This is a genomic window from Mucilaginibacter sp. P2_D11, assembly GCF_056404435.1.
This window is the reverse complement of record NZ_JBFUEA010000003.1, coordinates 288357-346027: the sequence shown is the minus strand read 5'-3', so window position 1 is coordinate 346027 and position 57671 is coordinate 288357. Positions and strand designations below refer to the sequence as shown.

General features: G+C 47.0%; 53 protein-coding genes, 1 tRNA gene and 1 pseudogene (2 of these 55 cut by a window edge). 29 read left to right on the top strand and 26 right to left on the bottom strand.

What is annotated here, in order from left to right; genetic code table 11:
- The 4 genes from rpe to AC1DXC_RS06250 form a co-directional block, all read right to left on the bottom strand.
- Positions 1–583, bottom strand: the 5' portion of a protein-coding gene (gene rpe, locus AC1DXC_RS06265) for a ribulose-phosphate 3-epimerase (RefSeq protein ID WP_477458285.1). 74 nt of this gene lie to the left of the window's left edge; 583 of the gene's 657 nt are visible here — the first part of the coding sequence; it begins with the start codon at positions 581–583; the stop codon falls past the left edge of the window.
- A gap of 88 nt (positions 584–671) precedes the next feature.
- Positions 672–1955, bottom strand: a complete 1284-nt coding sequence (locus tag AC1DXC_RS06260) for a glycosyltransferase (RefSeq protein ID WP_477458284.1) — start codon at positions 1953–1955, stop codon at positions 672–674.
- A gap of 66 nt (positions 1956–2021) precedes the next feature.
- On the bottom strand, positions 2022–2678 hold the full coding sequence (locus AC1DXC_RS06255; RefSeq protein ID WP_477458283.1) for a 3-oxoacid CoA-transferase subunit B: 657 nt from the start codon (positions 2676–2678) through the stop codon (positions 2022–2024).
- Between the two features lie 129 nt (positions 2679–2807).
- Positions 2808–3509, bottom strand: coding sequence for a CoA transferase subunit A (locus AC1DXC_RS06250; protein WP_477458282.1), 702 nt, complete (start codon positions 3507–3509; stop codon positions 2808–2810).
- Between the two features lie 193 nt (positions 3510–3702).
- On the opposite strand from AC1DXC_RS06250, the gene AC1DXC_RS06245 reads away from it, so the two are divergent.
- Positions 3703–4215: a hypothetical protein gene (locus tag AC1DXC_RS06245; protein ID WP_477458281.1), complete on the top strand. Its 513-nt coding sequence runs from the start codon at positions 3703–3705 to the stop codon at positions 4213–4215.
- A gap of 2 nt (positions 4216–4217) precedes the next feature.
- Here AC1DXC_RS06245 and AC1DXC_RS06240 read toward each other — a convergent pair whose 3' ends face one another.
- Positions 4218–5117: a site-specific tyrosine recombinase gene (locus AC1DXC_RS06240; protein WP_477458280.1), complete on the bottom strand. Its 900-nt coding sequence runs from the start codon at positions 5115–5117 to the stop codon at positions 4218–4220.
- A 41-nt stretch (positions 5118–5158) separates the two neighbouring features.
- On the opposite strand from AC1DXC_RS06240, the gene aroQ reads away from it, so the two are divergent.
- From aroQ to AC1DXC_RS06225, 3 genes are all read left to right on the top strand, one after another.
- Entirely contained in the window at positions 5159–5578 is a 420-nt protein-coding gene (gene aroQ / locus AC1DXC_RS06235; protein WP_477458279.1) for a type II 3-dehydroquinate dehydratase, read from the top strand.
- Between the two features lie 65 nt (positions 5579–5643).
- Entirely contained in the window at positions 5644–8187 is a 2544-nt protein-coding gene (locus tag AC1DXC_RS06230; RefSeq protein WP_477458278.1) for a mechanosensitive ion channel family protein, read from the top strand.
- A gap of 126 nt (positions 8188–8313) precedes the next feature.
- Complete coding sequence (locus AC1DXC_RS06225) at positions 8314–8586, top strand: UBP-type zinc finger domain-containing protein (protein ID WP_477458277.1); 273 nt, start codon at positions 8314–8316, stop codon at positions 8584–8586.
- Here the strand turns inward: AC1DXC_RS06225 and AC1DXC_RS06220 are convergent.
- The 4 genes from AC1DXC_RS06220 to AC1DXC_RS06205 form a co-directional block, all read right to left on the bottom strand.
- A complete protein-coding gene (locus AC1DXC_RS06220) occupies positions 8556–9638 on the bottom strand; it encodes a DUF2235 domain-containing protein (RefSeq protein WP_477458276.1) in 1083 nt (360 codons plus the stop codon). The genes AC1DXC_RS06225 and AC1DXC_RS06220 overlap by 31 nt on opposite strands.
- Before the next feature lie 12 nt (positions 9639–9650).
- The gene (locus AC1DXC_RS06215) at positions 9651–10637 is read right to left on the bottom strand and encodes an SH3 domain-containing protein (protein WP_477458275.1); all 987 of its coding nucleotides are present in this window, start codon (positions 10635–10637) and stop codon (positions 9651–9653) included.
- Positions 10638–10858: 221 nt separating this feature from the next.
- Positions 10859–13051 (bottom strand): outer membrane protein assembly factor BamB family protein, encoded by a 2193-nt coding sequence (locus tag AC1DXC_RS06210; RefSeq protein ID WP_477458274.1) that lies wholly within the window; start codon positions 13049–13051, stop codon positions 10859–10861.
- 83 nt (positions 13052–13134) lie between these two features.
- On the bottom strand, positions 13135–13806 hold the full coding sequence (locus AC1DXC_RS06205) for a GDSL-type esterase/lipase family protein (protein WP_477458273.1): 672 nt from the start codon (positions 13804–13806) through the stop codon (positions 13135–13137).
- Between the two features lie 1586 nt (positions 13807–15392).
- Here AC1DXC_RS06205 and AC1DXC_RS06200 point away from each other — a divergent pair.
- Positions 15393–15692: a DUF779 domain-containing protein gene (locus AC1DXC_RS06200; protein ID WP_477458272.1), complete on the top strand. Its 300-nt coding sequence runs from the start codon at positions 15393–15395 to the stop codon at positions 15690–15692.
- A 79-nt stretch (positions 15693–15771) separates the two neighbouring features.
- Here the strand turns inward: AC1DXC_RS06200 and AC1DXC_RS06195 are convergent, their stop codons facing one another.
- The gene (locus tag AC1DXC_RS06195; protein WP_477458271.1) at positions 15772–16236 is read right to left on the bottom strand and encodes a DUF6265 family protein; all 465 of its coding nucleotides are present in this window, start codon (positions 16234–16236) and stop codon (positions 15772–15774) included.
- Between the two features lie 148 nt (positions 16237–16384).
- Here AC1DXC_RS06195 and AC1DXC_RS06190 point away from each other — a divergent pair, with 148 nt between their 5' ends.
- Positions 16385–18049 (top strand): ATP-binding protein, encoded by a 1665-nt coding sequence (locus AC1DXC_RS06190; protein ID WP_477458270.1) that lies wholly within the window; start codon positions 16385–16387, stop codon positions 18047–18049.
- Between the two features lie 8 nt (positions 18050–18057).
- On the opposite strand, the gene AC1DXC_RS06185 is transcribed toward AC1DXC_RS06190, so the two are convergent.
- Both AC1DXC_RS06185 and AC1DXC_RS06180 read right to left on the bottom strand, forming a co-directional pair.
- The gene (locus tag AC1DXC_RS06185) at positions 18058–19425 is read right to left on the bottom strand and encodes an APC family permease (RefSeq protein ID WP_477458269.1); all 1368 of its coding nucleotides are present in this window, start codon (positions 19423–19425) and stop codon (positions 18058–18060) included.
- A 139-nt stretch (positions 19426–19564) separates the two neighbouring features.
- Complete coding sequence (locus AC1DXC_RS06180; protein WP_477458268.1) at positions 19565–20719, bottom strand: hypothetical protein; 1155 nt, start codon at positions 20717–20719, stop codon at positions 19565–19567.
- 121 nt (positions 20720–20840) lie between these two features.
- Here AC1DXC_RS06180 and AC1DXC_RS06175 point away from each other — a divergent pair, with 121 nt between their 5' ends.
- The 5 genes from AC1DXC_RS06175 to AC1DXC_RS06155 all read left to right on the top strand — a co-directional run bounded on the left by AC1DXC_RS06175 (position 20841) and on the right by AC1DXC_RS06155 (position 23600).
- Entirely contained in the window at positions 20841–21578 is a 738-nt protein-coding gene (locus AC1DXC_RS06175) for a DUF5020 family protein (protein WP_477458267.1), read from the top strand.
- 378 nt (positions 21579–21956) lie between these two features.
- Positions 21957–22379 (top strand): secondary thiamine-phosphate synthase enzyme YjbQ, encoded by a 423-nt coding sequence (locus tag AC1DXC_RS06170; RefSeq protein ID WP_477458266.1) that lies wholly within the window; start codon positions 21957–21959, stop codon positions 22377–22379.
- Between the two features lie 89 nt (positions 22380–22468).
- On the top strand, positions 22469–22876 hold the full coding sequence (locus AC1DXC_RS06165; RefSeq protein WP_477458265.1) for a pentapeptide repeat-containing protein: 408 nt from the start codon (positions 22469–22471) through the stop codon (positions 22874–22876).
- 59 nt (positions 22877–22935) lie between these two features.
- Positions 22936–23178, top strand: a complete 243-nt coding sequence (locus AC1DXC_RS06160) for a MoaD/ThiS family protein (protein WP_477458264.1) — start codon at positions 22936–22938, stop codon at positions 23176–23178.
- A 2-nt stretch (positions 23179–23180) separates the two neighbouring features.
- Entirely contained in the window at positions 23181–23600 is a 420-nt protein-coding gene (locus AC1DXC_RS06155; protein WP_477458263.1) for a molybdenum cofactor biosynthesis protein MoaE, read from the top strand.
- Positions 23601–23708: 108 nt separating this feature from the next.
- Here AC1DXC_RS06155 and AC1DXC_RS06150 read toward each other — a convergent pair whose 3' ends face one another.
- The 4 genes from AC1DXC_RS06150 to AC1DXC_RS06135 form a co-directional block, all read right to left on the bottom strand.
- Positions 23709–24626 carry a ribonuclease Z gene (locus AC1DXC_RS06150; RefSeq protein WP_477458262.1) on the bottom strand — a complete coding sequence of 306 codons (918 nt, stop codon included), beginning with the start codon at positions 24624–24626 and terminating at the stop codon, positions 23709–23711.
- Between the two features lie 18 nt (positions 24627–24644).
- A complete protein-coding gene (locus AC1DXC_RS06145; protein WP_477458261.1) occupies positions 24645–25022 on the bottom strand; it encodes an STAS domain-containing protein in 378 nt (125 codons plus the stop codon).
- A 42-nt stretch (positions 25023–25064) separates the two neighbouring features.
- On the bottom strand, positions 25065–26018 hold the full coding sequence (locus AC1DXC_RS06140; protein ID WP_477458260.1) for a phosphoribosylaminoimidazolesuccinocarboxamide synthase: 954 nt from the start codon (positions 26016–26018) through the stop codon (positions 25065–25067).
- A gap of 157 nt (positions 26019–26175) precedes the next feature.
- Positions 26176–27141 (bottom strand): PhoH family protein, encoded by a 966-nt coding sequence (locus tag AC1DXC_RS06135; protein ID WP_477458259.1) that lies wholly within the window; start codon positions 27139–27141, stop codon positions 26176–26178.
- 102 nt (positions 27142–27243) lie between these two features.
- Here AC1DXC_RS06135 and AC1DXC_RS06130 point away from each other — a divergent pair, with 102 nt between their 5' ends.
- Positions 27244–28020, top strand: a complete 777-nt coding sequence (locus AC1DXC_RS06130) for an SAM hydrolase/SAM-dependent halogenase family protein (RefSeq protein WP_477458258.1) — start codon at positions 27244–27246, stop codon at positions 28018–28020.
- Between the two features lie 11 nt (positions 28021–28031).
- Here the strand turns inward: AC1DXC_RS06130 and AC1DXC_RS06125 are convergent, their stop codons facing one another.
- Entirely contained in the window at positions 28032–28991 is a 960-nt protein-coding gene (locus tag AC1DXC_RS06125) for a hypothetical protein (protein WP_477458257.1), read from the bottom strand.
- A 168-nt stretch (positions 28992–29159) separates the two neighbouring features.
- Between AC1DXC_RS06125 and AC1DXC_RS06120 the strand changes: the two genes are divergently transcribed.
- Positions 29160–30992 (top strand): ABC transporter ATP-binding protein, encoded by a 1833-nt coding sequence (locus tag AC1DXC_RS06120; RefSeq protein WP_477458256.1) that lies wholly within the window; start codon positions 29160–29162, stop codon positions 30990–30992.
- Between the two features lie 189 nt (positions 30993–31181).
- Entirely contained in the window at positions 31182–32582 is a 1401-nt protein-coding gene (locus tag AC1DXC_RS06115; protein ID WP_477458255.1) for an MBL fold metallo-hydrolase, read from the top strand.
- A gap of 124 nt (positions 32583–32706) precedes the next feature.
- Here AC1DXC_RS06115 and AC1DXC_RS06110 read toward each other — a convergent pair whose 3' ends face one another.
- A complete protein-coding gene (locus AC1DXC_RS06110) occupies positions 32707–33423 on the bottom strand; it encodes a tRNA1(Val) (adenine(37)-N6)-methyltransferase (protein WP_477458254.1) in 717 nt (238 codons plus the stop codon).
- Positions 33424–33519: 96 nt separating this feature from the next.
- Between AC1DXC_RS06110 and pbpC the strand changes: the two genes are divergently transcribed.
- From pbpC to AC1DXC_RS06095, 3 genes are all read left to right on the top strand, one after another.
- Positions 33520–35919: a penicillin-binding protein 1C gene (gene pbpC, locus AC1DXC_RS06105; protein WP_477458253.1), complete on the top strand. Its 2400-nt coding sequence runs from the start codon at positions 33520–33522 to the stop codon at positions 35917–35919.
- A gap of 195 nt (positions 35920–36114) precedes the next feature.
- Complete coding sequence (locus AC1DXC_RS06100) at positions 36115–36822, top strand: 3'-5' exonuclease (RefSeq protein ID WP_477458252.1); 708 nt, start codon at positions 36115–36117, stop codon at positions 36820–36822.
- Positions 36819–37301 carry a hypothetical protein gene (locus tag AC1DXC_RS06095; protein ID WP_477458251.1) on the top strand — a complete coding sequence of 161 codons (483 nt, stop codon included), beginning with the start codon at positions 36819–36821 and terminating at the stop codon, positions 37299–37301. Before AC1DXC_RS06100 ends, AC1DXC_RS06095 begins: the two co-directional genes overlap by 4 nt.
- Positions 37302–37343: 42 nt before the next feature.
- Here the strand turns inward: AC1DXC_RS06095 and AC1DXC_RS06090 are convergent, their stop codons facing one another.
- Positions 37344–38237, bottom strand: coding sequence for an SMP-30/gluconolactonase/LRE family protein (locus AC1DXC_RS06090; RefSeq protein WP_477458250.1), 894 nt, complete (start codon positions 38235–38237; stop codon positions 37344–37346).
- 14 nt (positions 38238–38251) lie between these two features.
- Positions 38252–39751: an alpha-L-fucosidase gene (locus tag AC1DXC_RS06085; RefSeq protein WP_477458249.1), complete on the bottom strand. Its 1500-nt coding sequence runs from the start codon at positions 39749–39751 to the stop codon at positions 38252–38254.
- A 93-nt stretch (positions 39752–39844) separates the two neighbouring features.
- Here AC1DXC_RS06085 and AC1DXC_RS06080 point away from each other — a divergent pair, with 93 nt between their 5' ends.
- Positions 39845–40300: a DUF4268 domain-containing protein gene (locus tag AC1DXC_RS06080; RefSeq protein ID WP_477458248.1), complete on the top strand. Its 456-nt coding sequence runs from the start codon at positions 39845–39847 to the stop codon at positions 40298–40300.
- A gap of 7 nt (positions 40301–40307) precedes the next feature.
- Here the strand turns inward: AC1DXC_RS06080 and AC1DXC_RS06075 are convergent, their stop codons facing one another.
- Positions 40308–40838, bottom strand: coding sequence for a DUF4142 domain-containing protein (locus AC1DXC_RS06075; RefSeq protein WP_477458247.1), 531 nt, complete (start codon positions 40836–40838; stop codon positions 40308–40310).
- A 190-nt stretch (positions 40839–41028) separates the two neighbouring features.
- Positions 41029–43602, bottom strand: coding sequence for a phosphoenolpyruvate carboxylase (locus AC1DXC_RS06070; RefSeq protein ID WP_477458246.1), 2574 nt, complete (start codon positions 43600–43602; stop codon positions 41029–41031).
- A gap of 178 nt (positions 43603–43780) precedes the next feature.
- On the opposite strand from AC1DXC_RS06070, the gene AC1DXC_RS06065 reads away from it, so the two are divergent.
- The 9 genes from AC1DXC_RS06065 (at position 43781) to AC1DXC_RS06025 (ending at position 53662) form a co-directional block, all read left to right on the top strand.
- Positions 43781–45955 (top strand): FUSC family protein, encoded by a 2175-nt coding sequence (locus AC1DXC_RS06065; RefSeq protein WP_477458245.1) that lies wholly within the window; start codon positions 43781–43783, stop codon positions 45953–45955.
- Positions 45956–46384: 429 nt separating this feature from the next.
- On the top strand, positions 46385–47059 hold the full coding sequence (gene ccsA, locus AC1DXC_RS06060) for a cytochrome c biogenesis protein CcsA (protein ID WP_477458244.1): 675 nt from the start codon (positions 46385–46387) through the stop codon (positions 47057–47059).
- Between the two features lies 1 nt (position 47060).
- Positions 47061–47270 carry a CcmD family protein gene (locus AC1DXC_RS06055; RefSeq protein WP_477458243.1) on the top strand — a complete coding sequence of 70 codons (210 nt, stop codon included), beginning with the start codon at positions 47061–47063 and terminating at the stop codon, positions 47268–47270.
- A gap of 151 nt (positions 47271–47421) precedes the next feature.
- Positions 47422–48858, top strand: a complete 1437-nt coding sequence (locus AC1DXC_RS06050) for a Glu/Leu/Phe/Val family dehydrogenase (protein WP_477458242.1) — start codon at positions 47422–47424, stop codon at positions 48856–48858.
- Between the two features lie 274 nt (positions 48859–49132).
- Positions 49133–49681, top strand: a complete 549-nt coding sequence (locus AC1DXC_RS06045) for a hypothetical protein (protein WP_477458241.1) — start codon at positions 49133–49135, stop codon at positions 49679–49681.
- Positions 49682–49823: 142 nt separating this feature from the next.
- Positions 49824–50384 carry a hypothetical protein gene (locus AC1DXC_RS06040; RefSeq protein WP_477458240.1) on the top strand — a complete coding sequence of 187 codons (561 nt, stop codon included), beginning with the start codon at positions 49824–49826 and terminating at the stop codon, positions 50382–50384.
- 37 nt (positions 50385–50421) lie between these two features.
- The gene (locus AC1DXC_RS06035) at positions 50422–51210 is read left to right on the top strand and encodes a hypothetical protein (protein WP_477458239.1); all 789 of its coding nucleotides are present in this window, start codon (positions 50422–50424) and stop codon (positions 51208–51210) included.
- A gap of 102 nt (positions 51211–51312) precedes the next feature.
- The gene (locus AC1DXC_RS06030; protein ID WP_477458238.1) at positions 51313–52971 is read left to right on the top strand and encodes a sensor histidine kinase; all 1659 of its coding nucleotides are present in this window, start codon (positions 51313–51315) and stop codon (positions 52969–52971) included.
- Positions 52964–53662 (top strand): response regulator transcription factor, encoded by a 699-nt coding sequence (locus AC1DXC_RS06025; protein WP_477458237.1) that lies wholly within the window; start codon positions 52964–52966, stop codon positions 53660–53662. The genes AC1DXC_RS06030 and AC1DXC_RS06025 overlap by 8 nt, the downstream gene beginning before the upstream one ends.
- Positions 53663–53806: 144 nt before the next feature.
- Here AC1DXC_RS06025 and AC1DXC_RS06020 read toward each other — a convergent pair whose 3' ends face one another.
- Positions 53807–54445, bottom strand: a complete 639-nt coding sequence (locus AC1DXC_RS06020) for an NAD(P)-dependent oxidoreductase (RefSeq protein WP_477458236.1) — start codon at positions 54443–54445, stop codon at positions 53807–53809.
- 269 nt (positions 54446–54714) lie between these two features.
- A complete protein-coding gene (locus AC1DXC_RS06015; RefSeq protein WP_477458235.1) occupies positions 54715–55398 on the bottom strand; it encodes a heme exporter protein CcmB in 684 nt (227 codons plus the stop codon).
- Positions 55399–55581: 183 nt separating this feature from the next.
- Here AC1DXC_RS06015 and AC1DXC_RS06010 point away from each other — a divergent pair.
- Positions 55582–55654, top strand: a tRNA-Lys gene (locus AC1DXC_RS06010).
- On the opposite strand, the gene AC1DXC_RS06005 is transcribed toward AC1DXC_RS06010, so the two are convergent.
- Positions 55620–56576 carry a DNA polymerase Y family protein gene (locus tag AC1DXC_RS06005; protein WP_477458366.1) on the bottom strand — a complete coding sequence of 319 codons (957 nt, stop codon included), beginning with the start codon at positions 56574–56576 and terminating at the stop codon, positions 55620–55622. The genes AC1DXC_RS06010 and AC1DXC_RS06005 overlap by 35 nt on opposite strands.
- A 104-nt stretch (positions 56577–56680) precedes the next feature.
- On the opposite strand from AC1DXC_RS06005, the gene AC1DXC_RS06000 reads away from it, so the two are divergent.
- On the top strand, positions 56681–57160 hold the full coding sequence (locus AC1DXC_RS06000) for a hypothetical protein (protein WP_477458234.1): 480 nt from the start codon (positions 56681–56683) through the stop codon (positions 57158–57160).
- 169 nt (positions 57161–57329) lie between these two features.
- On the opposite strand, the pseudogene AC1DXC_RS05995 reads toward AC1DXC_RS06000, so the two are convergent.
- Positions 57330–57671: pseudogene (locus AC1DXC_RS05995) on the bottom strand (DNA/RNA non-specific endonuclease) (its annotated part continues 192 nt past the right edge of the window); the annotation flags it as partial.

The following is a 57671-nucleotide window of genomic DNA, read 5'->3' as shown; positions in this document are numbered from 1 at the left end:
CCAGCACATTAGCGCCCGCTTTAAGTAATTTGGCGGCATTCGTGATATCTACTCCCCCATCAACCTCAATCAGCAATTTGGGGTTGCAGTATTGGCTCAGCTCTTTTACTTCGGCTATTTTGGTATAGCTATGCTGGATAAACTTCTGCGCGCCAAAGCCCGGATTTACACTCATCACCAGCACCATATCCAACTGGGCAATAATATCTTTTAGCAGCATAACGGGCGTATGCGGGTTTATGGCTACCGATGCCTTGCAGCCCAGCTCTTTAATGGCCTGCACGGTGCGGTGCAAATGCGGGCAGGCTTCGTAATGTACGGTAATGCTATACGCGCCTTCCTCTGCGAAAGCCTTAAGGTAGCGATCCGGGTCTACAATCATCAGGTGCACGTCGATAGGCTTCGTAGCATATTTTTTCACCGTCTTTAACAAGGGGAAGCCAAACGAGATATTGGGCACAAACATGCCGTCCATAACATCGAAATGCATCCAGTCGGCCTGGCTGTTGTTCATCATCTCAACATCGCGCTGCAGGTTGCCAAAATCGGCAGCCAAAATGGAAGGAGCTATCAAATGGTTCATGCGGTAAAGATAAAGGGAATGTTTGGTGTTGTAAAGTTGGAAGATTGAAGAAGTTGTTGAAAGGCTGGAATGTTTTAAGGTTAAAAAGTTAAGACCGCTGGTTTTGGCGGGTACTATTAAAGTAATCCTCTATCGCATTTAGCGCGGTGTTGAGTCCGTTTTCCTGGTTGATGGCCTCTCCTGTTTCGGTGGCATTGTGTTTCATCTCTTCCGACTGGCTCTGCATGATAGCCTTGATCAATTTATCTGCCGTCAATTGTTTGAAAGGGATATGGAAACCAAGTTTTTTCTTTTGGATGATATCGCCCCACCACACCTGGTCGCCAAATACGGAGGAGATGATTACCGGGATTTTTGCTTTTAAAACGGCTGCTAATGTGCCCGCCCCGCCATGTATTACGGCTGCTTTGCATTGCGGCAGCAGCCATTGGTGGTTGATTTTATCCACCACGAATAAGTTAGGGTGGCTTTGTAGTTTGGGTATTTGCGACCAGCCCTTGCAAAACAAAATGCGCAGGTTTGTGGATTGGGTTATCTCCTGCAATATCGCCGTTATCTTATCCACATCGGGCACGGGCATGCTGCCGAAACCAATATATACAGGCTTCTCCGGGTGTTGAAGCCAATCCTCCAATCCGGCTGGCAGTGTTTCGGCTTTATTGGCTTCCCTGATTTTGGGTGGCAGGGTAAGGAAACCTGTAATACGGGTGTTACTGTTCCAGTCGGCAGGTTGGCGTATCAGTTGCGGGCTGAATGCATAAAGGTCCAGGTGATTCGCTGCCGCGTCGTTTTTCATATCGGCCGGCGTTACGGCTGCCAAACCGAGCGAGGCCCGGAATTTATTCAGGTCGTCCTTATTGAATTGCCAGTACAATTTGCCAAGCAGCCAGTACGTAAACCGGTTATAAGGCGCCCAATTGATGAACGCCAGCCCCGCAAACGGAAATTCTTTTGTTGGTGCCGATGGCGGGTTCAGCTGTACCAGGCCCCATTTTTTACCAAGCTTTTCGGCAATGGTGCGTACCCATATCACCGCCAATACGCTCGATATTAAAACATCAGCTTTAGCACAACCGGATAACATATCGCGGTTTACGATAGGCTGTATCTCACGGCCGGCCTTTTGCATATACTTTAGGATAGCCACGATGTTGCCGGTTTTTAACACCCGCTGCCCTTCTTCGGATTGAAGGATCGCCTCCGCATCGCCGTGGAGGGGGTAAAAATCAACGCCATAGCTTTCTATGAAATCTTTAAAATTTTCAGGGGCCAATAATGTAACGGTATGCCCCCTGCCTATCAGCCCCAAAGCCAGTGCGATATAGGGCTGTACATCGCCCCTGGTGCCGTAGGTACATATTGCGTAGTGCATTGTTGCGGTTGTTGAAAGGTTTTAAGGTTGGAACGCTGTAAAGTTATGGCGACGGGGCGTTTTCACTTATAGCACCATCTCCGGTATCTCGCCGTCAATCACCAATTTCCCCGCGGTAGCTTTAATAATGTCTTCCACGCTTACGCCGGGGGCTCTTTCGAGCAGTTTAAAGCCGCCTTCGGGCAAAACATCAAGCACAGCCAGTTCGGTTACTATTTTTTTCACGCAGTTTACGCCGGTTAAGGGCAGGGTGCAGTTTGGTAATAATTTCGATTCGCCTGCTTTGTTTACATGCTGCATGGCCACGATGATATTTTCGGCCGATGCTACAAGGTCCATAGCGCCGCCCATGCCTTTCACCATTTTGCCGGGAATTTTCCAGTTGGCAATGTCGCCGTTTTCGGATACTTCCATCGCACCCAATATGGTTAGATTTACCTTTTTGGAGCGTATCATACCAAAGCTCATCGCCGAATCGAACACAGCAGAGCCGGGCAGCATGGTAATGGTTTGTTTGCCGGCGTTGATTACATCCGGGTCCTCCTCGCCTTCCCAGGGGAATGGCCCCATGCCCAGCAACCCGTTTTCCGACTGCAGTACCACGTCAATATTCTCCGGGATGTAATTGGCCACCAGCGTAGGTATGCCAATGCCCAGGTTTACGTAGTAACCGTCTTTTATTTCTTTTGCAATGCGTTTCGCTATTCCTGTTTTATCTAACATGATTATATTCTTAATCACGTCATTGCGAGGCTCGAGGCAATCCCCGGCAAGCAGAGCGGCTTTGCTGGTCCGACCAGTGTGCCGAAGGTTGCCGCGCTTCACTCGCAATGACGTGGTGGGTTATGGTCGTTAATTATCCCGTTTACGAACGGTGCGTTGTTCAATACGTTTTTCGTAATCCTCTCCCTGGAAAATCCTGTGCACATATATACCCGGTGTATGGATATGATCGGGGTCCAATTCTCCCGGCTCTACCAGTTCTTCTACTTCGGCGATGGTTATTTTGCCGGCCATGGCCATCACGGGGTTAAAGTTTCGGGCGGTAGAGCGGTACACCAGGTTGCCCATCCTATCACCTTTCCACGCTTTTACGATGGCAAAATCGGCATCGAAAGCCATCTCCATCAGGTAATCCTTGCCGTTGAAATTCCGTATTTCTTTGCCTATAGCAACTTCGGTACCGATGCCTGCCGGAGTAAAAATAGCTGGCATGCCGTAGCCTGCCGCCATGCAGCGCGTAGCTAAAGTGCCTTGCGGAATCAGCTCTACTTCCAACTCGCCGCTCAATAATTGCTGTTCGAATATGGCGTTCTCGCCCACGTAAGAGGATATCATCTTTTTTACTTGCCGCTGGTGCAGCAAGAGGCCTATGCCAAAATCGTCCACCCCGGCATTGTTGGATATGCAGGTAAGATTTTTTACGCCTTTTTTCACGAGGGCTAGAATGCATTTTTCGGGTAGGCCGCACATTCCGAAGCCGCCGAGCATCAGCGTGTGGCCGTCTTCAATATCGCGGATGGCCTCATCGGCACCGCTCACTATTTTATTCATGGTAAATAATTGGTTGAGGCAAAACTAATTGAAAGAACGCGAATTCTCACTAATTCAATTGAATTCGAAGAAATTCGTGGTCATTCAATTTTTAATCAAGGCATATTAGACTGCTGTTAATTAACTACTAATTAAAAAATACAAACAAATCCATTTCTCAACCCTTTATTATAAACATCAATCTATAAACAAAATGGAACTAAATCAAAATACCGAGTCAACTGCTTACGAGGTAAAAGACGACGACAACCTTGAGGAAAAAGACCTGAAACGTTCATTTCTCTTTGGTGGCGAAGACGAGGCAAAAAACGGCCGTGAGCCCGGCATGGAAGGTTCGCCTGCGGGAGGGCAGCGTTTCGGCCATAACAGCAATACCCCATCGGGCGATGATAAGAACAACCCTTCGCAGTTGGTTGGCAATAACAATGGTTATATGAGCCGCACAGAGCCATCTGATGAGCATCCCGAAAACAATAATTTCAAAGATGCTAACCAACTTGGCCAGTCCAATTATGCACAGGTGGCGGATGCTGCAACTACCGGGCGGTCGGATACAGAAAACACCGGACCACAAAAGGATAGTAAAGAAGATAGTGGCAACAAAGATGAAGCGGAAGTAAGTTACCAGGAAGGCACCGCTGATGGCGACGATGCAAATATCCCCGGGCCAAACGAAGTACCCGACCAGCAAAAGGTTGGCGAGTAAGCTTAGTTGCGCGGATGGAAATCGGTAATAACGGTTTTGAGGTATTGCCTGTCCAGGTGCGTGTAAATCTCCGTAGTGGTAATGCTTTCATGGCCCAGCATTTCCTGCACGGCGCGCAGGTCGGCTCCGCGCTCAACCAGATGCGTGGCAAACGAATGGCGGAAGGTGTGTGGGCTGATGGTTTTCTTTAAGCCGATGGATGCCGCCAATTCTTTTATCATCATGAAGACATAAACGCGGCTTAGCCGTTTGCCGCGGCGGTTGAGGAACACTATATCTTCCTCCCCCTTTTTTATGGGTATGTGCACGCGTATAAGTTCATTCCAAATTTTTAGGGCGCGAATGGCCTCGCCACCTATTGGTACAAGCCGCTCCTTGCTGCCCTTGCCCGTTACTTTTATAAATTCTATCTCGGGATGAAGGTTCGACAGCCTCAGTTCGGTAAGTTCTGATACGCGCAGGCCGCAGCCGTAAAGCACCTCGAGTATTGCTTTATTACGCGGACCTTCGGGTTTCGACAGGTCGATGGCGCCAATCATCAGGTTTATTTCTTCCAGGCTTAAGGTGTCCGGCAGCTTGCGCCGTATCCTTGGCGTCTCCAGCAATTCAGATGGATTGACTTTGATATAGTCCTCCATCAACAGGTATTTATAGAAGGCTTTAATGCCCGAAATAATACGTGCCTGACTGGAGGGTATCATGCCCAACTCGTTTACCCAGGCAATAAATCCACGCAAATCGTGTAAAGAAAAATCTTTAAGTTCTTTTTTTACTTCCTGTAAATCAGCATATTGATACAGCTTACCTAAATCATCTGTATAAGCTTCTATGGAGTTAGACGATAAGCTTCGCTCGAGCTTGAGATAAGCCTTAAATCCTTTTATTGCGATGGCCCGGTCCAATAGATTTTAGTTTTGATGATTTATGCCTAAGTTTGAAACAAATGAATATACAAATTATAAACGGCCCAAATTTAAACCTGCTTGGCGTACGCGAAAAATCTATTTACGGCAGCGCCAGCTTTGAGGATTATTTAACCGAATTGCAAAAACATTTTACAAACATCAACATAAGTTATTACCAAAGTAACGTAGAGGGCGAAATTATCAACAAACTACATGAGGTTGGTTTTACTGCCGATGGCATCGTGATTAATGCAGGGGCTTATACCCATACCTCCATCGCCATTGCCGATGCCATTGCAGCCATTACTACACCGGTGATAGAAGTGCACATCTCCAACGTTTACAAGCGCGAAGAATTCAGGCACACCTCTATGCTGGCCAGCAATTGCCGCGGCGTTATAGCCGGCTTCGGCATGCACTCCTACCGGCTGGCTATCGAGAGTATGCTACTGGCTTAAGCTCAAATAATTAAAACGTTTTGGCCTGGTTGGTGTTACCACATTGCGTATGCTTAGCCCTTCCCATGAATAAAGTCCTCAAAATAGCCGCTCTCCTCCTATTCATATTTACGTTATTTACGGGGAGTGGTTTTGCTCAGCAGTCCTCCAAAAAAGGCAGGAAGCTGAGCGTCCGTGATTCACTACGCCAATCTATCCTAAAGCGCGATTCGATGATGCGGAGCTTCAAAAAGTCCGACACATCCGTAAATACCTTACTTCAAAAGATAGAGTACTATACGTCCGCTTTCAACCAGATAAAAACCAGCCTGTCTAGGAATATAGATACGATTGACATCAGCCAAAAACTACCGGCGTTCGAAAAGCGGGTAACACTAATAAAAACGCTAATAGACAACGACCGCAGCAGCACCCTGCGCTACCTGTACGCCATACGCGACATACTTACACGCAGCGACGACCAATTGGATACCTGGCAGGAACGCCTTACCGATATCAATGCCAAACTGGTACAAAACCAAAACGAACTGGCGTTGATGGCTAAAGACTCTTCATTGAAGATAATGCCGGCAGATAGCGGTTTGGCCACCTCTTTCCTGAAACAAAAGATAGCCATTGATGGCAAGCATAAAAAGCTGGATGCCACCAATAAAACGCTGCTACTTAAAATAGGGTTGCTGCAAAACCGTACCGCAGCGGTATATATAGCGTTGATAGACCTGCGCGACCAGATAGATCTGAAGATAAGGGAGTTTAGCATCTCCGCCCTGTCTGACGAGAACAATAGTATTTGGGAGATGGACCGGAACACCGAGAGCACCTTTAAAACCGCGCTCACTAAAACGGTGAATATGAATATGCGCCTACTCGGGTTTTTTATCGCCCGCGACCCATTTATCCATTTTGCCGGCGTGCTGGTTTTGGTACTGTTTTACATTTGGATATACACCAACCGCCGCAAATTGCTAAGGATAAAAGAATCGCCGCATACGATTTTGAGCCACGCTAAGTACGCATCGATCTACCCTATAGCTTCGGCCATGATAGTGGCTTTTGCCATCGTACCCAATTTTTATGACCACCCACCAGTAGTAGTGCTGGAGATTTTTTTCACCGTATTAACCGGTTCAATTCTTTACCTGGTGAAAAAAACCTGTCCGCAACAGCTATTCAGGTATTTAGCTATATTATTCTGCCTTACAGTAGTTTATAGTTTCAGCAACTTGTTTGTAGAAGTGAGCAATACCGATAGGGTTATTGTATTGCTGTTGGCATTGATCACTACGTTCGTAACGCAGCGGTTTTACCGTATCGTGAAAAAAGCACCCGAAGATTACCTGCCTTATACCCAAATTATCCTGCGCATATTTACTATCCTGCTTGTATCATCGGCATTGTGCAATATTTTCGGGCGGGTTACCCTTTCAAAAATCCTGGGCGTAACCGCGGTTTATAATCTTTGGCTGGCCCTCGGCATGTATTACCTGGTGCAAATTATTATGCAGAGCCTTTTCCTGCAGCTGGAAGCCAATAAAAACAGCAATAGCCTCAGCTCGTTTATAGATTTCAAAATGCTGCAAACTAAATTCCGCAGTATTTTAACTGTACTAGCCGGCCTGCTTTGGTTAATTATGCTTACGCAAAACCTCAGTGTGGAAGATGCCGTCTTCACATACATCAAAAACTTTTTAACCCAAAGCCGCAGCCTTGGCGGCACCAATACCCAATTTACATTCCAGAGTATCATCGTGTTTATTGCGGTGCTATGGTTATCTTCCGTAGTGGCCAAAATAATCAGCTATTTGTACGATGTGGCCGGCAAAAGCGGTAGCGACATCGACATCCTGAAAAAGAAAAACCGCACCTCTACCCTGCTCATCAAACTGGCAGTATTTGCCGTGGGCTTTTTACTTGCCATCACCGCCTCAGGGTTTCCGCTGGATAAAATAACCATTATCATCAGTGCTTTCGGAATCGGTATCGGCTTTGGCTTGCAAAACATTGTGAACAACCTGGTATCGGGATTGATACTGGCCTTCGAGAAGCCAATACAAATAGGCGACATCATTGAAGTGGATGGGCGTAGCGGCACCATTATGGAAATCGGTATCCGCAGCAGTAAAATTGCCACCAGCGATGGTGCGGAAGTAATTATCCCAAATGGCGACCTGATATCGCACCATGTGATTAACTGGACGCTGAGCAACAGCAACCGCCGCATCGAGCTTATCATCGGCGTGGCCTATGGTTCGGATATTGAGAAAGTAAAAAACACATTGAACAATTTGCTATGCAACCGGACAGACATCATGGAAGACCCGGCGCCACTCGTTTTCGTGCATAATTTAAACGAAAGTTCGGTAGATTTCCGACTGCTGTTTTGGGCAGCTGATATTACCACCTGGCTATCGCTTAAGAGCCACATTCTGACCGACATTTACACAACCTTTGCCAGGGAAGGTATAGAGATACCTTTCCCCCAGCGGGATTTGCACCTGAAAACGGGCGATATAACTGCGGAGATTGCGAACAAAAACACCAATCCCCCGGGTGAGGCGGCTAAAGCTACCGATACCGATGTAACGGACACCATAGCCCCGGCAAGCTAAGAGAATTCAATAGCCTAAACGAAGATTTTTATGATTGCTATGTTGGAATAGTAACTCCACAGTTGTAGAACGGTAACAGCTTTTTTTGTCAAAATCATTACATTCGTGACAATAAAACGCCAACTTATGAACGACCCAAACCTTTGCAAGCATCTGCAAGCCATTACCGAAGTAAAACTGAGCGACGAGCACGTTTGCGAAGAATGCATCAAAACCGGCGATACGTGGTTCCACTTGCGCACTTGCCAAACCTGCGGCGTAACCCTCTGCTGCGACCAATCGGTAAACACCCACATGACCAAGCATAACCGCGCCACGCAGCACCCGGTAATAGCATCTGCCCAGCCTGGCGAACGCTGGCTGTGGTGCTACCCCGACGAAGAATTTGTGGAGTATTGAGGCCCTGGCTGTATATTCCCCGGCTTATAACCCGGTTTGGGGCTAAAATCGAGCGCCATCCGCTGAAAGACAGATTCATCTATTATTTCACCATCACCCATGCCTTGCAACACCGGCCGCACATAGTTGCCCAGCAGGCTAAACGGCAACTTATTGGAATTGTAAACCTCATCTGCTATGTTGGGTTGTATCTTGGCCCTGTCATCAATATACGCCTGCTCAAATGCCAGCCCGGTATTTTTGGCTTTGTTAATTAACCATCGCAACGCAATATCGCTGATGCCCATAGTGGGGTAACCGCCACCAATATTTGAATGTACGCCAGGGAACCACCGCTGTTCTAAAACCTGCTTAACCACCCTGCCATCAGCATTGGCGCTCTGTTTCCATAAGGTGGGGATAAAGTTTTTACGTTGCTCATCAACCGCCAGCGCATGGTAAGCAAAATCTACCGCGCTGCTCAGCGTCGTATCGTGAAACTGGTATTTCTTTTTGTTTTGCATCACCATAAACGGTATGCCCAATGAACCTACGGTATCCCAAACGCCAATGAACTTTACGTGGGCGGCAGGTTCGGGCTGGCTATTCCGTTGCCTGAAACTCACCGCTAGCGCATCATCGGGCTTTATTTTGGTGTTACGGTACAAATCGTATGCCTGCTTAATGAGGTTTAGGTCGTTGTTTTTTACCAGGCCAACCTTGCGTATCATGCCGGCCAAACTGCGGGCCGTGTACGCGCCGCGGCTAAAACCGAAGAGGTATATCTCGTCGCCCTGCTCGTAGTTCCAGATAATGAATTTATAAGCATCCAGTATATTCTCGTCGAGGCCATAACCGGTTGCGCCATCAATTATGCGGCGCAGCTTACTGCCGGTAGAGCCTACGCCCTGGTCGTAATACTTTATCTGCTTTACGCCCTCGCCATCTTCATTGCAAATCGCCTCGAATATCTTTTGCACGTTGGTACGCAGGTTCACCCCCTCCTCCACATCGCCGGGCTTGTTCCAGGTACCATCGCTACAGGTAATGATGCGCTTATTGATTTTTGCCATAACGATATATTATTAAAGCGCCAGGTAATCTTTGCTTACCCATTTGCCATCCATGGCAATCTTGCACCAGTTATTTTCTTCCTTTTCTATGAATACTTCCTGTCCCTGGCTCAGCGTGCCGATTTTGGGGTAGGCGGTGCCGGGCCCGCTGCGCGCATTAAGGGTGCTTGCTTTAACGGTTGCCCTTTTTACCGGTATGGTATATTGCGCGGCAACCCATTGGCTTTGGCTGTTTGATATTTTATACCAGCCGTTGCTTTCCTGGTAAACGCGCAATATAGCGCCCAACAGCGCAGGCGCACCTGCCTTGGCGGCGGCAGCATTGGGCGCAGTACGTATATTAAGGGTTGAGGCTGTAACGCAGGCATATTTCAGCAAATTGCTCGTCGGGGGTGCCGGTGCGGGGGCAGGCGCATGCCCTACGGCAGCTACCAGCGGCAAAAAGCTTGCAAGGGCATTAGCTACCTTGTTGCCACCGAAGAAATTGGTGCCGGGGCAGGTTTTGTTATTCTTGGTGCCGTTGTTGCGCTCGCCGGTACTTAAGTTAAACCAATGGTGATACACTATGTTGGTATCGTTTATGGCCAAACCAAAACGGGCGCAAAGCTTGGCTGTCATCCTGATGATGGTATCGCGCTGAGCGGGCGTCATGGCATCGCCGCCGGTATCGAAATTGCCCAGGTTCTCTATACAAACAGCATGCGCGTTTTGCCCCAATATGCAGGCGGGGCTGCTTTCCATAGAGCGGCCCGTCATAATCGTACCATCAGGAAAGGTGGTGAATTGCTGCGCTATGTCGCTCCAGCCGTTGTGGGCTACGTGGTAATTTTTCATTCCCTGTTGCAGCTCGAAATGGTTATTGCCCTTGAACTGACTGTATGATGGGCTGTAGGTATGGTGCTCCTGCACCGTTAAAATGGTACGTGCCACCTGCAGGCCGGCGAGCCAGGTTTCGAACTCCGCGATGGTCATCAGCGTAAAGCCAAATTTTGTTTTCATAAATAAAGTTTATGCATGCCGATGCCGGGCGGCCGCGCATGCAGGTTTTTAATAGGTTGCTTTGAAACGAGTTATAAATCTCGACAACTTGCAGGAGTACTGCAAGCGGCAAAACACGCAAACAATAAGGGTGAAAACACGGTAAAAAGCCGCAGCTGAATTGACAGATGCGGCCTTTATTGATTGGAATGCCTGTGCTATTGCTCAGGTGAGTATGTTATCTATAGTGAAAACGCTACATAACTATCGCCGGATTTGCTGCCGATTTTGCCGCCGCCGCAGGCAATTACGATATACTGCCTGCCATCTATTTCGTAACAGGCAGGCGTGGCGTAACCCGCTGCGGGTAATTTTGCCTGCCAAAGCACCTTACCTGTTTTTTTATCGAAGGCGCGTATCATGTCATCTCTAGTGGCGGCTATAAACACCAGTCCGCCTTTGGTAACCAAAGGGCCGCCGTAGTTTTCGGTGCCGGTAATGGGTATGCCTTTTTTGGTAAGTTCGGCGTATTCGCCCAAGGGTACCTTCCACAAGAGCTTCCCGGTCGACAAATCAACGGCATTCAAAGTACCCCATGGTGGTTTTATGCCGGGGTAACCGTCTTTATCGATGAAGCGCGTGTAGCCAGCCATGGTGTATGGCGCCGGTGGCAAAGCGCTTTTTGCTGCCGCAACCGGTCCTGACCCGCCCCTGCCTGCCGATCCGGTAGCTTCTTTCTCGGGCAGTTTAAGCAGGAAGGTCAATATTGCTTGTTTTTCTCCCTCGGGGATAGCCTTGAAAGACGGCATCATATTACGCCCGTTATCGATGATGTTTTTTGCCTGTGCCAGGGAGTATTTTTTATCGAGGTTGAGCAAAGCCGGGATAGTGCTTCCATTGCCTTTAAGGTCGGCACCGTGGCAGGTAATACAGCGTTGGTTATACAGCGCATGCCCGGCTCCTGCCAGCGTCTGGTCGTTGTTATCTGTTTTGGGTACATCAATCATTACCTGCGCCCAGGGCAGTTCGCTGCTGTTGATGTACATTATTTTGGTTTGCTGGTCAACCGCCGCGCCGCCCCATTCGCCGCCGCCATCGAAGCCGGGGAAAATCCAGCCGCCATCCTTACTTGGCGGACTAAACATCGCCCGGTACTTCACCTTCAGGTATTTCTCCATCATATCCTTATGGGTTGCAGGCGAAATATCCGTTACGTCCTCCGGCCCGAATTTCTGGCGGGCGAAGGGCTCGGGCAAAGTGGGTATTGGCTGGGTTGGCCAGGGCTTTTCGCCGGGCAGGCCGGATGTTGGCACAGGCGTTTCGTTTATCGGGAAGATGGGCTTGCCGTTAGTACGATCGAACATAAAAATATAGCCGTGCTTGGTTATCTGGGCAACCACATCTACATCTTTCCCGTCACGGTTGATGGTCAGCAGGTTGGGGTTTGCCGGCAAATCGCGGTCCCAAAGGTCATGATGCACGAACTGGTAATGCCATATATATTTTCCGGTCGACGCATCGAGCGCGATAAGCGAATTGGCATACAGGTTTTGCCCCTTGCGGTTGGCACCATAGAAATCGCCGCCTATAGATCCCGTCGGAATATATACGATACCCCGCTTTTCATCCAGCGACATACCCGACCAGTTATTGGCCCCGCCCAGACTTTTCCAGGCATTTTTATCTTCCCAGGTTTCGTAGCCCCTTTCGCCAGGGTGTGGTATAGTATTGAAACTCCAGCGGAGCTTACCCGTCAAAGCATCGTAAGCGCGTATGGGCGCGGGTGCGGCATCTTCGCTTTCGGCCACGCGAACGCCCATCATCAAAACATCTTTATAAATAATGCCCGGCGTGGTAGACGCCACGAAGGAGTGTATCTCGCGGCCAACATTCTCCGTCATATCCAGGTAGCCTCCGTGGCCAAAATCGGCTACCGGCTGCCCGTTGGCAATATCTATAGCATAAACCTTATTGCCAACATTGTAAAATACGCGCTTGTTGCCACCATCGGTATCCTGCCAGTACACTACGCCGCGGCTTACCTTGTAATAAAACATGGGGTTGAATTTGGCAGTGCTATCCAGCGATGCCGGGTCGAACAGCCAGTTTTGCTTGCCGGTGGCGGCATCCAGGGAAAACAGCTTAAGCTTGGGCGTAGAGCCATACAGCGTACCATCGACCATAATGGGATTACATTGGTTTTGGGTGCGGTTGCCTGTATCGCGGTCGTTAGAGGTGTACACCCAGGCCTGTTTAAGTCCCGACACGTTTTGTGTGGTGATGATTTCGCTTGCCGAATACCGAGCGCCATCTTTACTACCTGCATAAGTTGCCCAGCCTTTATAATCTGCCGTTACCGGACCAGCGGAATGTTTACAGGAATAAATAGCGGCCGACAATACTACTGCGGCAGATAGCAAATAAGCTTGTTTCATGAATTTATCAGACTTGGGTAATGGTTTTACTTTATCGGGATAAACCCAAAAGCCCGTCAAGATACAGAATTATCAGATGCAGGTTATTGCTGTTTTACAAAATAATCAATCTGCTTGCGCCAAACGTAATAGCCCGCTGCCGTTAGATGAATACCACCAGTAGTAAGGTCGTTATCAAGCATACCCTTATCGTCAAGGAAGTGCGGGTATAAATCGATAAACGGCACGTTGTTTTCTATGCAAAGCTGTTTTAATTTCGCATTCCATGTGGGTATCAATCCGTTGATTCGAGGCCACCGCGTAGGCAATATCGACTGGATATAAATGCGTGCCGACGACCGCCGGGCCAACTGAATAACCGTAGACATATTGGTTATGAAGGTATCGAGGCGCACATTAAAATTGATATCGTTGACGCCTGCTTCTATGAAAATTTTTCTGGGGCGATGCTTCAAAATAGTTTTGAAGCGCCCGAGTATAAATGCTGATTTTGAGCCGCTGACACCCACGTTCCTGACAGTATCGCTTTTAAATTCTCTGCGCACCGGGAAACCTGCGGTAAGGCTGGTGCCTATAAAAACATTGGCAAGCGTATCGTTTGGCCTGCTTAAAAAATCGGTCCATTTATCCGTTTCGGTAAATGGAGGATTGAAAAAAAAATAGTAATGATAATAAACCCGCTTACCGACAAAAAACAACGCAAAAAGCAGGTTAAGAAAAAGAGAAATTTTGAGCAGGGTGGATTTATACCGCATAGTTGACTTAAGGAGCCGTGCTATTTTTAACATAACAGAGCCGTGGTTAAATACTGCAATATATTAAAAAAAGTAACCCTTAAGCGGCAAAAGGTGAACTTCAGTATTATCGCGTGTATCTTTTAAAGTACTTGAATAACATTCCCTACCTTCTAAACGATTTATAAAGCCGATATAATAAAAAAGCCTAAGTAAAGTTCTGGTGTAACATCCCTATGAAAATATCTTTCGACTTAGATGATACTATAATCCCGGGAAATAAGGCGTTCGAAACAGAGCAGCAAACCTTATTTCAAAGGTTGTTGGGTACTGAACTTATACGAAAAGGGACTGTGGAACTTTTTAAAGAGTTAAAGCAAAGGGGTCATACGGTTGGGATATATACAACATCGAATCGGTCATACGGCCGGATTAAGCTACTTTTCCTATTGAATGGATTCCGGGTTGATTTTGTGATCAACCAAAAGCGGCATTCGCAAAAACTATATAACAGCGGTGTGCATTGCTCAAAGTATCCCTTAGCATTCGATATCGATCTGCATATCGATGACTCCCGAGGCGTTGAAATTGAAGGGCAGAAATACGGGTTTAGAACACTCATCATAGAAGAACAACAGCCGGAATGGGTTAGCTATGTGCTTAATGGAGTGAACTGTAGCAAACTATATTAAGCACGCGATAATTTTTGGCCACGCCGCCGAATGATTTTACTTAACCCATATCATATCAGGGCTCTAATATGATATCCTTTTTTTGATTCCAAAATAGCGTCCAATCTGTTCTTTCTTGTCCAGTCAAAACTAAAGTCATTTAAAATTATTTCTTGGTTGCTGAGCTTTAAAATATACCACTCAGGATAGTCTTTCATTCCTTTTTGATAGAAGTCCAACCAGCTTTTCTAATTTTCCGGAATAGGTTTTCTTGGTTCGTATAACGGTCTGTCAAGAATTGCAGGCAGATTTACGATCAATGATATAATCAACACGTTCATTGCTTTTCTGCCACTATGGTCATCCTCATTGAAAGAGCATCGGCACCAGCCTTGGGCGAACTCAAAGAGGCGTTTATTTTCTCTGGCCTTGTAGAACAGATTGATGAATCAATCATGCGAAAAAAAGCTAAATAAATTAACCATCAATGGCTAAAGAGTTCCTTTTAAGAATATTAAAGAATATTAAAATTCAAGAATTACTGATATTTGATTTTTTAAAATCAGGAAAGGTAACTTCATGGTTAAACTTAACTGCTTGATCAAAACTGCAATAATGCAGCCAGGATTAATACGTAACAGCCACGGTGCCGTAGGTGATCCTAACCCGCATGTGTGAGGCGAAAAAACCCGCTCTACGTATGTAAAAGCGGGTTTTGTACTCTGTGCACTCACCTGAGCAGAAAACTATGATAATTCACTCGTCGTCGATCAATTGAGTCGTCAGACAGGTGCTAGATCTTAAATATTTTCAAATTAACCATCAGAGAAAGACCGGTAACTATGTTTATAATTCTACATTTTTACTTACGCGAATATCTCTGGATGAACTGCCTACCAGAATATTATATTGACCGGCATCAGCAACCCATAGCTGATGTTTCACCAAAGCGGTGGCTGTTGCGATGGTTCATCGCCCATGTGTTTCGAAAAAGGCGACTTTAAACTGGGTGCTGCCGATGTAAAACTGGGCGAGATTGATGGCTGCGAATTTTGGATGAATAAAGACCAGTTTGAGTATTGGAAACACACGCAGTTAACGGTTACTATCACCAAGGGGCGCGGCTCCAGTTTTTCTATCGAGATACCCACAGGATACAGGTTCCTGATACAGTCGCGCTTGTTTACCGATGCGGAACTGGCAGATTTGGAGCCCGTTGAATTTATTGAAGACTAAAGGTTTATACAGGTTTATTTTAGTTGCAAGCCCGGGTAGTGCAAGCGCCGGGCTTGCTCTATATTAATAAGCAACCGGCCTAATCTTTGGCCTTCACGAACACGTAATCTATGGCTTTGCCATTACCGGATATGGTGGCTTTCAGTTTATCGCCGCTAAGCGTGTAGGTTATCATCTTGGGGAAGTCGTGTTCCGGGTTTTCGCACACAAAGCTGCTATCGCTTAGCTGAGTCAGCTTAAAATAAACCGGCTTCTCGTTCTCCGCCACATCGGCCACATAGTAAATGAAGTGGTCTTTCAATATCAGCGTCGTCTTTTCGGTGATGGTGGTGTCGCCGCCTTTTATACGTGCGCCTATGCCCTTCATCTCGGTGATGGATACCCGCTCCCAGCTTTCGTAGCCCGATGTACCCGGCCTTGCGTTGGTGCGTATCCACTTACCCACTAGCCAGTTAAGTTTGCTCATATTAGGTTCGGCAGGGTTGCGCTGGGCAAAACAGACAATGGCCGGTAATAACATTATCAAAGTGAGCAGCTTACGCATGGTGTATTACGATTTGTATCAAATATACAAGGTAATTATCAAAAAACGGCCTTACCAGTCACTGGGTAAACTTCTGTCTGTCCGTTTTTTTAAATCTATAGTAAATATTAGTAATATTGTAGGCATCTATAAATTGGGCTGAGATTGTATGAGCAACGTACCCCCAAACATACAAGCCGACATTGATGCCGTAAACAAAATCCCTATCGTAGAATCGATATTGGAGGTTGTTTGCCGCAGTACCGGCATGGGCTTTGCGGCCATAGCACGGGTGACAGAGGACCGCTGGATAGCCTGTTGCGTGCGCGACGAGATTTCTTTCGGCCTGATACCCGGTGGCGAGTTGATTTTGGAGACCACCATCTGCGACGAGATTAGGCAGAGCCACGAAGCCGTCATCATAGACCATGTAGATTTAGACGACACCTTCCGAAATCACCATACCCCAGCTAAGTATGGTTTCCAAAGCTATATCTCGGTGCCCATCCTTTTAAAAGATGGTAGCTTTTTCGGTACGCTCTGCGCCATCGACCCCAGGCCCGCTGTCCTGAATACCCCGCAAACAAAAGGCATGTTCAAGCTTTTTGCAGAGCTTGTCTCCGTGCACCTGCACGAGGCGGATAAACTCTCCATTTCCGAAGAACGGCTGATGGAAGAGCACCGCAACTCGATACTTAAAGATAGCCTAAACCACGAGCTGGAAGCAGCCAACCGCGAACTCAATACCATACAGGGCCATTTGGAGAACGTAATTAGCAAGTTGATAGATAGCGAGGAGCGCCTTACGCAAGCCATAGATACCGGCCGCATGGGCACCTGGAGCATCGACCCCGAAACATATAAAATAACCATGTCGGCCTTTATCCGGGATATGTTCGGCTTCCCGCTGGATGGGGAGGTACTAATGGAAGATATCATGAACGCCATCCATCCAGAGTACCACCAGATGCTAAACGAGGTACTTAGGAACGCCATAGAGAAGGGCAAAAGCAGCGATACCGAATACAGTATCATCAACCAACAAACGGGCGAGGTAAAATGGGTGCGTGCTACCGGCAAGGTTTTTAAGGCAACCGATGGCAAGCCTGCCGAATACTCGGGCCTGTTCATGGATATTACCGAACGCAAGCTGGATGACCTGCGCAAGAACGATTTTATAGGCATGGTGAGCCATGAGCTGAAAACGCCGCTAACCACCCTTAGCGCCTATGTACAAATGCTGGAGTCGAAAGCGAAAAAAACCGACGACCCATTTACTGCCGGCGCGCTGGATAAAGTAAACAATCAGATAAAAAAGATGACTGCCATCATCAACGGCTTCCTCAACATTTCCAGGCTGGATGCAGGCAAAATTATACTGAACAAGCAAAAATTCGAGATTAACCAACTGGCCTTAGATATGGTAATTGAGGCTAAGCTCGCCATATCTAAACATCACATAACGTTCATACCCTGCGAGCCCGTTACCATTAATGCAGACAGGGATAAAATAGGCAGCGTGATAAGCAACCTGCTCAGCAACGCTGTTAAATATTCACCCCGGAGTGAGGCTATAGAGGTTGCGTGCAGCACCGATGGCAGCATCCTTACCCTGAGCGTACGCGACGAGGGTATGGGCATAAAACCGCAGCACCTGGATAAATTGTTCGATCGTTTTTACCGGGTAGAAACCAAGCACACCCAGCACATCAGCGGTTTCGGCATCGGGCTTTACCTCAGTGCCGAGATCGTGCAGCGTCACAATGGCAAAATTTGGGTAGAAAGCGAAGTGGGCAAGGGCTCTACCTTTTATTTTAGTTTGCCATTGGCCTAAATCAATTCTTAATCCCGGGAATCCTTTAATCCCGTCAATCCTATTTTAAACGGCCATTCCTTGTTTACTTTAGCTTTTATGAAGTACGCTATAGTGCCTGTTGCGATAGCCACCAGGCCGCCTAATACCATGTGCAGGCCGGTTGACACCAATATGCCTAACCATATCAGTATGGCGAGATACACCGGTAGCGGGAACAAGGGCATCTTATAAGGGAATTGCCCGGTTTTACGGGCCTTTCGCAATAGCAACAGTCCAACGGCTTGCGCTATGAATTGGGTGAGGATACGTATAGCCAGGATGGCGTGTATCACATCTACCAGTTTCAACTGCAGGCTGAACAAGAACGCGATGCCGCCCAGCACCAGCAATGATACATAGGGGAAGTTTTTGGTGGGATGCAGCCTGGCGAATACTTTGAAAAAAGCGCCATCGGCGGCGGCGGCGTAAGGGATACGGCTATAACCCAGCGTGGCCGAAAACACCGAGGAAAAAGCCACCAGCAATATTAAACACGTCACCACTTTGGCAGCTGTAGTGCCCATTAGCAATTGCATGAATTCGCTCACCACAAATTTGCTGCCCATGGCCTGCTGCCAGGGTATAACACTCACCACGCTTACGTTCATCAGCATATATAAAACGGCAATACCGGCTATGGATAAGAACATGCTTCGCGGTATATTGCGGGTTGGGTTGATGATTTCGCCACCCAGATGGCAAACATTATAATAACCCAGGTAACTGTAAACACTTTTTACGCTGGCAAAGCCGATTGCCGCCACAAAACCATAATTAAGGTTGATGCCATCGTTTATATGGGCTATAGGGTGCAGGAAATTGCCATGCACTATGCCGCCGAAAATTATCCAAAGCATGGTAACCAGCACACCCACCCAAAGCACTATGCTTATTTTGCCTATAGCTTCTATTTTTCGGTAAAGCAGTATCACAATGCATATTACCACCCCGCCGCTCATCATCTTGCTTTGCATGGCCGATAGCGGCAACAGGTACGAAAAGTATTCGGCGAAGCCGATAGCCGCCGAGGCGATAACCAGCGGGGCCTGTATCATGGTTTGCCAAACGAACAAAAAGCTCATCAGTTTGCCCAGTTTGGTTTTGCCGTAAGTTTCTTTGAGGAAGTTGTAAGATCCGCCCGCCATGGGGAAAGCTGCGCCAAGTTCGCTCCAAACCATGGCATCAACAAAAGAGAGTAGCGCACCCGCCAGCCAGGCGTATAAAAACCAGGGGCCGTTCATGGTGGCTATAACCATAGGCAGGGTAATAAAGGGCCCGATGCCTACCATATCCGTCATGTTTATGGCTGTTGCCTGTGCAAGGCCCAGGCGGCGTACGAGTGATTTTTCAGCCATGCGATATATCTATCGCAAAAATAAATTTATTAAACCAAGCGGTATAATTTATTGGGTCAGTGGTTTGTAATCAATGAGCGAATGTATGAATGAGTGATTTAGTGAATGACTCAATGAACGAATGACTAAAGCTTTTTACCTACTCACAGGCAACGCTTTCCAGCATGAATTTTTTCACCCTTACCGGCGCAACCGGCGTTTTATCCACCCGCCCCTTTAGTGCAAAAATAGCGACGTAACGGGGGGCTATCATCAGTTCTTTCACCGCTAGTTCTTTAAAAGCCGCGTTAGAGGTGCCGCCGGCGGCGTAAAGCAGCCGGTAACGGTTGCCTTGTTTCTCTATCCTGATAGCTGTTTTTTTCAGGTTGTTTATTATCGCCGGGTTGTGGGTAGCGCTATCCAGCGTTAATATGGTGTTGTGTACAAACTCTTCGGGTTTGCCGCCGTTGCCCGGGGTAGCTATGGCCTGCACCAAAATTTCGGCCGGCCTGGTAAAACCGCCAAAAAAATCATTAAAAGCCAGAGAAATACGCATACTAGGGCTATTGAGGTTGGTATCATTCAATAACAATAAACCGGCCTGCTGCCATTCGCCTGCCGGTATAAAATCCTCCATCTGCAATTCGGTAACAAAACAACCAAGCGGCAAAGGCCGTATCAGCAGATTCTTTATCAACGGTTTTGCATTACTATCAGGCCAGTTATCGCCGGGCAGAGTAAAAAGAGTAAGCGCGTTGGGGAATTCGCCCCGCCGCGCCCAATAGCTTTCGTCCTTATTAAGCAAGTGCCAATTCCGGTTCAGCAGGGCATCTTCGCTTAGGTCCTCAAATTTTTCGGCAAAGGTTACGAGGTTATTGTGTTGATACCAGGTGTACCCGGCCAATAAGAGTACCAATGCAGCCAATACCAGCCTAATCCACCCGAAGCTGCGGGGCTTAATAACCGGTGCAATGGCCTTGGCCAAGTGTCTTTCGCGATACAAAAACCAGTATGGGTGGTGCGCCTCGGTGTTTTTGCGGTCAATTTCATTGGTGTAGGGTGCCTTCAGCACATAACGGGCCAGCGTATCCAACGAGGCCACGGAGGGGTTTTCTTTCCCCTTTTTATTCAACACGAAAATGGAATAATTCTTAAGCGAACGCCAGCCAACAGTGAGGCCGGTACAATCCAACAGTTGCTGCTGAAACAGCTTGCCCTCAGTTTCGGTAAGAGGTTGGGCAAGAGAAACGCCAAAGCATCGTGAATGCGCCTCGCGGTATAACAGCGAAAACACAGCTAATTCATGTTCTTCCATTTAACGATAGGTAGCGGCAAATATACAATTCCGGTAGGTTTCCGCTCGGTTACCGCACAAAATTGTTACGATGCCCGAGTTTTGCCCCATGCAATATCGCATTCATTAATATTACTTGTAGATGAAATCTTTATGTTTTTTCATTTTCCTGCATTTATCGGTTTTTGCTGCGGCCCAACAGCTGCAATTGCACTACGATGCACGGCACACGCTAAACCCTCAGCGTAACGCCAAAAATTACCCAACCCTGTATTTCGAATACTTTAAAGCCCCGGATACGGGTAAAAGCGTGATAAAGCCCGGTTCCTTCCTGCTCAAACTGCAAGCCGACTTCATAGGCGACAAAAACAACATGGGCAAATACTATATGCAGGTTTCGCAGGAGCTGCGGTTTTGGCGGCCAAAGATATTCATCAACCTGCAGTACAGCGGCGGATTGGGCATTACCACACCAAGGCAGTACAGCTATTACATCGTCAATACGTATTCGGTAGGTGTAAGCTATCCCTTTAAAATAGGCAATGCTTACCTCAGCAGCGTACTCAATTACCGCTACACGCCCTACGCAAAACCCAGTCACGATTTTTTATACACACTGTACTTTTACAAGGGCCTTTTTAATTACCGCGCCGAATTTGCCGGTAGCGCATCGATATGGACCGAAAATAAGTACCATGGTGACAATGCCATGCCCGCTCTACCCGGCAAGCGCTTTTACTTATATGCCGAGCCACAGTTTTGGTACCGCTTAAAAGGAGGGCTGTACATGGGCACCAAGCTTAATACCTATTATCATGTAAACACCACAGATGATGTATTGGAGCTTTACCCCACCCTCGCAATAAAAATAAAGCTTTGATTTTCTGTCTGGCTGTTGCGTATCTACGCTTGCATCCGTTATATAGATGAAACAGCCGGGGTTTGCCTATTTGTTAAGTGGTAGGCGAAAGGGCATCTTGCGCGAGGGTGCTTCAAAATATTGAGTTAAGTGATTTTGACCGGCTGTTTTTTTAAATGTAAAAGCCCGCGCTTGCGCAACGGGCTTGGCTTTTATAAGATCAGTATAATAGCGCTAAAGATTATGTGCCTTAATGGATAATTACAATGTATATAAAATCCATAGATTTTATATACATTACAAATGTAATATATAGAGCGTCTGCAAGCAAGCTATTTTTTGTTTTTTTGCTGATATTGCCTGCCAGGAACTTCTTTCTGAAAGCAGCGTTAATTTAAGATGAAAATATACCAGCAAAGTCTGCACCTGAGGCCCTATCGCCGGGGCTTCCACATCATTACATCCGAAGTGGTAAACGCCATGCCGCAACTTACCGAATTCAAAACCGGGATATGCCAGGTGTTCATTCAGCATACTTCTGCGTCGCTTAGCATCAACGAGAATGCCGACCCAACCGTTCGGCAGGATTTTGAGATGTATTTCAACAAGGCAGTACCCGAGGACGACCCCGACTACCGGCACGACGACGAAGGCAGCGACGATATGCCAGCCCATCTTAAAGCGGCTATGCTAGGCTGCTCGCTTACTATCCCTATCCGCAACGGCAGGCTGGCTTTGGGTACCTGGCAGGGCATCTACCTTTGCGAGCACCGTAACCATGGCGGTCAACGCAGCCTGATGATAACCGCCTGGGGGGAATAAATACGTCATATAACGCCCGTTTTTTGTCGCAATCAGCACTTAGCCGTTTATTGTTTATTGCCGATATTCGATCATCAAACTATAATTCTATGCAAACTCTGAATATTATAAACGACGCAAAGAAACTAAACGTAGAAGAAGCCAACCTAACCGGCTCTAACATCAGGATGGCCTGTCTTAACGATACTACTATGGAAGATGTATCGGCAACGGGCGTGAAGATTACTAATGCCAACCTGAGCGATCTGGAAATAGAAGGGGCGCAACTAGGCGGAGCGTTCATACACAACATCGGCATGCCGCCAAAAGGCCACCCCAATTATGACCCCAATGCCAAACAACGCCCCTTAAGGTTTGAGGATTGCGACCTTAACGGCAGCGCTATCAGCAATTGTGATTTGAGCAATGTAACCATCAGCGATTGCGATACTACAGGCATGACGATTAACGGTATATTAGTTAATGATTTGCTGGCCGCATACCGGGCCGCGGAATAAGTATTTCATTCGACAAATTTTGATTGGATGAGGCCGGATAATCGCATATTTGTAAGGTGATGAAAATAGAGATACTGGCATTCGGCATAGCTAAGGATATATTTGGCGCGAGCACACTAAACATGGTGCTGCCCGGAGATGCCAGCACGGGCGATTTGAAAGCCCGGTTAGAGCAGGCCTATCCCCGCCTGAAGCAGCTGGCCAGCTATATGGTTGCCGTGAATAACGAATACGCACAAGATACCCTGCTGCTAACCGAAAGGGACGAGATAGCCATAATACCACCTGTAAGCGGAGGATAAGTATGGATACGCAAGTAAAAATTCTTTCCGAGCCTTTGGATATCAAGGTCTGCATCGATTGGGTGATGTCGCCGCAATCTGGCGGGATTGATGTTTTTATAGGTACTGTTCGCAATGCTACCAAAAGCAAGCCCGTAGTTAAGCTGGAATTTGAAGCCTATATACCAATGGCAATCAGCGAGATAAATAAAATAATTCAACAAACGCTTGAACGATGGCCGGTACAGAAGGTGCTGGTACACCACCGCACCGGCGTATTGCAAGTGGGCGAAGTGCCCGTAGTTATTGCCGTATCTGCCGCGCACCGCGATGCCGCTTTCGAAGCCTGCCGCTATATTATTGATACCCTTAAGCAAACGGTCCCTATCTGGAAGAAAGAATTTTTTGAAGATGGCGAAGTATGGGTAGCGGCGCATCCTTGATGCGAAATTTAGAAAGGTTATGAAAAGTTAGAGAGGTTAAAAGCGTGGCCAAGAAAGTGCGCAGTTAAAATTTTCCACTCACTATTCCCTACTTTCCACTCACCCGCCTCACTCCGCTATAACGAAAGTTTTCCCTTCTGTAGCCAACTCTGTATTGGGGAACAGGCTTTGGGCTTCGTCGAGCAATTCGTTAAGGGTTTTGTACCGCGCCGAAAAATGACCGATAATGAGCTTAGCAGCATTAGTTTTTAACGCTACATCCGCAGCCTGCAGGGCGGTAGTGTGGTGGGTTATGGCCGCTCTATCCAGCATATCATTCAAAAAAGTAGCCTCGTGGTATAGTAAATCAGCAGAAGCTATCTGCGCGAAGTATTTAGGGTTATAAAGCGTATCTGAACAGTAGGCGTATGATTTTGGCGCATCAGAATCAATGGTGAGCGTATCGTTTTTGTAGATGGTGCCATCCGCAGCCTCATAATCGCGACCTTTTTTCAACGAAGTGTAATAAGGCACCGGTATACCAAGCTCCTCTACTTTCTCTTTAATGAGCTTGCGCTGCCGTTTCTTTTGCCTGAACAGGAAGCCGGTAGTGGGGATGCGGTGATCCAGCGGGATGGTTTCCACGGTAACATCCTGGTTATCCAGCACCACCATCGGCTTCTCGTCGCTTGTAAAAACATACTCCAACGCAAAGTGTAGCGTCGTTTCCGAATACTTTAGCTGAAGGTCGATGATTTCTTTGAGTGCAGGCGGGCAAAAAAGTTTCATGGGCTTTTTGCGGCCGTTGAGGTGCATGGATGATAGCAGGCCCACCAACCCAAGGTAGTGATCGCCGTGCAGGTGGCTGATGAAAATATAATCTATCCGACTGGCTTTTACATCGAACCGCAGCATCTGCTGCTGCGTCCCTTCGGCACAATCAACCAGATACAATTTCTCGTTGATGTTGAGTACCTGTGCCGTTGGGTTACGGTTGAATATGGGAGTTGCAGAGCTGCTGCCCAGTATTGTTACTTCGAATTTCATACCGGGTGCCCCAAAAAATTACCTAATTTCTCTTTTCAATTCTTTTTCTATCTCCTCTATAAAAATAAGGTCGATAGCTTCTTCGCAGGTAGGCACTACAGATAGTACATTATCCAGCTGCGAAATGGTTACCAAACGGGCCACAGCATCATTAAGGCCGGCCAAAATGAAGGAACCATTTGCGTTTTTGCAAAGGCGGTGGCCAACCAATAAGCTGCTTAAGCCCGATGAATCGGCGAATTTTACCTGCGAAAGGTCGAGTACGATATTGCGCTGACCCTCGGTATTGATCAGTATCAGCTCAGATTTAAGCTGCGGCGTAATCAGCGAGTTCAGTTTTGATTCGTTAAGCTTAATAAGGATATATTTCTCGTGCTTATCAACCGTATATTTCATTTTAGGATAATTAGAAAGCTAAGATATAACTTTTATCTTCAATTAAAAAAAATACAACGCTGCCAAAGCGGTGTTGATATGCCGTTCTACCCTTTGCAAAACATCCTCGTCGCCCGGTTTCTCAAATGCTTCGCCGGTAATTTGCTGATACAGTTCGATATACCTTTCGGAGATAGAAAGTACTATCTCGCGCGTCATTTCGGGCACGGTTTGCCCATCCTTGCCCTGGAAACCGTTCTCTATCAACCACCTGCGTACGAATTCTTTAGAAAGCTGCTTCTGCGGCTCGTTGTTGGCCTGGCGCTCCTGATAGCCATCGCTATAAAAATAGCGCGATGAATCGGGCGTGTGTATCTCGTCTATCAGGTAAATGGTATCGCCCACTTTGCCAAACTCGTATTTGGTATCAACCAATATAAGCCCCTGCCCTGCCGCAATCTCGGTACCGCGGGCAAAAAGCCGGCGGGTGTAATCCTCCAGTTGCACATAGTCTGCCTCGCTTACGATGCCTTTAGCTAAAATATCCTCGCGCGAGATATCCTCATCATGCCCTACAGATGCTTTGGTAGTTGGGGTAATAATGGGCTCTGGCAGTATGTCGTTTTCCTTCAAGCCTTCAGGAAGCGTAACGCCGCAAACCTGGCGTTTGCCAAGGGCATATTCGCGGGCCGAGTGGCCGGCCAGATAGCCGCGTATCACCATTTCTACCTTAAATGGCTCGCAAATGCGGCCGATGGTAACGCTTGGGTCGGGTACGCTTACAACCCAATTGGGCACGATATCCGCTGTGGCTTTTAAAAATTTAGCAGCGATTTGATTTAGCACCTGCCCTTTGTATGGGATAGGCTCTGGCAATACTACGTCGAATGCCGAGATCCTGTCGGTAACCACCATGGCCAGGTATTTATCGGCAATGGTATATACATCGCGCACCTTGCCTTTATAGAAGGCAGTTTGCCCTTCGAAATTGAAATGTGTTTCTTTTATAGCGTTCATTTTAGAATCAAGATTGTGAGAGTCAAGAATCAAGACAAAAACATCTTATCTCTTGGTTCCTGGCTTCTTATCTCTGTTTAAGATTGTTCGAGTCGAAAATAAAGACACAGGAACGATTAATTTCTTGTCTCTTGATTCTTGACCTCTTGCCTCTATTTTATTGTATATCCCCGTAAGCTTCCAGTATCCGGCGCACCAGTTTGTGCCTTACTACGTCTTCGCCGCTCAGGTACACAATGTCGATACCCTTGATGTCGGTAAGGATGCGCAGAGCGGTGTACAGGCCCGATTGCTGTTTCTTTGGTAAATCTATCTGGGTTACGTCGCCGGTTACGATAAATTTGGCCGATGGCCCCATACGGGTCAGGAACATCTTCAGCTGCATATCGGTGGCGTTTTGTGCCTCATCCAATATCACGAAGCAATTATCCAGCGTACGGCCGCGCATAAATGCCAGGGGTGCAATCTCAATGGTGCGGTTCTCCAGGTACAGTTTCAGCTTTTCGGCGGGTATCATATCGTCCAGCGCATCGTATAAGGGGCGCAGATACGGGTCGATTTTTTCTTTCAGGTCGCCTGGCAAAAAGCCAAGGTTCTCCCCTGCTTCTACAGCCGGCCGGGTTAGGATGATACGTTTTATCTCTTTGTTTTTGAGCGCACGCACGGCAAGGGCAACCGCTGTATAGGTTTTACCTGTACCTGCGGGGCCAATGGCAAACAGGATGTCGTTTTTGCCGATACCATCAACCATACGGTGTTGGTTGGTAGTACGGGCACGTACCATTACGCCATTAGGGCCAAAAACCAATACCTCGCCGCTGGCAAATTTATCTGCTGCAGCCGGTTCGCCTGTTGATGATGCAGGTTTAGGCTTAGCACCCAAAATGCGCTCCACATCAATTGTGTTTAGGCTTTCGTATTTCTCCAGGTGCTGCACCAGCCGGTCGAACTTATCCTGGAACAGTGCCAGTTCGGCTTCATCGCCCAAAACCTTTACATCGCTGCCGCGCGCAACTATTTTAAGCTTAGGATATTGCTTCTTGAGTATCTCGAAATGATCGTTATTCGGGCCCCACAATACGGCGGGGTTTACTTGCTCGATAGATAGTTTTAGCTCGTTCAATACTAATTGATTTTTTCGGTTGCAGATTTTTATGAATTAAAAATTTAATATTTGCACCTTTAAATGCTCACACAAGATTAGCAATAAATATTTATAAAATTAATGGCGATTATAACTTTAACTACCGATCTGGGCGATAAAGATATTTATCAGGCTGCCCTTAAAGGTAGTATTTTAAAGTTGTTGCCAACAGTAAACATCGTAGATATTACTAACAATGTGTCGGCTTTCAACGTGCAGCAGGCGGCATTCATCCTCAAAAACAGCTTCTATTATTTCCCCGATGATACGGTGCACCTCATTGGTATAGATACTGTTTACAACAACGCCACCCGCTACCTGGCCGTGCGTTATAAAAACCACTTTTTCGTGGGTGCAGATAACGGCATCTTCTCGTTGATGTTTGATGCTGAGCCACAGGAGATTGTAGAAATAAACATTATGCAGGACCTTAAATTCCTGCACTTTCCGCTTGCAGATATCTTCGTGAAGGCCGCCTGCCACCTGGCCAAAGGCGGCAAACTGGCCGAGATTGGCCTGCCGGTAAGCGATGTGGAAAACAAAACCAACCTGCACCCGGTTATCGACAATAATTTGATACGCGGCGTAGTGATCTATATCGATTCGTTCCAGAACGTAATTACAAACATCACCAAGGAGTTCTTCAACCGCGTGCAGCAGGGCCGCCGTTTCGTGCTCTCGTTTAAGCGCAACGAAACCATTACCCATCTCAGCTGGCATTATAACGAAGTACCCGAAGGCGAGAAACTTTGCCTCTTCGGCATCAGCGACCACCTGGAGATTGCCATAAACAAAGGCAACGCCAGCGGCTTGCTGGGCTTGAATGTTGGGGATAGCGTGATTATTGAGTTTAGGTAGAAAAATTGCGCTTACCTTAACATTCGTTTTAAGTAGCTTTTAATTTTACTCATCGTAGTTTCATAGGGCTTTACATTATCGAAAAAGTCCGGGTTAAACTGCACATCGCTGCCCGTGTCTTTTATCAACGATTTTGCAAGCGTTTCCGGATTAAAATCCGTCGACTGACGGATCAATTCGTTGAACTTTTCCTTGGCAACGTCATCTGGCATCAATAACCCTGAAGTATCAATCCCGGCCATTTGCAGGGTTCTTATATACCCGTAATCGCCCATTTGAAAAGTATATCCGGGCCATTTATGCTGAGTTTGCTCCCATAAGCCAAATTCGCAACGGTCAATAAAAATTTGGCTGGTTACACCATCTATTATCATTAATTCATAGCCGCCTGTTTCATAGTCGTCTTCGCGGGTCAATGCAAATTCACAACGGCTTAGCAATATGGGCAATGATTCAATACCGTAATTTAATATCTCCTCGATGCCTAAGAACGAATGTTTAACTTGCTGACCAGCAATTGTTTTTATGACGATGGTGGCATTAGTCCAGTCACCGGGCTTTTCATCTGCCAGCTTACTAGCCTCAAACATCGAAAGCGCAGGGAGTTCCTGTTGGGATATGTAATCTATTTCTAAGACTTTTTCGATGTCGTACATCCTATTGCGCGCCAAAATAATCGACCAGCCCGGCCATTTGCCTTGCAGTTCCAGTAAATTGCTATCAAAGCGAGAAGTTATTTCAAATTCGAAGCTCCAAAAATGCACAGTTCGATTTGCGATATCTACTACCACGCACCCCTCCATCCAAAGTTCATACAGCAATACGTCAGAAATTTTACACGTCCTTACAAACTTGATAAATTTCTTTTCACCAAGATATAAATCCGCAAAAATGCTATTTGCCCGCCAATGATTGTAATGGATAGTGGTTTGGTTTCCCTCGATAAGGATATAATTTGCCCTTTGCCCCATGTTACTTGTGAATGACCTAAAGCTACGCTTTGTAAATCATTTAACTAAAAAATCCTGTTTTATCCCTTAATCCATAAATCGTGTCCCTGTTTCGTCAATTTTGACCTTGCTCACTTTTTATCATTAATAAACCCTTAGTTTTGCAAGTTGATAACCATAAACTGATACATGGCAAGAGGACGATTGAATAGTGGCAGCAAAGCTGAAGCTGAATTACCAAAAGCGAAGATAAATTCGCAAAGCTTGCGAAATATTCGCAAGCTTACAAGCTACATAAAACCATATAAAGTAAAATTCATCGCCGGCTTGTTTTTTCTTGTAATATCAAGCCTGGTTGGTTTAATATTTCCCGGTTTTTTCGGCGCATTGATTGACACAGCGCATGGCGATAAGCATGGTGGCTTTTTACCTGCCAACTTAAAAAAAATTGGTGAAATTGCCATCGTAGTATTATTCGTACAGGGTTTTGTATCGTATTTCCGTATTACATGGTTCGTGCAGGTTGCGGAGAATGCATTAGCTAATATGCGCCGCGATACTTATTTTAAACTAATCACCCTACCCATGAACTTTTTTGCCAACCGGAGGGTTGGTGAATTAAATAGCCGCATCTCTGCCGACCTCTCGCAGATCCAGGAGGTACTTACTACTACCTTTGCCGAGATCATACGACAGGTAATTATACTTGTCGGCGGCATCACCGTGCTGGTAATAATTTCCTGGAAACTTACTATTGCGTTGCTGGTGCTACTCCCCGTGCTCATAGTAGTGGCCATCGTATTTGGAAAATTTATCAGGAAGCTATCTCGCCAGGCGCAAGACCAGCTTGCCGAATCGAATACCATTGTAGAAGAAACCCTACAGGGCATAGCGAATGTAAAAGCCTTTGTAAACGAAGCTTTTGAAGCTGGCAGATACGACAAAACCTTACAGCGTGTAGTTACCATTGCCGTAAAGGGCGCAAAATACCGTGGTATGTTTGGGGCCTTTATTGTTTTTTGTTTGTTCGGGACCATCTTTTGCGAAATATGGTACGGTTCGTACCTGGTATCCATCCACGATAAAGGTTTTACTTTTGGCCAACTCACCAATTTTATTGTTTACGCTGCTTTTATCAGCGCAGCCATGGGCAGCCTGCCTGATTTGTACGCCAATCTGCAAAAAGCTGTAGGCTCGTCAGAGCGGGTGTTGGAGATACTGGCAGAACATGGCGAAGATATTTCTATCACAGATGTTAACAACGCTATAAAACAAACCATACTAGGCAACCTCTCCTTCTCTGATGTAGAATTCGCCTACCCATCCCGTTCGGAGCTTACTGTTTTGAATGGTATCTCTTTCGATGCAGCAGCAGGGCAAAAAGTGGCTATTGTAGGGCCGAGCGGTTCGGGTAAATCCACCATGGCGGCATTGATATTGCAGTTCTACCATCCGCAAAGCGGCACGATATTGTTTGATGGACGCCCGGCCGATGAATTTGCCTTAACCGATATCCGCAACCAGGTGGCCATCGTTCCACAGGATGTATTGCTTTTCGGTGGTACCATTATGGAGAATATCGCCTATGGCAAGCTGAACGCCAGCAATGAGGAAATTATACAGGCCGCCAAACGCGCCAATGCCGATCAGTTCATTACCTCCTTCCCCGAGGCTTATGAAACCGTTGTAGGCGAGCGTGGCGTAAAACTTTCGGGCGGGCAGCGCCAAAGGATAGCCATCGCACGTGCATTGTTAAAAAATCCTGCTATATTGATCCTCGATGAGGCAACCTCGTCGTTGGACTCCGAATCGGAGCGTTTGGTGCAGGAAGCTTTGGAAGAACTGATGAAGGGCCGCACGTCTATCATCATCGCCCACCGCCTCTCCACCATCCGCGAAGCGGATAAGATTATCGTATTGGAGAAAGGGCAAATTATCGAAAACGGCACCCACCAGGAATTGGTAGCCAACGAGCAGGGGCTTTACAGGTACCTGAGCCAGCTACAATACGAAGTGCAATAGGGTTCATTTGTTCAAGGTTCAATAGTTCATTAGTAGTAAGCTGATGAAATTGATAAGCAGTAACGGACGATACTAAACAAATTCCTATTTTGCGATTAACATGACCGTTCTAAGTTCGAAAAGTCCATTTGCAAAGTCGCCAACTATGCACCAATGAACCAGTGAACTAATGAACCAATGAACTAAAAAATGAAACTAACCATACACGGGGCGGCCCGGCAGGTAACCGGCAGTATGCATTTACTGCAGGTTGGCCAATATAAGATACTGATTGATTGCGGGCTCGACTACGAGAAGGACCATAATATACAGGTGAACGAAGATTTCGGCTTCGATCCGGAGAAGATAGACGTAGTGGTGCTCACCCACGCGCATATCGACCACTCGGGCAACCTGCCCACGCTGGTGCGGATGGGTTTCAGCGGGCAAATATTATGCACGCCCCCTACTGCCGACCTTACCGAGCTACTGTTGATAGATTCCGTCAACATTTTTTTAAGCAAAGCCAACAAGGGCAGGCACAGCCGTAAGCGCCATAAGCACAGCAGCGGCAACGGCCCGCAACCATTGTATCTGCAAAAACACGTGATGGATACCGTGGAACGCTTTGTAACCATTGGCTATAATCGTCCGTTCCGTATCAATGGCGATATCGAGCTTACCTTTATCCCCGCTGGGCATTTATTGGGTGCCGCCGCCGCAGTTTTTAATGTGGTTGAAGATGGCATCGAAAAATCCATTGCCTTCACCGGCGATATCGGCCGCAAAAACTACCCCGTACTGAACGACCCCGAACCGCTGCCACAGGTAGATTATATCGTGAGCGAAGCTACCTACGGCGGCCGCATGCACACCAAGGGCAAAAGCGTTGAAGAAACTTTGGTTGAAACCATCGATAAGGTTTGCATCAAAGAGCAGGGCCGTTTGATTATCCCGGCTTTCAGCATCGGGCGCACGCAGTCGTTGGTTTTTGCTTTGAACAAGATATTCAGCAGCGGACTGTTGCCGCCTGTTGCCATATTCGTGGATAGCCCCATGGCCACCCGCGCTACGGAGATATTCCGCAAGCACCACAGCCAGGTAAATCCCGAGGCGCAGGAGTTCTATAACCGCCAGGGCGACGAGTTCGAGTTCGATAACCTTACCTACGTGGAGACCCTGAAGGATAGCCGACAGGTATCCAACTACTACGAACCTTGCATCATCATCTCCTCGGCAGGCATGCTGGAGGGTGGCCGCATACAAGACCACCTGTTCTATAACATCCAGAACTACTATTGCACCATCCTGTTCATAGGCTATTGCGCCAAAGGCACCTTAGGCTACCGCCTGCTGCGCGGCGACCCTATCGTACACATCAAGGACCGCGACCTGGCCGTTTACGCCACCATCAAAAAAACAGATGTACTAAGCGCCCACGGCGACCATGAGGACCTGATGAATAACATCATGCAACAGGACGTTGATAAGCTGAAAGGCGTATTCTTAGTGCACGGCGAACAGGAAAGCATGCAGGCATTAGCCGATGCGCTGGCGCCTGATGGTTATAAGGTAACGATACCGGAGAAGGGTGTAATTTACGAGTTGTAAAATATCTGAACTCGAATTTGCTTTTTGTCTGAACTCGAATTTTATGGAATTAGAGGAATTTATAGAATTAACTTTTTGTATGCACAGTAATTCTGTGAATTCATAAAATTCGTTTAATTCGAGTTCAGACAAATATCGTCAAAAATCCCCTCAAGGCATTCTGATATTCCTCCGAATATACCTTCGGCGCATCATAAATCACCAACTCATGTTCGACTGCTATTTGTCGGTGCTTGCCAATCGTAAGCAGTTCGCGGTGCGGTATCGATTCGGCGAAAGATTTTATGCTGATGGTGCTTTGCACATGCAGCTCGTTTTCCGGCAATAGCACTTTTACCAGGTTGGCGGTTTCCAATGGCAATATCATGCTGCATAGGCCATCCGAGGTTAAGTGCCCGGCGACGCATTTTATCAATCTTTCAAAAAAAGCATCATCGGCATGTCGCGCCAAATTCCTCGTCGCCCAGGGCGAATTGAGTGAGTTTATAAAGAATGGCGGGTTGCTTACGATAAGGTCATACTTCACATTGGGATAGCTTTCGAAATACGTTTCGAATCCAGAAGCAAATAAATTCAGCCGATCGGCAAAGGCTGATGCTCTGAAGTTTCCATTAGCCGTTTGCGCCGCGCCTGCATCTATCTCAACGGCATCTATCTGTGCATCAGCAAATCGTTGCGCCAGCATCAGGGCAATAACACCTGTTCCGGTGCCGATGTCAAGAATGCTTTGGGGCTTATCAGGAGTGGCCAAAGCGCCCAGCAAAACACCATCGGTGTTTACCTTCATGGCGCAACCGGCCTGGTCAACGTCGAACTGCTTAAATTTAAATATATCTGCCAATTTGGATCAGGGTAGCCGTTAATTAAATATAGTGTCGCCGTTTTGTTATCGATAATTTAGCTATTTTCAGGCTGGATTTTAAACGCCCGGCTTTTAATGCAATTTTCTGTACAGCACCTCAAACAACGATTCAAAAAGCCAAAAGTAATTATTATAACAGCCATTTTATTGGCTTTAGTCACCTGGTTTGCACTTTGCCTGCCCAGGCCGCTGTTCAATTCTCCTACCTCTTACGTTATCGACGATGACGCGGGTCAGCTACTGGGCGCATCCATCGCAGCAGATGGGCAGTGGCGTTTCCCCTACAACGATAGCGTTCCCGAAAAGTTCAAGCAGTGCATCATCGCGTTCGAAGATAAGCGTTTCCTGCACCACCCCGGTTTCGACGCGCTGGCATTCGGCCGTGCCATCAGGCAAAACATACGTACCGGGAGGGTTACCAGCGGTGGCAGCACGCTCACCATGCAGGTAATGCGCCTGGCTACCCGGCATAAACGCACCATTTTCAATAAAATAGGCGAGATATTCATGGCCCTGCGACTGGAACTTGGCTACAGCAAAAACGAAATACTGGCCATGTATGCTAGCAACGCACCATTCGGCAGCAACGTCATCGGGTTGGATGCTGCGTCGTGGCGATATTTCGGTCGCGGGCCGGATAAGCTCTCCTGGGGCGAGATGGCCGCACTGGCCGTACTGCCCAACTCGCCATCATTGGTGCATCCCGGCAAAAACAGGCTTACCCTTTTAAAGAAACGCAACCTGCTATTGAACAGGCTTTATAAGCAAGGCATTATAGACAGCACCACCGCCAAACTTGCCGAGTTTGAGCCTGTGCCGGATAAACCCGTAGCCCTGCCGCAAGTAGCCCCCCATTTGTTGCAACGCTTCAAGGCCGATTCGCGCAGCCAACCGCTGGCAGATACCCGCATCACCACCACAATAAAAACAAACCTGCAGCAGCAGGTTGCCGGCATTATAGAACAGCACCACCAGGCTTTAAAAGGCAACGACATCAACAATATCGCGGCCATCGTTCTGGATGTGGAGACCGGCGCAACGCTGGCCTACGCGGGCAATATATCGCACCGCGACGACCCCGAAATGGAGAGCGACGTAGATGTCATCAACGCGCCACGTAGTCCCGGAAGCACGCTTAAGCCCTTGCTTTATGCTTCCATGCTGCACGATGGCCTCATCCTGCCCAACAGCCTGATACCCGATGTACCCACTCAAATATCAGGCTACCACCCCGAGAATTTCGACCTAAGCTACGATGGCGCAGTGCCCGCCGCTAATGCCCTCTCGCGCTCGCTCAACATACCGGCGGTAAAAATGCTGCAGCAATACAAGTACGAACGTTTTTACGATATGCTCAAAAAAGCCGGCGTTACCACCTTGAAGCAACCGGCCGACCACTACGGCCTCTCGCTAATATTAGGCGGCGGTGAAAATACCCTTTGGGAACTCGCCGGCATGTATGCCGATATGGCCCGCGTGGTAAACCATTACCAAAAATACCGCGGCAAGTACGATGCGGCCGATTACCACCCACCGGTTTATAAATTGCCTGTTAAAGAGGAACCCCAGCTCGAAAAAAACGGCTTGCTGGATGCCGGTTCGCTTTACTTTACGCTGCAAGCTATGGAAGAGGTGATGCGCCCCGGCGAGGAGATGCTTTGGCAGCAGTTCAGTTCCACGCAACGCATCGCCTGGAAAACGGGCACCAGCTTTGGTTTCCGCGATGGTTGGGCCATTGGCATTACGCCCAAGTACGTGGTAGGCGTTTGGGTGGGCAATACCGATGGCGAGGGTCGCCCGGGGCTAACGGGTATCAATACCGCTGCCCCTGCCCTGTTCGAGATATTCCGCCTGCTGCCTGCCACGCGCGATTGGTTTGCCATGCCCATGGGCGAGATGATAAAAATCAGCGTATGCAAGCAAAGTGGCTACCGCGCCGGGCAATACTGCAACGATACCGAGGAGCAATTGGTGCCAAAAACCGGCCTTAAAGCGGCGGCCTGCCCATGGCATAGGCTGGTTCACCTATCGCCCGACCAAAAATACCAGGTTACAGGTAATTGTGAAAGCCCGGAATCCATCGTAAACAAAAGCTGGTTTGTGCTGCCGCCCTCTATCGAATATTATTACAAGGCCAAAAATTACCAATACCATGTGCTGCCGCCCTTTAAGCCCGGCTGCGGGGATGCCGACTACGGCAACCCGATGGAATTGATTTACCCTAAAGAAAATGCTAAGATATATGTGCCGCTGGAAGCAGACGGTAAACGTGGTCGCGTGGTATTCAACGCCGCTCACCGGCAGCCGGGTATCAAGATATTCTGGCACCTGGATGATAAGTACGTGGGCGAAACAACCGCATTCCACCAGGTGGCACTAAATCCATCGGCTGGGAAGCATAAACTGACGCTGGTGGATGCGGCGGGTAATACCCTCAGCGCTTACTTTGAGGTATTGGATAAGAATAAAAAATAGAGGCGAATTGAATGAACACAAATTTTCCTTTCCGTAGAGACGCAATATTTTGCGTCTCCCGCAGGACTGGTGAACGATTTGCATGGTTGATTTGCATGACTGATTTGCATACGTCAGACGCAAAATATTGCGTCTCTACAGTTAAGGGTTTTTGCTTTTGTTAAATTTCGTTTAATTCGTGAAATTCGTGTCCATATGCTTGAACAATACGACCTGGGTAACCTGATGGTTTTGGATATTGAAACCGTACCGCAATACCCCACCTTTGCCGAAGTACCCGAACATTTCCAGGAACTATGGGATGCGAAAACGCAGTACCAACGAAAAGAAGCCACGCCCGAGGAGTTTTACGACCGTGCCGGTATCTGGGCGGAGTTCGGTAAGATTATTTGTATTTCCGTCGGGATTTTCCTGAACGGGAAGAAGGCCGGACTGCGCGTAAAATCTTTCGCCGGCCACGAGGAAAAAGAACTGCTGATGGATTTCAGTAAGATGCTGAGCAGCCAGCCGCCAAGCATTATCCTTTGCGCCCACAACGGCAAGGAATTCGATTTCCCGTACATCTGCCGCCGCATGCTCATCCATGGCGTACCCTTCCCGCCGCATTTGCAAATAGCCGGCAAAAAGCCCTGGGAAATAAACCACCTGGATACCATGGAGCTTTGGAAATTCGGCGATTTTAAAAACTACACCTCGCTAAACCTGCTTACCGCCATCTTCGATATCCCCACCTCTAAGGACGATATCGATGGCAGCCAGGTGGGCCATGTTTACTGGGTAGAAGACGACCTCCCCCGCATCTGCACCTATTGCCAAAAAGACGTTGTTGCGACCGCGCAGCTCATTAGGCGCTACCGCGGAGAGGCGCTGATAGCGGAAGATTGTATAACGATTGTAGGATGAAGCGCATCTCTATCAATACCATAAACTGTATTGTGCGGCTCTCCATACTGGCCATGCTATTTACGGCTTGCAACACGGGCGCGAAGCGTGGCAAGGATTTGTCTGACAAAGACATACAATACATCCGCAAACTCGGCCTGCTGAATAAGGACGAAAACATCATCCTGTTTGATGCGCAAGGCGCTACGATGTGGTACGGCATTAAACAAGGAGGCAGTTTCTTTAGCGATAAACGTGTAGCCGGCTATTGGGTGGCTCAGGACGAAAAGCAAAAAACAACGATAGATTACGCTTTTTATAAGGACATAGACAGCATCGCCCTCAAAGACCGCTCAACCGCCCTTACCTATGCATCTTACCTAACGGTTTACAAACACGGCGGTACACAGTTCCGGGCTTATATAGATGGCAACCGCCAAAAAATCAAAGACTTTTATAAGTGTGCGCTGGAGGAGTGGAAGAAGAACAGGGTACCATAACAAAGCAGGCAACTCTTTCATCCTCCTTCCATCAACCAATCCCTACTCCACCCCCTTCACCTTCATTTGCATGGTATAAATAGCTTTTGATGCCGTCATAAAAAGCACATCCCGCTTTTTACCGCCGAAGCAGATGTTGGCCGTCCAGGGTTCGGGCACGTCGATGTGGGCTATCTGTACGCCTTCGGGGTTGAAGATGGTAACGCCGTTGCCTGCCAGGTAAAGGTTGCCCAGGTTATCAAGCGTAATGCCATCGGCACCTTTGTTAATGAATAGCTTTCTGCCGCTCAGGGTGCCATCGTTGTTGATGTCGTACTTATAAATTTTACCGCCACCTATATCGGCTACGTATAAAAATTTGCCGTCGGGCGAGCCTACAATGCCGTTAGGCTGCTTTAAACTATCTTCAATCATTACCGCCTCGGTTTTGCCTTTGGGCAGGTAATACACCTTTTGGCCGTCCTGGTCGGGTTTGGTGCGGCTCCACCAGGGGCGTTGGTAGTATGGGTCGGTAAAGTAGATGTTGCCATTGGGGTGCACCCACAGGTCGTTCGGTCCGTTCAACAGTTTGCCCTTATAGTTATCCAGCAGTACCTTTTTCTTTTTGCCATGCTTTACCAACCATAGCTGATTATGCTCGTCGGCACAAACAATCAGGTTGCCCTTCGGGTCGAAGTACATGCCGTTGCCCCTGCCGGTGCTATCCATGTACACGAACAGTTGCCCATCGGTGGTGTATTCCCATATCTTGTTATTGGGCTGGTCGGTAAAAAAGATATTGCCTTTTTTATCCACGGCGGGGCCTTCTGTAAAGGCAAATATTTTGGATATCAATACAGGTTTGGCACCGGCATCAAACAAGGTATTCTCCTGCGCTAAGGCCGGATCAACCAATAAAAACAACACGACACTCAGCACCATTAAGGCGTTTTTCATCAATTTCATATACTTTAATTACTATCAGGAAATACCAATGGCGTTGCAAAACGACGCTCGAAATACAATCCAAAATCGCTCAGAGCTATACAAACCGGAGATTTGGTTACCCGCAGCCTCACTTTTTGCGTTTTAATGCCTTTGTCCAGGCGTATAAGCCTGTTGCCGCCAATACTGGTAGCCGTTGCTATTTGCTCCCATTTACCAGCGAGCCAGGCATCAACTGCTACTTCTTCAATCCGCTGCCCGAGTTTTATGTTTTCCCGTAAACGTATAACGCTGAATACCGTTGGTTTATGCATATCAATTACCAATTGCGGGTTGGTTACGTTATCGTCTGTAGCCCAATAGCTGTAACGGTCATTATCAAGCAAATTGGCTGCGCCAAACAGTTTTTTGCTGCTGGCCCGGGTATTGCTTGCGGAGAGCGTTGCCCCTTTTGCAAGGTTTACGGCGAATGTACGCTCCAGCAATTCGCCAAACGACTGTAACGCCGCCACATCATGGTTGTTTAATAAGCCTCGTTTATCGGGCGACAGGCCCAAATCCAGACTGGCGCCGCGGCCTACGCTTTGAAAGTACAGGTCCATTAATTTGTGCTCATCCTTCACCGAGTCGTCTTGCCTTGCATGGTAAAACCATCCCGGCCGCAGCGATACGTCGCATTCGGCAGGCATCCAGTATTTGCCGTCGCGGTGGCCCTCGGTGCCCTCATAATCTTTTACGTAGCCGTTGCCGGGGCGTTTGCCCTCATCAGGCGCATGCGGCGTATAGGTGGCCCAACTGGTAGCGCCGGCCTGGCCTTTCTCGTTGCCCACCCAGCGCACATCTGGGCCAACATCGCCAAAAATAGCGGCGTTGGGTTGCAGCATGCGGGTAATGCCCCAGGTTTCGTCCCAACCGTAATAGGTAGAACGGTCGATAGTGCGCACTTCTTTTGCGCCGCCATAATAGCCGTCGCCGCCGTTGGCACCATCGTGCCAGCTCATAAACAGCGGACCGTATCGGGTGTATAACTCTTTAAGTTGCTCGCGGTAAACGTTGGTCACGTATTCGGGCTTGCCGTACAGTGCGTTGTTGCGGTCCCAGGGCGAGCAGTACACGCCCATCTTCATGCCCAATTTATCGCAGGCGGCGCGGTACTCGGCCAGTATATCGCCCTTACCGTTTTTGTAGGGACTGTTAGAGATGTTGTAATCAGTGGTTTTAGTGGGCCATAAGCAAAAACCATCGTGGTGCTTGGCTACTACCACGATGCCTTTAAAGCCGCCGGCCTTTGCTGCGCCTACAATCTGCATGGCGCTGAATTGCGTTGGGTTTACTATCCCCGCACCTTCGTCGCCATAACCCCATTCTTTATCTTTATAGGTGGTTGGCCCGAAATGGATAATGCAATACATCCCGGTTTCCTGCCATTGCAATTGCCCTTTGGTTGGCAAGGGGCCATATGGTTTTGGGGGCGACTGGGAAAACGCTATTGCGGGTAGCAGCAGGAACAATAAAAGATATTTCATGCAGATGCGTATGATTGGTTTTGCTAAAGTAAATAAACCCGACGATTTTTCAGCGGGTAAATATTAAGCTATCTTTGCCGATTATTCATTTACATGTACTCAAAAGACCAGGCATCTCAATTAAAACAAGCCTTCTGGACGGCTTTCGGCCAATACATGGGGCCGGTACTTTCTGCCGATGGCCTGCGCGTCAATTGGATAAACTACAAAACAGGCGTTAAGCACATTTTTTTTAAGATGCAGGCTGATAATAAGCACGCCACCATAGCCATAGAGTTGAGCCATCCCGATATAGAACTGCAACAACTTTTCTTCGAGCAATTCGAAGGTTATAAAGCAATGTTGCACAATACTTTAGGTGAGGATTGGGAATGGCAGCTACACGTTGCAGACGACTATGGAAAAATCATCAGCCGCATTTACGCCGAACTGCGGCCGGTAAGCATTTTCCAAAAAGAAGATTGGCCAAATCTCATTTCGTTCTTTAAACCGCGCATCATAGCATTAGACGAATTTTGGAGCATGGCAAAACCCGCGTTCGAGGTTTAAAAGCAGCTTACAACAAATCGGTACAGATATCGTTGGCGCGCTTAAGCTGCTCCCTTAGCTTAGGGAGGGTTTTATCCGCAAGGGCGATTACGTTTTTATTGGGGTTGCCTGTTACGGTTTTATACAGCGCAATAGCATGTTCGTTATCTTCAACCATGGCCTGTATATATTGCTTATCAAACCCTGCTCCCGACTTTTTGGCGAGCTCGGCAATCATTAATGAATGTATTTGGGATAAGGTATCAGGCGTTTTGGAGGAATGGCTGGCGGCCAGCTTTTTCAAATCGTTAAGAGCAGTTTCGTGCGCTGTTACCGCGTCTTTGGCAAAATCTACTATCGCCGGGTTCTGCGATGTTTTTATGGCCTGTTGCGAAAGCTGAATGCCTGTGCTTAAACCCTCAACGCCCTCATTAATAAAATTCTGCGCATCGCCATCTAAAACGGTATCGTTGTAATTTTTGGCTCTGCGGTTTTCGTTGCAGGCCTGCAACGAAAAAAATACGATTGCTATAAAAGCTATGCCAGCCAGTTGTTTCATGGAGGGGGTATCTTAAGTTTATAATTGGTTTAACAAACTTAAGCTATTACTGTTTAATAAAGCAGGGTTTTATTTTACGGCAAGCAGATTATTTTACCTTTTAAGAAAGTCGGGAACGGAGCCGAAAACACGACACCAAAAAAAGCAGGCGATGATTCACGAGAAACCAACGCCTGCATAGGGAATATTTTTACGCCAAATTCCGCCCCGCATTCACAATACCGTACACGGTACGTATCACCAACTTGTTGTATATGCCGATGAGTTCTTCGTCCTGCGTGTTATTTAAACATTGCAGAGCGTAGTGTTGTACGATAACCAGCGGCAGTACGATTTTTTCGCGGATGGCGATTGAGCGGCGTTCTACCGGCGATTCTTCCATCAGCACGCCCATTCCTGTAAGTTCTAATAACAGGGACTTCGTCAGTTCGAACTCGTCTTTTAAGCCCTTCCAGAATTTACCGAATTTCTTGTCTTTCTCCAGGTATGCCGTTACGCGGAAGTCGGATTTCGACATCGACATCATGCAGTTATCCAGCATGGTTTTAAAGAAACCCGATTTTTGGTAAAGGGCCTTCACATCCTCCCAGCTACCGGCATCCTTCATGGTCTTAAGCGCGGTGCCCACCCCATAAAAACCGGGGATGCTTTGTTTAAGCTGACTCCATGAGGTTACGAAGCTGATGGCACGCAAGTCTTCCAGCTTTAGCTTGGCCGATGCATTGCGCTTGGTTGGGCGGCTGCTGATATTTATTTGCGACAGTAATTTCAAGGGACTGAACTTCTCCAAATATTCTACAAACAAAGGCTGCTCGCGCAGGGCCAGGAAACGCCCGTGGCTGGCTTCGGCCATTTGGGCTATCAGGGCCTTATCGCTTTTATCCAGGGTATCGTTAGGGTTTGGCTGCAATGCCGATGTTACTCCTGCGTTGATCAACTGCTCGGTATTGAACCTTGCGGTTTCTACCGAACCGTACTGCGAGCTTACGGTTTGGCCCTGTATGGTGAGTTCGATATGGTCGTTGGCAATTTCGGTACCCATAGATGCATAGAAGCGGTGCGTTTTGCCGCCGCCACGTGCCGGTGGGCCACCCCTGCCGTCAAAAAACGCCAGGTCGATATTGTGTTTGCGGGCGATGGCGGTAAGCTCTACCTTGGCTTTATAAATGCTCCAGTTGGCCATCAGGTAGCCGCCATCTTTGGTGCTATCGCTAAAACCAAGCATAATGCTTTGCTTGTTGCCGCGGCTTTGCAGGTGTTTTTTGTAGAAAGGATGCGTGTACAGCGTTTCCATCACATCGCCGGCGTGTATTAAGTCGTTCACGGTTTCAAACAGTGGCGCAAAATCAACCGTAAGTTTCTCTTTCTTCCAGCCGCTCCATAAAAAGAGGTCGATCAGCTGCAAAATATCAGATGCCTGCTGGCAGTTGCTGATGATGAAGCGCTGGCATCCTTTTACGCCGTTGCTCTCTTGTATCTGGCGCATCAGGCGGATGGTGTCCAATGTGTCGCGCGTCATATCGTCGGCATCGGTTGGGCAAACAAAATCGGCCTCTGTAAAGGGCAGGGTTTTCAATTTGGCGGCTTCGTCCATTTCGGCGTAGCCTTTGGGTACGCCGGTATATATCTTCTTGGTACCGTAGTCGAACACGCTGCGTAGCACGCGGCTATCCTGGCGTATGTCAAGCGTGGCGAAGTACGAACCGAACAGCTGTACCTTTTGTATCAGGTCCTCCACGATATCTACGAACAGGTTATCGTGACTGGTAACCAGCGTTTCGCGCATAGATTTAAGGATATCGAGCATTTCGGGCTGCAAATCCTTAGGGTTCTCGGGCGTGCTGAAAGCGTTATCGTACAGCAGTTTTTCCAGTTTTACCAGGTTATCGCCAAAACCGCGGAAGGTAATGCGGCGTTTCAGCACCCTGAAATCGCGGTAGTACGAGCGGAAGATATGCTTGCGCAATAATATGGCCACCTGGCGGGTGGTTTCGGTAGTAACATTGGGGTTGCCGTCGCGGTCGCCGCCGGGCCAGAAGCCCAGCTCCAGCACCTGGTGTGCGCTATCCAAATCAAACTCTTCGTGCATTTTTGATTGAATGCCCGAGAGAGCATTATAAAACACGTTCTCTAAAAACCAAACCAGACTAACCGCCTCATCTACCGGCGTTGGAGAGGTTTTGTTGAAGAACGGCGTTTTGCCCAGTTGCTGCAATAAAGCATCAATGCTGGGGATATCATTGGTCTTAAGGGCCTCTATCAGGTCCGTCATAATGCCGAGCACCGTGCCGGGGTAAAACTGGGTGGGATGCGCGGTAAGCACCAAACGCAGCGAGAAATCCTTAAGCTGCTTGCTGAAGCTGTCGCGCGCCTCATCGCTGAGCGAGGCCTGGTACACCATGCTTTGCAGGGTGCCGGTATCATCAGAACGGCCAACCTTGCCGAACGAGGAGTCTTCGATGGCATCGAATAAAACCACCTGCCGCTCGATATATTGTATAAACCGGAACAAACGGTTCAACTGCTCGCGGTGGTCGATATCCGGTACGTATTTTTTGAAGAAAGATTCGATAACCTCGCTGGGCGATAATTGCTCTACCGCCCCCTTATCGCAATGCGAACTGAAGAAAGGCAGCAGGATGCCGGTATCCTTAACCTGGTAAAAGGGCAGCGTTTGAAACAAGCTGTTATACAGCTCGAAACGTTTTACAACTTCGTGGTTAAATGTTGTTTCTCTTTGGCTGAGCCTTTGCGTTGATGGCATACTAATACAGGTTTGGCAAATTTATTATCATACCCGTTGCGGGTATTTTGGCGTGAATTTAAGTATCTAAAATTAATTTATGCTAAAATCTGAATAATTAATAAAAAATAATCCCTTTTAATGCAATTATGGTTATTGCGATTAGGGCCCGTAATATTTGTTTAAATTTGCGGGGCGCATGATTATCCCGCTGACTACCTTGATGAAAAACCATGAACGAGAGATAAAGAGCTTTTTTTACAGCCAGTATTTTTCTGATGGGTTGCGTATTTCTACGGGTATATTGCTGCCCTCGCTCGTGGCCATGCAGTTCGGCCATTTCGATCTGGGCCTCACCATGAGCCTCGGTGCCCTGTGTATCTGTGCCATCGATAGTCCGGGCCCGGTGCAGCATAAACGCAACGCCATGGGCGTAGGCAACGGATTGTTGTTAGCGATATCGATGATTACCGGTTACGCCCGTCTCAATCCCTACACCCTCGGGCTGGAAATTACCGCCTTTTCATTCCTTTTCAGCATGCTGGTGGTTTACGGTAACCGCGCGGCATCGGTAGGTACCTCTGCCCTGCTGGTGATGATATTTATGATGGATAAGGAAGTACCGCCACCGGAACTCCCCATGTTCTGCGCCACTATTTTGGCGGGCGGCGTGTGGTACATGCTGTTCAGCCTGGTATTTTTCGGCATACGGCCCTACCGGGCGGCGCAACAAACCCTTGGCGAGAACGTAGCCGACGTGGCCCGTTTCCTGCGCCTGAAGGCCGATTTTTATCGCGTGGAAACAGATATTGACGATAATTACCGGCGATTGGTATTGCAGCAGATATCCGTAAGCAACCACCAGGACGCCGTGCGCGAGATGTTGTTCAAAAGCCGGTTGATGGTGAAAGAATCTACCGGCGCCAGCAGGATACTAGTGCTTACGTTCATCGATCTGGTGGACATGTTCGAACAGATAATGGCTACGCACTACGATTACCGCCAGATTCGTGAGAAATTCGGGCACACGGGCGTATTGGCCGAGATTGCCGATTTCCTGAACAGCGTAGCCGACGATCTGGATAACATCGGCTATGCCGTATTGGCCAACACCCGCCCCGAGAAACTCAACCACCTTAACCATAAGCTGGAACTGCTGAAACAGAAGATAGACGAGGTGGGTGCCGACGACAAGGAAACCAGCAACCTGGTGCTGAAGAAGATACTCATTAACCTGCGCGATGTAAGCAAGAGCATCAGCAACATATATAAGTATTACCACTCCAAGGCATCGGATATGTTATTGAACGATACCCGCGACGTAGAGTACTCCAAATTTGTAACCCACCAGGATTTTGCCCCGCACATTTTTTGGGATAACATCAGCCTCGATTCCGCCACGTTTAAACATGCTTTGAGGGTATCGCTGGTTTGTTTGGTAGGTTATATTACGGCTAAAAATGTGTCGCTGGGCGGGCACAGTTATTGGGTGCTGCTTACCATTATCGTGATACTGAAACCGGGCTTCAGCCTATCCAAGCAGCGCAATTACCAAAGGCTCATCGGTACTATTGCCGGCGGTGCCATCGGTATCGTGATACTCAACTTCATCCCTAATAACACCACGCAATTTATCATCCTGGTGGTGTTGATGATAGGCACTTATAGCTTTCTGCGGCTCAATTACGTAGTGAGCGTTATTTTCATGACGCCCTACGTGCTCATCCTCTTCAAATTCCTGGGCCTCTCAAATGTGGCAGGCGAACGCATCATCGATACGCTCATTGGCAGCGCCATCGCCTTTATTGCCAGCTACGTTATCTTCCCAACCTGGGAATTCGAGACGATACAAACCGATTTGAAGAACGTAATTACGGCGAACATCAACTATCTTAAAAAGGTGCTCGAGAGCCTGTCGGGCAAGCCTGTGCTGGTTACCGATTACAAGCTGGCGCGTAAGGATGTCTTCGTAAACTCGGCCAACTTATCGGCCACATTCGAGCGCATGACCTCCGAGCCTAAGAGTAAGCAGCGCAACATCAAGGATATACATAAATTTGTGGTACTGAACCATATCCTGGCATCGTACACGGCTAATATAGCTTCATCACTCATTAAAACCGGCCCGCAGCAACCCCATGCCGATTTGCTTAAGCTGGTGAAACGCAGCATAGCGGTACTAAAAGAAACTAACAAAAAAATCAGCGGCGAAGCTATACCGCCGCCTGTACCCAAACCTGCAGAAGCTACCAAAACTGCAGAAGTCCCTCCTGCCCCGCTTTCGGTAGAAGATGTGCTGATGAAAGAGCAATTGGGCTTCATCAGTAAAATAACGGTAGATATAGCCAAGGTTACCGAGAGCATCTTGCGGTAAAGCAAACGGCTTTGCTTTGAGGCAGCTATGTGCTGCGTGGCGATTCGACTCACCCCCGCCCCCTCTCTGCTGCGCAAAGAAGGGGAGACATTGGGGCTATGTTTTCCCTTTTATCTTCACCCTCTTTGCGTAGCAGAGAGGGTCGACGCCCGCGCATGCGGGCCGTCGGGGTGAGTCAAATATGCAAGCGAAAGGACACAGTTTATTCATTAGCTCAATAGGCTATTACGCTCTCAGGAAGGGAACGGAAAACCTAAAAGCTTCCCTGGAGGTAAAAGCTCGATGCTTTGCTTTGCACTATCATTTTCTTAATGCTTGCAAACTAAATAATGCAACATGATAACCATTATGCCACCATACTGCAACAATAGCAATTATGAGTTCGGTCACTATTCATCATCAAACAAATAATTACCTTTGCCGCACAATATGAAATTCATTTATCAAACTTGGTGGAAAGTGATAGCAGTACTGCTGGTATTATCTACGTTTGTTACCGGGTTGCTGTTCAAAGTGCCCCGTTTGCCCATTATTCATGAGACTATCCGCAACCTGTACTTCCACGTACCTATGTGGATGGGGATGCTTACGGTGTTCGTGGTATCGGTGTATTACAGCATTAAATACCTGGCCACGGGGAAAGAAGAATACGATATTGCAGCCGTAGAGTGCGTAAACACCGGCCTTGTTTTTTACACCATGGGCCTGCTTACCGGCATGCTTTGGGCCAAATATACCTGGGGCGAATTCTGGAGCGGCGACTCTAAGCAAAACAGCGCGGCCATTGCTTTTTTATTGTATTGTGCTTACCTGGTGCTGCGCAACTCGATGGATGAGGAGCAGAAACGCGCCAAAATATCGGCCATCTACAACATCTTCGCTTTCCCGGTGATGATTGTGCTGATATTCGTGCTGCCCCGAATGACAGCCTCTTTGCACCCCGGCAGCGGCGGCAACCCCGCTTTTGGCAAGTACGATTTGGATAACGGCATGAAGCTGGCCTTTTACCCCGCCATGCTGGGCTGGAGCTTTATTGCCCTTTGGATTGCCACCCTGCGCTACCGCATGCGCTTAATAGAATATAAAAAGAATGCTATTGATTGATATGAAGAAACTTACATTGTTAATGCTTTTGTTATGCAGTATTTCTGTTGCCATGGCACAGCCCGGACAAGACGTTGAAATGGCCGACGCCTTGCGCAGCTCGGGTAAAATTTATGTAGTGATCCTAACCATCTGCATTATTTTTGCAGGCCTGGCCATTTTCTTGTTCAGTATGGACCGCCGGCTGAAAAAATTAGAGAAGGAAAATTAAACCAATACCCCCTTTGGCTGTTTAAACTTTAATGTTGAATTTCTTTACATTTTAAACAGAATAGCATCACTCATAAATTTGCATTATTCGCAAAAAAAGAACCAACTTTGCACAGTTTTTTGAGAGATTAATTTTTTACCAATCCTAAATTATGAATATTAATAATCCGACTGCAAATCAGGATACGCACTTCTTTGGTGACGTATGCAAGAATTTCGATTTTGCAGCACAGTTTACCCAGCATGATGCCGGTTTGCTCGACCAGATAAAATCGTGTAACAGCGTTTACCGTTTCCGTTTCCCTATCCGCCGCGGCAATGGCTTCGAGGTAATAGATGCCTGGCGTGTAGAACACTCGCACCACCAAAGCCCAACCAAAGGCGGTATACGCTACAGCGAAATGGTGAACGAGGACGAGGTGATGGCTTTGGCCGCTTTGATGACTTACAAATGCGCCATCGTAAATGTACCTTTTGGCGGAGCTAAAGGCGGCATCAAAATAAACCCCAAGAGTTACACCGTAAGCGAGCTGGAAAACATTACCCGCCGCTACACCGTAGAGCTGATTAAAAAGAACTTTATAGGCCCAAGCATTGACGTCCCTGCACCAGATTACGGTAGCGGCGAACGCGAAATGAGCTGGATAGCCGATACCTACGCAACCATGAACCCCGGTCAGCTGGATGCTATGGGTGCTGTAACAGGTAAACCTATTGCCCTGCACGGCATTGCAGGCAGGCGCGAAGCTACCGGCCGCGGCGTGGCTATTGCCATACGCGAGTGCGTTGGCGTTGCCGAGGATATGCAGAAGATAGGCCTTACAACCGGCCTTAGCGGCAAAAAAATCATCGTACAGGGCCTTGGTAACGTAGGTTACTATTCGGCTAAGTTCTTGTCGGAGTTCGGCGCCTTGATTGTTGGTCTTTGCGAGTTCGAGGGTGCTATCTACAACGAAGATGGTTTGGATGTGGAGGCTGTTTTCCAGCACCGCAAATCAACCGGCTCTATATTAGGTTACGCCGGTGCCAAACAGGAGTTCAAGAACACCATGGATGGCATGGAGCAGCCATGCGATATTTTGGTACCCGCCGCTTTAGAAAACCAGATAACCACGCAGAACGTAGGCAATATCAAAGCAAAAATTATTGCCGAAGGTGCCAACGGACCGACCTCGCCAGAGGCAGAAGCAGCGTTCTACGCAAACGGCGGCATCATTATCCCCGATATGTATGCCAACGCAGGCGGTGTAACGGTATCGTACTTCGAGTGGTTGAAAAACCTAAGTCACGTAGCTTTCGGCCGTATGAACCGCAGGTTCGAAGAAACCGCCAACCTTAACCTGGTAAATATGGTAGAAGGCATCACCGGCACAGCTTTAACGCCTATGCAGCGCTCCACCATCATCAAAGGCGCATCGGAACTTGAACTGGTAAACTCGGGCCTGGAAGATACCATGATACGCTCTTACCACGAGATACGCGAGATATACAAGAACAACCCCAAAATAGGCACCCTGCGCAACGCAGCTATGGTAGGCGCTATCAACAAAATAGCGGTATCGTACCAAAACCTTGGCGTGTGGCCGTGATATTGTTGTTTTAAAGTTTTAAAGTTGAAAGGTTGGAATGTTAAAGGCATTCCAACCTTTTTAATTGTTGTAAAGTTTAAAGGTTGGAATGTTACATACATTCCAACCTTTTTTGTTTTTGCCTATAAACACTCCAGTCCTACAACCTTTCAACTTTAAAACCTTTCAACCTTACAACATTTCAACTTTCCAACATTTCAACACCCCTCTCCGCAACGGCGCTCTTTTTATGAGCCAAGGATTGAATAATAAATAATATAAGTACATTGATCCGATGAAACGAAACAGCGATTTTAAGAGGCGCGCCAAGCTAAGGGTGGCAAAAAGTCTGGCCAAAAGTAAGCTCGGATGGAAAAAGGAGTTTTTACGTGGCGTTTTGACGCTGGGCGGTTTATTTATCGTTTTTGGGTATCCTATATGGCAATTCCAATCAACGCTTGTGCCTTTATCCATCCCCTTAATTTGCGGCACAGTATTCGGGCTTGGTGTTGCTGCCTTCGTTTTGAAAAAGTATGCAACCATTTGGCTGCTTTCCGTCCCCATCATCATCGCCTCGGGTTTCCTGTTCTGCTCGTTCCTGTTTTTTATAAATGCCGTTTTTGCCGATAGCAAAATAGTAGACATTAAGTTGCCGATGACAGAAAGGTACCGGGGGAGCAAACGTTATAAAGGGGTGGTTATTCGGTTCGACGGCATCAGCAAATCATTAAACGTAACGGGAACCGATGACGTTTTATTCGATGGCGCTCATTATGTAATACTTAAGGCAAAAAAAGGTGCATTGGGGTATTATATCATCAAGGATGAAGAATTAACCTATTGAGAACGGTAAATTGTTGGAAGGTTTTAAAGTTGAAAGGTTGGAATGTTAAAGAAACTCCAACCTTTTTTTGCCGATAAATATTCCAATCCTACAACCTTCAAACTTTAAAACATTTCCCCAAAAATATCGATACCTTAATCGGATGGAAGATAACTCGCAGTTGAGCCCTAGACTAAGCCAGCCCGAACCCTATAGGAAAGAGTTTATGTGGACGCTGCACAGCAAGCTTGGCTGCTGGTCGTGCCTGGTGAAGGTGCCTGTAATATTGGTAGCGGGCTACTACACCTTCTTTTATCCACTGATAGAATATGACCGCACCTTCGTGGAATGGCAGAAACCTGTTACCGCCGGATGCATCTTCGGCTTATTAGCCGCCGCGCTGCTGGCGAAGCGGATCAAACGGCCGCTGGGTTTCCTTGGTGTGGCTTTTGTTGCCGCCTTCATGTTCTGTTCCGTATTGTTCATGCTGAACGACGCATTTTCCTACGGGAAGAAAGTGGATTATAAACTGACCATCATCAATAAATATTCCCGTTACCTTAAAACAGGCCCGCATGCCGCAGTCAAATTCCGCAACAAGCAGCTATCTATCAGTGCTGCAAGCGAAGAGGCATTGAAGCAAGCATCGTACGCGGTGATTACGGTTGATAAAGGGCTTTTCGGTTACGATATCATCCGGGGCGAAAGGTTGGTGAAAGAGTAATACCCATATTTGCAAATATTATTAAAGCACCTTGATAATGCTGAACCGCTTATTTTTTTTATGTTTCCTGTTTATCTTTCCTGTTGCTTGTGTGCAATTAGATAAAGAGCGGTCGGCCAAACCAGAAAAAGAAAGTTCAAAGCCCTATTTGTCTAACCATAAACTTGACCTCAATTCCAATTTAGATACTATAGTTAGTAAAAATGAGGTTTTTGTGGATGGCCTACATTTTACACTTGTTAGCACAAGTCTTAAGACCTACCTATTGAGGGGAAAGGATGACACTATTTTTAAGGTGGCCGAAAATGCACCAATTGTCGATCCCAGAGACGTTAATGGCGATGGATATGAGGATTTAAAAATTGGCTTCACAAGCGATGCCCCGGGTTCGGAGAATTTGTGGCTGTATATTAAGGATAAAAAAACATATAAAAAGGTAATTCATTTTGGTGACTTTCATACCGCAGAGCGCATACCCAAAACCAATTATTACTATTCTTTTGATGCTAAACCGCCTTGTGTAAGTAAGCTTAATCCGAGCGATTCATCACACGCTAAAAGCGAAAAATCCGCAACATATTACACTGGAGAGAATTTAACCAGCGAACTGTTTTATATTAAAAATTTCGAAGCAATAAAAATTGGGAGCCTTAAACAATATATTTGCGATGCAGACGAAATAAAAGGTGTACACATCTACCGGTTTAAAAATGGAAAGGATATTAAATATGCCCAATTCCCGGTTCAAATTCTTGGAAGATATAAGTTTCATGGTTATTTTTTCTTTGAAAAATATTGGACGAAAAATTATAAGTTGTTCTTATGAAGGCGCATGTGCCTTACTCAGCCTTATTTAACCTTAATGAATGTTAACAGATGGGGCCGGTTGCTTTCGGGCGAATTACTTTTACCTTAAGCAACCAAAATCATGAAAAAGAAACTTTATATCGTATTATTTTTAACTACTGTTTTACTAACCGGCATTATTGTGCTGCAGGTTTACTGGAGTTTCACCGCCTATAAACTCAATAAAGAAAAGTTCGACGGCGACATCAACATCGCCATGCAGCGCGCGCTGGATAGCTGTAAAAAAGACTACTTCGACTCCATAAGGGTGGTAATGGTGAAACGGCTTTCGGCACCTGACATCAAAATAAAATTCGACACACTACGGGATGCAGATACCGCCCATTTGGTGATGTTGATTTCCGTCGCCAATAAGTACAGTAATTTTGGCGATAAGCCCTACAATACCACTATACCGGATTATAACTTTTATAAAAAACGGCTAAGTGCCGGCGCAAGCATTCCGGAGGTGCTTACAGAGATTTCTTTTTATCAGCCAATGTTGATGGAAAAATTGATAACGCTTTTTGGGATGGAGGATACTATGGGGAATTTTCTTGACGAAATAGCCTACCATAAAGCGCATCCCGGCAGAAGTATTAATACACTGAATAAACGCTTAGATGCAATTAGATCATTACCGGACAAAGGCACCTATGAGATACCGCCAAATTACCGGAAGGCCGATAGCATAAAGCTTTCTAAATACTTTAGGGAAACAATGCGGCAAATGCATCCCAAAATGCACCCCAGCGATAAATTTAGTTTAAAGATATCAGACAAACCGATACCCGCAGATAGTTTGGACCCGCACAAAATAAAACAGCTGCAATACAGCGAAACAGAACAGTTTACTTACAAATACCACGGCTTTTTATTCCTGCAGCATATGGATAAAAATGCCTTATATGTAAGAGCTGTGTTTGAAAAAGCCCAGTTTGGTATCCTCAGCGAAATGATTGTGATCCTCGGGTTATCTGGTTTTCTGATTGTATTTACCAAATTTTGCCTTTTCTACATCATCCGCACCATCATTCAACAAAAAAAGCTGACCGAGTTGAAAGATGATTTTATTAACAATATGACGCACGAACTGAAAACCCCTATTGCTACGATTACTGTAGCTATAGAAGGCTTACAGAAGTTCAATGGCTTGAACGACCCGGAGAAAACGCAACGCTACCTGCAAACTTCGCGCAATGAATTAAGCCGGCTCGACGGGCTGGTAACCAAAGTGCTGAATGTTGCCGCATTTGAGCGCAAAAAGGTGGTATTGGTAAAGGAGAGAATAGCGATTGACGAACTAATGAATGAGCTGATACAAGCCGAAAAGCAAAAAACAGCCAAGGAAGTAAACATTACTTACATCAATCGCGATGGTATTACCGAAATAGAGGCGGATAAAATGCATTTACGCAACGTAATGCTCAACCTGGTAGATAACGCTATTAAATATGCAACCGAGCCGGTGGATATTAAAATAGACCTAACAAAACAGCATAAATACGCCGTGTTTTCGATAAAAGACAATGGCATGGGCATACCGGCAAAGCATATTAAATACATTTTTGATAAATTCCATCGCGTACCTGCGGGAAATGTACACAACGTAAAAGGTACCGGACTGGGGCTCAATTATGTTAAATACATGGTAGAGGCCCATGGAGGCAAGATATCGGTTAACAGCAAGGTGAACAAAGGAAGCGAGTTCACCGTAACCATCCCTATCAAAAATGGATAAAATAAAGGTACTACTGGCCGAAGACGAATTGGCGCTGGCGCATATCGTGCGCGAAAGTTTGGAAGAAGCCGGCTTTGAAGTGGTGTTATGCGCTAACGGCGAAGCGGCACTACTGAAATACAGCGAACACAAGCCCGATATTTTAGCGCTGGATGTAATGATGCCCAAAATGGATGGCTTTGAGCTGGCCCGCAAAATACGCGAGGCGGATAAAATAACGCCCATCATTTTCCTTACGGCCAAATCGCAGCCTAAGGATGTGGTTGCCGGTTTCGAAAGCGGTGCAAACGACTATTTAAAAAAGCCATTTAGTGTGGAAGAGCTCATCGTGCGGATACGGGTGCTGTTGAGCGCAAACCGCCTGCTGGTGCGCCAACCGGCCGATAAACAAGTTAAAGAGCTGTATCAAATAAGCAACCTGCAATTTAACCCCGCCAAAAACACTCTGCAGCAAGGCATCAATACCTGGCAGCTCACCGCCCGCGAAAGCGATATTTTAAAATTATTGTGCAAAAACCAACACGAAGTGCTACCCCGCAAAACCTTGTTAGACACCGTTTGGGGGGATGATAGCTTTTTCAACGCCCGCAGCCTGGATGTTTTTATAACCAAACTGCGCCGCCATTTAGCCGCTGACCCAAATATCCAAATCATCAACATCCGCGGAGTGGGGTATAAATTGGTGTGGTAGAGGATTTGTTGTAAAGTTTGAAAGTTGAAAGGTTGCAATGTTGTTGTAAAGTTTGAAAGTTGAAAGGTTGTAATGTTCGTGGAACTCCAAACTCTCGCTGGTGATAACCTTACAACTTTCCAACCTTCCAACTTTTCAACGTTCCTACCCGTTCGCAATAAACGGCGCTTTCCGCACAAACTCAGGGCTGCTTAACTGCCCAATCATCCATTTGCCCAGGCTTGATGCGCTGATATGATCGCCGGGGCAATCCTGCAGGCTGGTAATAACATTCGGCAGATCATCTGTTTGCTGTATCAGGGGCAGGCGCACCAGCGTCCAATCGAGTTTGCTGGTGGTCAGCACTTCGTACTCTACCTGTTTGTCGGCGGTTGTTTTGGGATAATTTTGGTACATCCATTGAGTACCGAACTTGGTTTTGGGGCCTTTGTTGTCGAAGGGCGTATCCACATTGAGCCCTGTGGTACTGATGTACCGCTTTATGCCCAGCTCATCCATCGCTTTTAAGATTTTGGCGCTCACATCGCTGAATACCGGCGGCTCGCCAGTGGGCTGGCCAACGGTGCTGATTACGGCAGTGCAGCCTGCAAACAGGTTGAGCAAAACGTTGTAGTCCCGCGCATCGCCTTTAATGATTTCGACAAGCGGATTATCGGTATGCGCCGATTCAGATGTATGTTGGAGGAGTTTGATGAATATGCTCTGAGCAAGTAATTGTTTAACAAGGTATTTACCGGCCTTACCGGTGCCGCCTATAACGGCGACTTTTTTATGTGGTTGCATATTGTTCTTTATAAAAATGAAAAAAGGAAATGAGTGTTATGCCGGGTGGGCATAAAAGGGCACGGCCGTTAAAGGCTATGCAAATGGATGGGATATTTTATAAAGAGATTTTAATAAGCCAAAGATAGACACGATTTCGGGATTTAAGGATTAATCAGGATTTAGAATCAAAATTTTCCGATTTCTTTAAAAAATCAAAGAAATTTGAGGGAATTTGAAGAAATTCTCAACGTTTCAACCTTCAAACTGTCCAACTTTTCAACCTCTCCCTAATCCCGCCATAAATACGGGAACAGCAGCAACGAGGTGGCTATAACGATTACGTTAATGGCCGCCAGTACGCCGATGTTGCCCAGGCTGAGGCCCCTATCCAGCCCGTCCATAGCGGCTTTGCTTATTTTGATGAGGATGAGTATAACGGGTATGATAACCGGGAAACTCAATATCGCCATCAGCGTACCGTTGTTGCCGGCTTTGGAGGCAATCGCCGATATCATGGTGAACACGGTGGAAAAACTGATACTGCCCATCAATACCGCAAGGAAGTAAAACAGCAAGTCGGCAACGGTATTGGTGAAAAACAGCATATAAACCACCAAGGCAAGCACGCTCAGCAGGCCCATCAGCAAGATGTTATAGATGGTTTTAGAAAGGATAATGGCTTGCGGATGAGCAATGGTGTAATAGTATAACAACCGTGCTTTGCTCTCCTGCATAAAACTTTTAGCAATGGCATTTACCGATGCAAACAGCATAATTATCCAAAACAGGATGTTCCAAACGATGGGGTAACCACTGCTGTTTTTAAAACCCGGGTTAAGGTTGAACGATATATAGCAAATAAACACCGTAGATACGATATACAACAGCACGCCATTGAAGGCATATTTGGAGCGCCATTCTAGTATAATCTCTTTTTTAAGCAGGTTGACGGTTTGGTTAAAAAGACTCATCGCCACAAATATACTAATTATTGCGCCTATGGTTTAGCGGTGAGTTGTTGCAAAGCCATGCCGTATGAACCCATCGCTACAGGCAATCAATTTTCTGGCAGCATATTGACAAATACCTATTTGTTTGCTCACATAAAGCTGTATATTTGCAACCCGGTAAAAAAACACCGGAACCACTACCACGACTCGGTAGCTCAGCTGGTAGAGCAAATGACTCTTAATCATTGGGTCGAGAGTTCGAATCTCTCCCGGGTCACCTTAGACCGCAAAGCAGATTTAACACCTGTTTTGCGGTCTTTTTTTTGCTCAAAAACAGCCTTTACACTATCAAAAACGCAGATTGCATCATTTACAAAAAGAGTTCGATGTTGTTCTCCATCAAAAGTGAGTTTTTGAGTAGACTGCTTTATCGGCGTATCGCCATTGGCGTAGCGCAATTTGACTGTGATGCATCCTGTAAGATAGCCCTTGTGCCGAAGCCGGAAACCTAACTCTTCAGTCAACCTTACCACACATGCATGCATCATTTCTATATCTATCGTATCCTGTTCAAACGTGTGCTCTATCGTCAGGCTTTTCTCTTCCATCTGTTCAAGTACCGGGCTGTCATCGACCCCATTTGCATGGCGTGAGATTTCAAGGCCTTCTTTCCCAAACATGTTCTCCATATAAGGTAGCGGCATTGCCGCCAGGTCACGTATGGTGCGTACACCCATTTTCCAGAGCAATCTTGCGGTCTCACCGCTGACCATTGGCAATTCTGTAACAGGCGTCGGTGCCAGAAAAGTTCGCTCATACCCGTAAATTACTTCAGCTTCACCGTTTGGCCTGGCATCGTTTGTTGCGATCCGACTGACAGTTTTATTGGATGCAAGGCCGAACGATACAGGCAATCCGGTCTCCTTAATTACATATTCCCGAAGTTCACCGCTGTACTTCATACAGCCGAAATGTTTATCCATACCAGACAGGTCCGCATAAAACCTTTCTAGGCTTGCTTTTTCCAGTTTTGGTACTTTTTCCTCAATGATCTCCTTAACCATATCCGAGTATTGATTATAGCTTTCATAATCCCCCCTGATCAATACCAGTTGCGGACAGGTCCGTTTGGCCAGCTTGATCGGCATTGCCTTATCTACACGAAAGTCCCTGGCTTTGGCATTGCATGACATGATAATTCCACGGTCGCCAGTGCCGCTGGAACAGGAAGATCTGGCGTTCCAGCTCCTTCACTATAGCGACAATAAAATAACCGATACGAACTTAAGTATAAGCGAATTTTATGAAAGACATTTATGAAATTGAAGAGCATGAGGGGTATGAGATGATCACTTGTGCTAAACGTAAATTACAGATACAGGTAATTCATACCGAACGTGTTGCCGAGAATCTTCCCGACGATGCAAGTATTGCCTTTGCTACCGTGTTTCCGGGAGTAAAACCGCTTGGTAATAAACTGGATATAGAAGTTTTAACGGCTTTTTGTATCATCGAACCTGAACTGATTGATTTTGAACCATACTTTGTGCATCCGGTATCGATTATGAATGCTATCCATGACTACTTCGGCCGGATATTCAAATGCGCATTTGACAAGATTGAGTTTTCGCCGGCTTATCAGCGCAGCTTTATTGATACCATGTCGTTGGAACCGGAGAAAATGAGTTTTGAATTACGGGGTTACATGAGCCGTGGTATTTCTGAAGAACTATTGGATTTCTTCCAATGGAAAGAAAAGCATTTGCAACCGCTATTGAATTAGCCCACGATGCCAAAACAACTTCGGATGGCCGGAATAAGGTAATGAAATCTTCCGTCAGCCTTAGTAGGCAAATGCTTGATATCCGATTAGGGCTAAGCGATAACCTGCCGACGATTATCAAAACGGTTGAGTAACAAACCTTTCTCTTTCGTAAATATGCCAAAGTCAATTGGTGCGGGATCCAGGTCAGATCATTATAAACGGGCCGAACAAAGTAAAAGACGCCCTCATTCCGTTGCAGGTACCGCTCCATAGAGCGAAACAATTTCCCCTGTGCTGAAAGACCCCGGTTCAGTTCCTTCAATTGCGGGTATAAATTCTGGTCGATCTGACCGTCATTGCAATGTGCAATAAAATGCCCTTTGTCATAACCTATATATTCCGGCTGATCCTTGAACGCTCCTAAAAATTGCTGCATCCTTTTGCTATCACGCTCTTTTGTCCCCGCAGATGACCGCCCATAAACGAATACTACCCGCGCCGCACGGGAATAGATGTCAGTACTTTCGTA

Coding starts and splice junctions, on each gene's coding strand:
- AC1DXC_RS06075 (WP_477458247.1), bottom strand. CDS start 40,838: ATGAAACAACTGGCTGGCATAGCTTTTATAGCAATCGTATTTTTTTCG.
- aroQ (WP_477458279.1), top strand. CDS start 5,159: ATGAATATACAAATTATAAACGGCCCAAATTTAAACCTGCTTGGCGTA.
- AC1DXC_RS06055 (WP_477458243.1), top strand. CDS start 47,061: ATGAAGAAACTTACATTGTTAATGCTTTTGTTATGCAGTATTTCTGTT.
- AC1DXC_RS06090 (WP_477458250.1), bottom strand. CDS start 38,237: ATGAAAAACGCCTTAATGGTGCTGAGTGTCGTGTTGTTTTTATTGGTT.
- AC1DXC_RS06130 (WP_477458258.1), top strand. CDS start 27,244: ATGGCGATTATAACTTTAACTACCGATCTGGGCGATAAAGATATTTAT.
- AC1DXC_RS06140 (WP_477458260.1), bottom strand. CDS start 26,018: ATGAACGCTATAAAAGAAACACATTTCAATTTCGAAGGGCAAACTGCC.
- AC1DXC_RS06180 (WP_477458268.1), bottom strand. CDS start 20,719: ATGGAAGAACATGAATTAGCTGTGTTTTCGCTGTTATACCGCGAGGCG.
- AC1DXC_RS06115 (WP_477458255.1), top strand. CDS start 31,182: ATGAAACTAACCATACACGGGGCGGCCCGGCAGGTAACCGGCAGTATG.
- AC1DXC_RS06000 (WP_477458234.1), top strand. CDS start 56,681: ATGAAAGACATTTATGAAATTGAAGAGCATGAGGGGTATGAGATGATC.
- AC1DXC_RS06260 (WP_477458284.1), bottom strand. CDS start 1,955: ATGCACTACGCAATATGTACCTACGGCACCAGGGGCGATGTACAGCCC.
- AC1DXC_RS06120 (WP_477458256.1), top strand. CDS start 29,160: ATGGCAAGAGGACGATTGAATAGTGGCAGCAAAGCTGAAGCTGAATTA.
- AC1DXC_RS06030 (WP_477458238.1), top strand. CDS start 51,313: ATGAAAAAGAAACTTTATATCGTATTATTTTTAACTACTGTTTTACTA.
- AC1DXC_RS06050 (WP_477458242.1), top strand. CDS start 47,422: ATGAATATTAATAATCCGACTGCAAATCAGGATACGCACTTCTTTGGT.
- AC1DXC_RS06040 (WP_477458240.1), top strand. CDS start 49,824: ATGGAAGATAACTCGCAGTTGAGCCCTAGACTAAGCCAGCCCGAACCC.
- AC1DXC_RS06215 (WP_477458275.1), bottom strand. CDS start 10,637: ATGAAAACAAAATTTGGCTTTACGCTGATGACCATCGCGGAGTTCGAA.
- AC1DXC_RS06035 (WP_477458239.1), top strand. CDS start 50,422: ATGCTGAACCGCTTATTTTTTTTATGTTTCCTGTTTATCTTTCCTGTT.
- AC1DXC_RS06225 (WP_477458277.1), top strand. CDS start 8,314: ATGAACGACCCAAACCTTTGCAAGCATCTGCAAGCCATTACCGAAGTA.
- AC1DXC_RS06190 (WP_477458270.1), top strand. CDS start 16,385: ATGAGCAACGTACCCCCAAACATACAAGCCGACATTGATGCCGTAAAC.
- AC1DXC_RS06160 (WP_477458264.1), top strand. CDS start 22,936: ATGAAAATAGAGATACTGGCATTCGGCATAGCTAAGGATATATTTGGC.
- pbpC (WP_477458253.1), top strand. CDS start 33,520: ATGCAATTTTCTGTACAGCACCTCAAACAACGATTCAAAAAGCCAAAA.
- AC1DXC_RS06015 (WP_477458235.1), bottom strand. CDS start 55,398: ATGAGTCTTTTTAACCAAACCGTCAACCTGCTTAAAAAAGAGATTATA.
- ccsA (WP_477458244.1), top strand. CDS start 46,385: ATGAAATTCATTTATCAAACTTGGTGGAAAGTGATAGCAGTACTGCTG.
- AC1DXC_RS06065 (WP_477458245.1), top strand. CDS start 43,781: ATGATTATCCCGCTGACTACCTTGATGAAAAACCATGAACGAGAGATA.
- AC1DXC_RS06220 (WP_477458276.1), bottom strand. CDS start 9,638: ATGGCAAAAATCAATAAGCGCATCATTACCTGTAGCGATGGTACCTGG.
- AC1DXC_RS06145 (WP_477458261.1), bottom strand. CDS start 25,022: ATGAAATATACGGTTGATAAGCACGAGAAATATATCCTTATTAAGCTT.
- AC1DXC_RS06070 (WP_477458246.1), bottom strand. CDS start 43,602: ATGCCATCAACGCAAAGGCTCAGCCAAAGAGAAACAACATTTAACCAC.
- AC1DXC_RS06245 (WP_477458281.1), top strand. CDS start 3,703: ATGGAACTAAATCAAAATACCGAGTCAACTGCTTACGAGGTAAAAGAC.
- AC1DXC_RS06025 (WP_477458237.1), top strand. CDS start 52,964: ATGGATAAAATAAAGGTACTACTGGCCGAAGACGAATTGGCGCTGGCG.
- AC1DXC_RS06150 (WP_477458262.1), bottom strand. CDS start 24,626: ATGAAATTCGAAGTAACAATACTGGGCAGCAGCTCTGCAACTCCCATA.
- AC1DXC_RS06195 (WP_477458271.1), bottom strand. CDS start 16,236: ATGCGTAAGCTGCTCACTTTGATAATGTTATTACCGGCCATTGTCTGT.
- AC1DXC_RS06080 (WP_477458248.1), top strand. CDS start 39,845: ATGTACTCAAAAGACCAGGCATCTCAATTAAAACAAGCCTTCTGGACG.
- AC1DXC_RS06175 (WP_477458267.1), top strand. CDS start 20,841: ATGAAATCTTTATGTTTTTTCATTTTCCTGCATTTATCGGTTTTTGCT.
- AC1DXC_RS06210 (WP_477458274.1), bottom strand. CDS start 13,051: ATGAAACAAGCTTATTTGCTATCTGCCGCAGTAGTATTGTCGGCCGCT.
- AC1DXC_RS06085 (WP_477458249.1), bottom strand. CDS start 39,751: ATGAAATATCTTTTATTGTTCCTGCTGCTACCCGCAATAGCGTTTTCC.
- AC1DXC_RS06185 (WP_477458269.1), bottom strand. CDS start 19,425: ATGGCTGAAAAATCACTCGTACGCCGCCTGGGCCTTGCACAGGCAACA.
- AC1DXC_RS06155 (WP_477458263.1), top strand. CDS start 23,181: ATGGATACGCAAGTAAAAATTCTTTCCGAGCCTTTGGATATCAAGGTC.
- AC1DXC_RS06170 (WP_477458266.1), top strand. CDS start 21,957: ATGAAAATATACCAGCAAAGTCTGCACCTGAGGCCCTATCGCCGGGGC.
- AC1DXC_RS06255 (WP_477458283.1), bottom strand. CDS start 2,678: ATGTTAGATAAAACAGGAATAGCGAAACGCATTGCAAAAGAAATAAAA.
- AC1DXC_RS06165 (WP_477458265.1), top strand. CDS start 22,469: ATGCAAACTCTGAATATTATAAACGACGCAAAGAAACTAAACGTAGAA.
- AC1DXC_RS06095 (WP_477458251.1), top strand. CDS start 36,819: ATGAAGCGCATCTCTATCAATACCATAAACTGTATTGTGCGGCTCTCC.
- AC1DXC_RS06250 (WP_477458282.1), bottom strand. CDS start 3,509: ATGAATAAAATAGTGAGCGGTGCCGATGAGGCCATCCGCGATATTGAA.
- AC1DXC_RS06125 (WP_477458257.1), bottom strand. CDS start 28,991: ATGGGGCAAAGGGCAAATTATATCCTTATCGAGGGAAACCAAACCACT.
- AC1DXC_RS06205 (WP_477458273.1), bottom strand. CDS start 13,806: ATGCGGTATAAATCCACCCTGCTCAAAATTTCTCTTTTTCTTAACCTG.
- AC1DXC_RS06230 (WP_477458278.1), top strand. CDS start 5,644: ATGAATAAAGTCCTCAAAATAGCCGCTCTCCTCCTATTCATATTTACG.
- AC1DXC_RS06045 (WP_477458241.1), top strand. CDS start 49,133: ATGAAACGAAACAGCGATTTTAAGAGGCGCGCCAAGCTAAGGGTGGCA.
- AC1DXC_RS06200 (WP_477458272.1), top strand. CDS start 15,393: ATGTTTCACCAAAGCGGTGGCTGTTGCGATGGTTCATCGCCCATGTGT.
- AC1DXC_RS06100 (WP_477458252.1), top strand. CDS start 36,115: ATGCTTGAACAATACGACCTGGGTAACCTGATGGTTTTGGATATTGAA.
- AC1DXC_RS06020 (WP_477458236.1), bottom strand. CDS start 54,445: ATGCAACCACATAAAAAAGTCGCCGTTATAGGCGGCACCGGTAAGGCC.